The sequence below is a fragment of the Candidatus Amarobacter glycogenicus genome (assembly GCF_016704105.1).
Taxonomy (GTDB): Bacteria; Chloroflexota; Dehalococcoidia; order Tepidiformales; family Tepidiformaceae; genus Amarobacter; species Amarobacter glycogenicus.
Genome location: NZ_JADJAT010000001.1, coordinates 339,873 through 395,044, shown reverse-complemented (window position 1 = coordinate 395,044; position 55,172 = coordinate 339,873). Strand labels below are relative to the sequence as shown.

General features: G+C 65.1%; 57 protein-coding genes, 4 tRNA genes and 3 pseudogenes (2 of these 64 cut by a window edge). 39 read left to right on the top strand and 25 right to left on the bottom strand.

Annotated elements, in window-relative coordinates; all coding sequences use genetic code 11:
- Window positions 1-213: the 3' end of a sulfite oxidase-like oxidoreductase gene (locus IPG14_RS02070; protein WP_343384859.1), read on the top strand. 381 nt of this gene lie to the left of the window's left edge; only the last 213 of its 594 coding nucleotides appear in the window; its start codon lies beyond the left edge, outside the window; its stop codon occupies window positions 211-213.
- A gap of 38 nt (window positions 214-251) precedes the next feature.
- On the opposite strand, the gene IPG14_RS02065 is transcribed toward IPG14_RS02070, so the two are convergent.
- The 3 genes from IPG14_RS02065 to IPG14_RS02055 form a co-directional block, all read right to left on the bottom strand.
- Window positions 252-1,127 carry an SDR family oxidoreductase gene (locus IPG14_RS02065; RefSeq protein WP_343384858.1) on the bottom strand — a complete coding sequence of 292 codons (876 nt, stop codon included), beginning with the start codon at window positions 1,125-1,127 and terminating at the stop codon, window positions 252-254.
- Between the two features lie 83 nt (window positions 1,128-1,210).
- The gene (locus IPG14_RS02060) at window positions 1,211-1,609 is read right to left on the bottom strand and encodes a cupredoxin domain-containing protein (protein WP_343384857.1); all 399 of its coding nucleotides are present in this window, start codon (window positions 1,607-1,609) and stop codon (window positions 1,211-1,213) included.
- A 39-nt stretch (window positions 1,610-1,648) separates the two neighbouring features.
- Entirely contained in the window at window positions 1,649-3,286 is a 1,638-nt protein-coding gene (locus IPG14_RS02055) for a DAK2 domain-containing protein (protein ID WP_343390741.1), read from the bottom strand.
- An 89-nt stretch (window positions 3,287-3,375) separates the two neighbouring features.
- Here IPG14_RS02055 and IPG14_RS02050 point away from each other — a divergent pair, with 89 nt between their 5' ends.
- The 24 genes and pseudogenes from IPG14_RS02050 to flgL all read left to right on the top strand — a co-directional run bounded on the left by IPG14_RS02050 (window position 3,376) and on the right by flgL (window position 21,979).
- Window positions 3,376-3,585 carry a bL28 family ribosomal protein gene (locus tag IPG14_RS02050; protein WP_343384855.1) on the top strand — a complete coding sequence of 70 codons (210 nt, stop codon included), beginning with the start codon at window positions 3,376-3,378 and terminating at the stop codon, window positions 3,583-3,585.
- A gap of 171 nt (window positions 3,586-3,756) precedes the next feature.
- The gene (locus IPG14_RS02045) at window positions 3,757-3,993 is read left to right on the top strand and encodes a flagellar FlbD family protein (protein ID WP_343384854.1); all 237 of its coding nucleotides are present in this window, start codon (window positions 3,757-3,759) and stop codon (window positions 3,991-3,993) included.
- Entirely contained in the window at window positions 3,993-4,781 is a 789-nt protein-coding gene (locus tag IPG14_RS02040; RefSeq protein WP_343384853.1) for a flagellar motor protein, read from the top strand. The genes IPG14_RS02045 and IPG14_RS02040 overlap by 1 nt, the downstream gene beginning before the upstream one ends.
- Window positions 4,778-5,536: a flagellar motor protein MotB gene (locus IPG14_RS02035; RefSeq protein ID WP_343390740.1), complete on the top strand. Its 759-nt coding sequence runs from the start codon at window positions 4,778-4,780 to the stop codon at window positions 5,534-5,536. Before IPG14_RS02040 ends, IPG14_RS02035 begins: the two co-directional genes overlap by 4 nt.
- Window positions 5,537-5,538: 2 nt before the next feature.
- Complete coding sequence (locus tag IPG14_RS02030) at window positions 5,539-6,069, top strand: flagellar basal body-associated FliL family protein (protein ID WP_343384851.1); 531 nt, start codon at window positions 5,539-5,541, stop codon at window positions 6,067-6,069.
- A gap of 9 nt (window positions 6,070-6,078) precedes the next feature.
- Entirely contained in the window at window positions 6,079-7,188 is a 1,110-nt protein-coding gene (gene fliN / locus IPG14_RS02025) for a flagellar motor switch protein FliN (protein ID WP_343390739.1), read from the top strand.
- Window positions 7,185-7,808 carry a flagellar biosynthetic protein FliO gene (locus IPG14_RS02020; RefSeq protein WP_343384849.1) on the top strand — a complete coding sequence of 208 codons (624 nt, stop codon included), beginning with the start codon at window positions 7,185-7,187 and terminating at the stop codon, window positions 7,806-7,808. The genes fliN and IPG14_RS02020 overlap by 4 nt, the downstream gene beginning before the upstream one ends.
- Window positions 7,809-7,982: 174 nt before the next feature.
- Window positions 7,983-8,763 (top strand): annotated as a pseudogene (gene fliP, locus IPG14_RS02015) (flagellar type III secretion system pore protein FliP).
- Window positions 8,764-8,773: 10 nt separating this feature from the next.
- Entirely contained in the window at window positions 8,774-9,043 is a 270-nt protein-coding gene (fliQ, locus tag IPG14_RS02010) for a flagellar biosynthesis protein FliQ (protein ID WP_343384847.1), read from the top strand.
- Window positions 9,044-9,047: 4 nt separating this feature from the next.
- Window positions 9,048-9,830, top strand: a complete 783-nt coding sequence (locus IPG14_RS02005) for a flagellar biosynthetic protein FliR (protein WP_343384846.1) — start codon at window positions 9,048-9,050, stop codon at window positions 9,828-9,830.
- Window positions 9,830-10,921, top strand: a complete 1,092-nt coding sequence (gene flhB / locus IPG14_RS02000; protein WP_343390738.1) for a flagellar biosynthesis protein FlhB — start codon at window positions 9,830-9,832, stop codon at window positions 10,919-10,921. Before IPG14_RS02005 ends, flhB begins: the two co-directional genes overlap by 1 nt.
- Window positions 10,918-13,035 carry a flagellar biosynthesis protein FlhA gene (flhA, locus tag IPG14_RS01995; RefSeq protein WP_343390737.1) on the top strand — a complete coding sequence of 706 codons (2,118 nt, stop codon included), beginning with the start codon at window positions 10,918-10,920 and terminating at the stop codon, window positions 13,033-13,035. The genes flhB and flhA overlap by 4 nt, the downstream gene beginning before the upstream one ends.
- Window positions 13,010-14,377 (top strand): hypothetical protein, encoded by a 1,368-nt coding sequence (locus IPG14_RS01990; RefSeq protein ID WP_343390736.1) that lies wholly within the window; start codon window positions 13,010-13,012, stop codon window positions 14,375-14,377. The genes flhA and IPG14_RS01990 overlap by 26 nt, the downstream gene beginning before the upstream one ends.
- Window positions 14,378-14,387: 10 nt before the next feature.
- The gene (locus IPG14_RS01985) at window positions 14,388-15,038 is read left to right on the top strand and encodes a PilZ domain-containing protein (RefSeq protein WP_343384842.1); all 651 of its coding nucleotides are present in this window, start codon (window positions 14,388-14,390) and stop codon (window positions 15,036-15,038) included.
- Entirely contained in the window at window positions 15,035-15,292 is a 258-nt protein-coding gene (locus IPG14_RS01980; RefSeq protein ID WP_343384841.1) for a hypothetical protein, read from the top strand. The genes IPG14_RS01985 and IPG14_RS01980 overlap by 4 nt, the downstream gene beginning before the upstream one ends.
- Before the next feature lie 20 nt (window positions 15,293-15,312).
- Window positions 15,313-16,059: a FliA/WhiG family RNA polymerase sigma factor gene (locus IPG14_RS01975; protein WP_343384840.1), complete on the top strand. Its 747-nt coding sequence runs from the start codon at window positions 15,313-15,315 to the stop codon at window positions 16,057-16,059.
- Between the two features lie 10 nt (window positions 16,060-16,069).
- The gene (locus IPG14_RS01970) at window positions 16,070-16,435 is read left to right on the top strand and encodes a hypothetical protein (RefSeq protein ID WP_343384839.1); all 366 of its coding nucleotides are present in this window, start codon (window positions 16,070-16,072) and stop codon (window positions 16,433-16,435) included.
- Window positions 16,435-17,070, top strand: a complete 636-nt coding sequence (locus IPG14_RS01965) for a hypothetical protein (protein WP_343390735.1) — start codon at window positions 16,435-16,437, stop codon at window positions 17,068-17,070. The genes IPG14_RS01970 and IPG14_RS01965 overlap by 1 nt, the downstream gene beginning before the upstream one ends.
- Window positions 17,051-17,812 carry a flagellar hook-basal body protein gene (locus IPG14_RS01960; RefSeq protein WP_343387897.1) on the top strand — a complete coding sequence of 254 codons (762 nt, stop codon included), beginning with the start codon at window positions 17,051-17,053 and terminating at the stop codon, window positions 17,810-17,812. The genes IPG14_RS01965 and IPG14_RS01960 overlap by 20 nt, the downstream gene beginning before the upstream one ends.
- A 2-nt stretch (window positions 17,813-17,814) precedes the next feature.
- Complete coding sequence (locus tag IPG14_RS01955) at window positions 17,815-18,558, top strand: flagellar hook basal-body protein (protein ID WP_343390734.1); 744 nt, start codon at window positions 17,815-17,817, stop codon at window positions 18,556-18,558.
- A gap of 11 nt (window positions 18,559-18,569) precedes the next feature.
- Window positions 18,570-18,875 (top strand): flagellar biosynthesis anti-sigma factor FlgM, encoded by a 306-nt coding sequence (gene flgM / locus IPG14_RS01950; protein WP_343384835.1) that lies wholly within the window; start codon window positions 18,570-18,572, stop codon window positions 18,873-18,875.
- A gap of 2 nt (window positions 18,876-18,877) precedes the next feature.
- Window positions 18,878-19,360: a flagellar export chaperone FlgN gene (flgN, locus tag IPG14_RS01945; protein ID WP_343390733.1), complete on the top strand. Its 483-nt coding sequence runs from the start codon at window positions 18,878-18,880 to the stop codon at window positions 19,358-19,360.
- 15 nt (window positions 19,361-19,375) lie between these two features.
- Window positions 19,376-21,091: a flagellar hook-associated protein FlgK gene (gene flgK / locus IPG14_RS01940; protein WP_343390732.1), complete on the top strand. Its 1,716-nt coding sequence runs from the start codon at window positions 19,376-19,378 to the stop codon at window positions 21,089-21,091.
- Window positions 21,092-21,094: 3 nt separating this feature from the next.
- Complete coding sequence (gene flgL, locus IPG14_RS01935) at window positions 21,095-21,979, top strand: flagellar hook-associated protein FlgL (protein WP_343384832.1); 885 nt, start codon at window positions 21,095-21,097, stop codon at window positions 21,977-21,979.
- Between the two features lie 3 nt (window positions 21,980-21,982).
- Here flgL and IPG14_RS01930 read toward each other — a convergent pair whose 3' ends face one another.
- The 3 genes from IPG14_RS01930 to IPG14_RS01920 form a co-directional block, all read right to left on the bottom strand.
- Window positions 21,983-22,633 carry an alpha/beta hydrolase gene (locus IPG14_RS01930; protein ID WP_343384831.1) on the bottom strand — a complete coding sequence of 217 codons (651 nt, stop codon included), beginning with the start codon at window positions 22,631-22,633 and terminating at the stop codon, window positions 21,983-21,985.
- Window positions 22,630-23,556 (bottom strand): alpha/beta hydrolase, encoded by a 927-nt coding sequence (locus IPG14_RS01925; RefSeq protein ID WP_343387894.1) that lies wholly within the window; start codon window positions 23,554-23,556, stop codon window positions 22,630-22,632. Before IPG14_RS01925 ends, IPG14_RS01930 begins: the two co-directional genes overlap by 4 nt.
- 40 nt (window positions 23,557-23,596) lie before the next feature.
- A tRNA-Gly gene (locus tag IPG14_RS01920) sits at window positions 23,597-23,670 on the bottom strand.
- Window positions 23,671-23,762: 92 nt separating this feature from the next.
- Between IPG14_RS01920 and IPG14_RS01915 the strand changes: the two genes are divergently transcribed.
- From IPG14_RS01915 to IPG14_RS01905, 3 genes are read left to right on the top strand one after another with little or no spacing between them, the layout of a single operon-like run.
- Complete coding sequence (locus IPG14_RS01915) at window positions 23,763-24,503, top strand: glycosyltransferase (protein WP_343390731.1); 741 nt, start codon at window positions 23,763-23,765, stop codon at window positions 24,501-24,503.
- A 23-nt stretch (window positions 24,504-24,526) separates the two neighbouring features.
- Complete coding sequence (locus IPG14_RS01910) at window positions 24,527-24,889, top strand: glycosyltransferase (protein ID WP_343390730.1); 363 nt, start codon at window positions 24,527-24,529, stop codon at window positions 24,887-24,889.
- A gap of 16 nt (window positions 24,890-24,905) precedes the next feature.
- Window positions 24,906-26,249: a polysaccharide biosynthesis C-terminal domain-containing protein gene (locus IPG14_RS01905; RefSeq protein WP_343387892.1), complete on the top strand. Its 1,344-nt coding sequence runs from the start codon at window positions 24,906-24,908 to the stop codon at window positions 26,247-26,249.
- A 23-nt stretch (window positions 26,250-26,272) separates the two neighbouring features.
- On the opposite strand, the gene IPG14_RS01900 is transcribed toward IPG14_RS01905, so the two are convergent.
- From IPG14_RS01900 to IPG14_RS01885, 4 genes are all read right to left on the bottom strand, one after another.
- Window positions 26,273-27,778 (bottom strand): hypothetical protein, encoded by a 1,506-nt coding sequence (locus IPG14_RS01900; RefSeq protein ID WP_343390729.1) that lies wholly within the window; start codon window positions 27,776-27,778, stop codon window positions 26,273-26,275.
- Entirely contained in the window at window positions 27,768-28,988 is a 1,221-nt protein-coding gene (locus tag IPG14_RS01895; protein WP_343390728.1) for a glycosyltransferase, read from the bottom strand. The genes IPG14_RS01900 and IPG14_RS01895 overlap by 11 nt, the downstream gene beginning before the upstream one ends.
- Window positions 28,989-29,092: 104 nt before the next feature.
- Complete coding sequence (locus IPG14_RS01890; protein ID WP_343384824.1) at window positions 29,093-30,256, bottom strand: acyl-CoA dehydrogenase family protein; 1,164 nt, start codon at window positions 30,254-30,256, stop codon at window positions 29,093-29,095.
- Window positions 30,257-30,587: 331 nt separating this feature from the next.
- Entirely contained in the window at window positions 30,588-31,199 is a 612-nt protein-coding gene (locus IPG14_RS01885) for a DinB family protein (protein WP_343390727.1), read from the bottom strand.
- A gap of 269 nt (window positions 31,200-31,468) precedes the next feature.
- Here IPG14_RS01885 and IPG14_RS01880 point away from each other — a divergent pair, with 269 nt between their 5' ends.
- A complete protein-coding gene (locus tag IPG14_RS01880) occupies window positions 31,469-32,284 on the top strand; it encodes an MBL fold metallo-hydrolase (RefSeq protein WP_343390726.1) in 816 nt (271 codons plus the stop codon).
- Window positions 32,281-34,734, top strand: a complete 2,454-nt coding sequence (locus IPG14_RS01875) for an AMP-binding protein (protein WP_343390725.1) — start codon at window positions 32,281-32,283, stop codon at window positions 34,732-34,734. The genes IPG14_RS01880 and IPG14_RS01875 overlap by 4 nt, the downstream gene beginning before the upstream one ends.
- Before the next feature lie 106 nt (window positions 34,735-34,840).
- Here the strand turns inward: IPG14_RS01875 and rplA are convergent, their stop codons facing one another.
- Both rplA and rplK read right to left on the bottom strand, forming a co-directional pair.
- Window positions 34,841-35,554, bottom strand: coding sequence for a 50S ribosomal protein L1 (gene rplA, locus IPG14_RS01870; protein ID WP_343384820.1), 714 nt, complete (start codon window positions 35,552-35,554; stop codon window positions 34,841-34,843).
- A 2-nt stretch (window positions 35,555-35,556) separates the two neighbouring features.
- Window positions 35,557-35,979: a 50S ribosomal protein L11 gene (gene rplK / locus IPG14_RS01865; RefSeq protein ID WP_343384819.1), complete on the bottom strand. Its 423-nt coding sequence runs from the start codon at window positions 35,977-35,979 to the stop codon at window positions 35,557-35,559.
- 252 nt (window positions 35,980-36,231) lie between these two features.
- On the opposite strand from rplK, the gene IPG14_RS01860 reads away from it, so the two are divergent.
- The 3 genes from IPG14_RS01860 (at window position 36,232) to IPG14_RS01850 (ending at window position 40,191) form a co-directional block, all read left to right on the top strand.
- Window positions 36,232-38,058: an ABC transporter substrate-binding protein gene (locus tag IPG14_RS01860; RefSeq protein ID WP_343390724.1), complete on the top strand. Its 1,827-nt coding sequence runs from the start codon at window positions 36,232-36,234 to the stop codon at window positions 38,056-38,058.
- 81 nt (window positions 38,059-38,139) lie between these two features.
- Window positions 38,140-39,135 (top strand): ABC transporter permease, encoded by a 996-nt coding sequence (locus tag IPG14_RS01855; RefSeq protein WP_343384817.1) that lies wholly within the window; start codon window positions 38,140-38,142, stop codon window positions 39,133-39,135.
- A 15-nt stretch (window positions 39,136-39,150) separates the two neighbouring features.
- Entirely contained in the window at window positions 39,151-40,191 is a 1,041-nt protein-coding gene (locus tag IPG14_RS01850; RefSeq protein ID WP_343384816.1) for an ABC transporter permease, read from the top strand.
- Between the two features lie 215 nt (window positions 40,192-40,406).
- Here the strand turns inward: IPG14_RS01850 and nusG are convergent, their stop codons facing one another.
- The 7 genes and pseudogenes from nusG to IPG14_RS01815 all read right to left on the bottom strand — a co-directional run bounded on the left by nusG (window position 40,407) and on the right by IPG14_RS01815 (window position 43,249).
- Entirely contained in the window at window positions 40,407-40,961 is a 555-nt protein-coding gene (gene nusG / locus IPG14_RS01845; protein ID WP_343385237.1) for a transcription termination/antitermination protein NusG, read from the bottom strand.
- Between the two features lie 122 nt (window positions 40,962-41,083).
- The gene (gene secE / locus IPG14_RS01840; RefSeq protein WP_343390723.1) at window positions 41,084-41,443 is read right to left on the bottom strand and encodes a preprotein translocase subunit SecE; all 360 of its coding nucleotides are present in this window, start codon (window positions 41,441-41,443) and stop codon (window positions 41,084-41,086) included.
- Window positions 41,444-41,448: 5 nt separating this feature from the next.
- Window positions 41,449-41,616 (bottom strand): 50S ribosomal protein L33, encoded by a 168-nt coding sequence (gene rpmG, locus IPG14_RS01835; protein ID WP_343384814.1) that lies wholly within the window; start codon window positions 41,614-41,616, stop codon window positions 41,449-41,451.
- Between the two features lie 23 nt (window positions 41,617-41,639).
- Window positions 41,640-42,840 (bottom strand): annotated as a pseudogene (tuf, locus tag IPG14_RS01830) (elongation factor Tu).
- Window positions 42,841-42,904: 64 nt separating this feature from the next.
- Window positions 42,905-42,980: transfer RNA gene (locus tag IPG14_RS01825), tRNA-Thr, on the bottom strand.
- Window positions 42,981-43,048: 68 nt separating this feature from the next.
- Window positions 43,049-43,135, bottom strand: a tRNA-Tyr gene (locus IPG14_RS01820).
- A gap of 38 nt (window positions 43,136-43,173) precedes the next feature.
- Window positions 43,174-43,249 (bottom strand) — tRNA-Thr (locus IPG14_RS01815).
- Between the two features lie 205 nt (window positions 43,250-43,454).
- Here IPG14_RS01815 and IPG14_RS01810 point away from each other — a divergent pair.
- Window positions 43,455-44,603 (top strand): hypothetical protein, encoded by a 1,149-nt coding sequence (locus tag IPG14_RS01810; protein ID WP_343390722.1) that lies wholly within the window; start codon window positions 43,455-43,457, stop codon window positions 44,601-44,603.
- Between the two features lie 19 nt (window positions 44,604-44,622).
- Here the strand turns inward: IPG14_RS01810 and IPG14_RS01805 are convergent, their stop codons facing one another.
- Window positions 44,623-45,942 carry an aminotransferase class III-fold pyridoxal phosphate-dependent enzyme gene (locus IPG14_RS01805; RefSeq protein ID WP_343390721.1) on the bottom strand — a complete coding sequence of 440 codons (1,320 nt, stop codon included), beginning with the start codon at window positions 45,940-45,942 and terminating at the stop codon, window positions 44,623-44,625.
- Between the two features lie 167 nt (window positions 45,943-46,109).
- Here IPG14_RS01805 and IPG14_RS01800 point away from each other — a divergent pair, with 167 nt between their 5' ends.
- Window positions 46,110-47,027, top strand: a complete 918-nt coding sequence (locus IPG14_RS01800) for an SMP-30/gluconolactonase/LRE family protein (protein WP_343390720.1) — start codon at window positions 46,110-46,112, stop codon at window positions 47,025-47,027.
- Window positions 47,028-47,033: 6 nt separating this feature from the next.
- Here the strand turns inward: IPG14_RS01800 and IPG14_RS01795 are convergent.
- The 4 genes and pseudogenes from IPG14_RS01795 to IPG14_RS01780 form a co-directional block, all read right to left on the bottom strand.
- Window positions 47,034-47,153, bottom strand: a pseudogene (locus tag IPG14_RS01795) (SDR family oxidoreductase); the annotation flags it as partial.
- A 60-nt stretch (window positions 47,154-47,213) separates the two neighbouring features.
- Window positions 47,214-49,649, bottom strand: coding sequence for a CoA transferase (locus tag IPG14_RS01790; RefSeq protein ID WP_343390719.1), 2,436 nt, complete (start codon window positions 49,647-49,649; stop codon window positions 47,214-47,216).
- Window positions 49,650-49,805: 156 nt separating this feature from the next.
- On the bottom strand, window positions 49,806-50,693 hold the full coding sequence (sucD, locus tag IPG14_RS01785) for a succinate--CoA ligase subunit alpha (RefSeq protein WP_343384809.1): 888 nt from the start codon (window positions 50,691-50,693) through the stop codon (window positions 49,806-49,808).
- A gap of 112 nt (window positions 50,694-50,805) precedes the next feature.
- On the bottom strand, window positions 50,806-51,381 hold the full coding sequence (locus IPG14_RS01780) for a CHAD domain-containing protein (RefSeq protein ID WP_343390718.1): 576 nt from the start codon (window positions 51,379-51,381) through the stop codon (window positions 50,806-50,808).
- A 106-nt stretch (window positions 51,382-51,487) separates the two neighbouring features.
- On the opposite strand from IPG14_RS01780, the gene IPG14_RS01775 reads away from it, so the two are divergent.
- The gene (locus IPG14_RS01775) at window positions 51,488-52,012 is read left to right on the top strand and encodes a hypothetical protein (RefSeq protein WP_343390717.1); all 525 of its coding nucleotides are present in this window, start codon (window positions 51,488-51,490) and stop codon (window positions 52,010-52,012) included.
- A 468-nt stretch (window positions 52,013-52,480) separates the two neighbouring features.
- On the opposite strand, the gene IPG14_RS01770 is transcribed toward IPG14_RS01775, so the two are convergent.
- Window positions 52,481-52,840, bottom strand: a complete 360-nt coding sequence (locus tag IPG14_RS01770) for an MmcQ/YjbR family DNA-binding protein (protein WP_343390716.1) — start codon at window positions 52,838-52,840, stop codon at window positions 52,481-52,483.
- Window positions 52,841-52,910: 70 nt separating this feature from the next.
- Here IPG14_RS01770 and IPG14_RS01765 point away from each other — a divergent pair, with 70 nt between their 5' ends.
- The 3 genes in view from IPG14_RS01765 to IPG14_RS01755 are tightly spaced (at most 3 nt apart) and all read left to right on the top strand, a layout consistent with a single transcriptional unit that may run on beyond the window.
- A complete protein-coding gene (locus IPG14_RS01765; RefSeq protein WP_343390715.1) occupies window positions 52,911-54,089 on the top strand; it encodes a hypothetical protein in 1,179 nt (392 codons plus the stop codon).
- Window positions 54,086-54,637, top strand: coding sequence for a hypothetical protein (locus tag IPG14_RS01760; protein WP_343387876.1), 552 nt, complete (start codon window positions 54,086-54,088; stop codon window positions 54,635-54,637). The genes IPG14_RS01765 and IPG14_RS01760 overlap by 4 nt, the downstream gene beginning before the upstream one ends.
- A 3-nt stretch (window positions 54,638-54,640) precedes the next feature.
- Window positions 54,641-55,172, top strand: the 5' portion of a protein-coding gene (locus IPG14_RS01755) for a hypothetical protein (RefSeq protein ID WP_343390714.1). The gene runs 131 nt beyond the window's last position; only the first 532 of its 663 coding nucleotides appear in the window; the start codon lies at window positions 54,641-54,643; the stop codon falls past the right edge of the window.

The following is a 55,172-nucleotide window of genomic DNA, read 5'->3' as shown; positions in this document are numbered from 1 at the left end:
GAGCAGGTGATGTTCGCCACCAGGCACGACGGCGAGGAACTCAGCAAGGAACACGGCTGGCCGCTTCGCATGGTCATCCCGCACCTCTACTTCTGGAAGAGCGCGAAATGGATCGGCGGGATCCAATTCCTGGACCGTGATAAGCCCGGATTCTGGGAGACTTACGGCTACCACATCTATGGAGACCCCTGGCGCGAAGAGCGGTACAGCTAGCCGCAGGCGCGCGGCCTGGTCGCTGTCCGCCCTCGCGGTCAGGCTTCGACGGGCATCGGGAACATCTCCATGAACCTCGTCCACCACTGTTCGTCGCTCTGTTCCTCTCCGAGCACGAGGTATTCCTCGTCGGTGATGCGCTGCCGGCCGCCGACGAACGACTCCGCATCCGCACCGACGAGGTAGCGCAGCCGGGGCTCGGTCGTCGTCACTGCGTTCTCGATGGCCCTGGCAACGACTGACGGATGGCCGCCCCCCACCGTTGCCTGGGCGTACAGATCCCGCATCCGGCGCTCGAGGTCCGCGTAGGGCGCATTCTCGTTGTCTCCCCATGCCTCGGCCGCTTTGTCCAGGATCGGTGTAACGAAGAAGCCGGGTTCGACGATCGCAACCCGCACTCCGAACTGCCTGAGTTCGAGGGCAAGCGTCTCGCTCGCGCACTCCAGGGCCCACTTGGAGCAGTGGTACTGGGATGCCAACCCGGCGACAAGCCTCCCGGCGACCGAGGTCACGTTCACGATCGTGCCGGACCTGCGCTCCCGCATCGCTGGGACGATGCCGCGAATCACGCGCAGCGGGCCAAAGAAGTTCGTCTCCATGACCGCGTGGAGTTCCGAGTCGGTCGTCTCCTCGATTGAGCCCATGCCGGTGACCCCGGCGTTGTTCACCAGGACGTCGACCTGGCCCGCTTCCGCGAGGATGGCCGCGATCGCGGCGTCGATGGACACTCGCGAGTCGACATCGAGTTGGTGGATGCGGACGTCGAGGTTCTCGTGGCGAGCGGCGTCACGGAGCGGTCCAGCTTTGTCCAGGTTCCGCATCGTCGCGTAGACCTGGTTGCCGGAGCGCCCGAACTGGAGCGCCGTTTCAAATCCGATCCCGGTACTGCATCCGGTAATAAGTACAATGGCCATCCGTGTCCCCCTTTGGCTGCGGGAGGCTACAGATCGCGAGGAGGAATGACAATCCCCTGATGCGGGCATGGCGGCCCGCCGGGTCATTGGACGGTGATCGTGCCGTTCATGGCGTCGCCGTGGACGCCGCAGTGGTACTCAAAGACGCCAGAACTGGCGAAGTTGAAGAGGAATACGCCAGTCCCCGTGAGTTTCGGCGACGACACTTCCTGGCCGTTGAATGAGCCGACAACCTGGTGCGGGTTCGAGCCGGTCCAATTCCAGGTGACGTTGGCGCCTGCGGGGATCTGGAGGTTGAGCGGCGCGAATTTGTTGTCGCTGACCGTGACCGTGGTCAGCTTCGCCGGGATCCCGCCGGCGTTGGCCTGTGTGGCGGTCGGCAAGGCGGGTTCGCCATCGCCGCCACACGCGGCGACGACCACCATGATCGCGCTGCTGGCGGCGATGGCCAGCTTTCTGGAGAGCATCCGGCTGCGAGGCATTCTTCGGCCCCTCCCCTTGGTGGACTTCCCGCCTCGACGTTACTCGACCGAGGCAATGTATGGGTAGAGGGGTTGTCCGCCGGGGAGCGACTCGACCTCCACGCCGGCGTGGTGCTGACGCACCCGGTCGGCGATAGAAAGACGCTCATGTTCTGGGGCGCCCTCACCGGCGAAGATCGTGACCAGGTTCCCGCGCCGCAGTCCTGCCTGGCGCAGCCCTTCGAGGAGAGCTTCTCCGGGAGTTGTTCCTGTGCCGGCCAGTTTCCCGTTGACCAGTACGATCGCTTCCCCCTTCTTCACCGAGACGCCGTCGGAAGTGCGCGTGGCGCCCGCGATCGTCACCTCAATCGTCATTACCGCATCGGCGGCTGCAGCCATTGCCTCAATGTTCGCAGTGGGAGAATCCTCCGAGTCGAACGCCATCGCCGCAGCGATACCCTGTGGGAGCGATGTTGTCGGGACGACGTGAATGGTGCACCGGGCGAGAGCCTTCGCCTGTTCGGCGGCGAGCAGGACGTTCTTGTGGTTGGCGAGCACCACAACATCGGCAACGCGGAGCGAGTCCGCGGTATCGGCGATCTGACCGGCAGGTGGCTTTTCGATGACACCGAGATCGCTCACGGTTGCCCCAAGGCTCTCGAAGATCTCGTCGAAGCCGCCGCCGCGGCTCATCGCGAGCAAGGCCACCTTCACGCCCGCCCCCGAGCCGCCTTCGCGGAATCGGGCGTTCTGGGCCGACATGTCCTCCACCTTGACACGTGCCAGCCGGCCGACCACCTCAGCGGCGTCAAGAAGTGCCTGGGGCGCCAGGCTGTGCACGTGGACGCGGACCAGGTCCGGGTCGCCGACGACGACTACCGAGCGGTTGCCACCGGCCTCCGCGAGTCCTCGAATACTCTCGAGGTCGAGCGCCCTGCCGTCGGCTTCGACGAGGAATTCCGTGCAGAAGCCAAAGCCGTCTCCTCCGTGGCCTGCGGAGTGCACGATCGGCCGATCCGCAGGTTTGAGGTGACCCGCGACCGGCGCCCCGGTGATAGCAGCGAGGAGGCCTCGAAGGATGACGCAAACGCCCTCGCCACCCGCGTCGGTGACACCGGCTTCGCGCAAAGCCGGCAGTTGCTCGATGGTTGCCGCTTCGGCGCGTTCCGCCGCGACGACGGCCGAACCGAGCACCCGCGCGCATCCGGTGCCTCGGCCGCCTTCCGGCAGTGCCTCGGCCGCCTGGCGGGCGCCTTCGCCAGCTGCGCGAAGGACCGTGAGCATGGTCCCCTCCTGGGGGTCGCTCACGGCGCGGTATGCCCGGGCCGCGGCGTCCACGAGACCGTCGGCGAGCGCGTGGCCGTCGAGTCGATCCCGTTCGCCCACCCCCGCCGCGAACCCTCGAAGCGCCTGCGAGAGGATGACACCGGAGTTCCCGCGTGCACCGTAAAGAGCACCGCGCGCGATCGTGGTGAGCACCACGGCGACGGCCGGCGGGCCGTCGAGCGCGAGAGCTCGTTCGATCGCCTCGCGAAGGGTTGCAGACATGTTTGAGCCGGTGTCGCCATCAGGGACTGGATAGACGTTGATCGCATCGACGTCCTTCGCGCACGCTCTCAGATGAGCGGAGGCGGCGGCGAAGACCTGGCGGAGGGCCGATCCGTCGAGCGCATCTTCAGTGGCAATAGGGGCCGTCACTGGCCAGTCTCGGGGGTGTCCGTTTGGCCGTTACCCGCGGGTGGTGTTAGCATGAGCGTTCGATTCTCGCACGTAAGGCTGGATGACGCATGGCTAGTGGCGCCTGCGATGTTTGCGCAAAGACAACGATGTTTGGACGGCATATCCGTCACACTCACGGCGGGCGATGGGAACGCAAAGCGACGAAAAAGTCGCGGACGTTCAAGCCCAATGTGAGCAAACAGCGGATCTATATTGGCGGTGACTCTATCCGCCTGAACATCTGCACACGTTGTCTCCGCACACTCGTTAAGAGTTAGAAACCGGGCGGTTCAAGAAGCATTGGCCCCCTCGATTCGAGGGGGTTTTTGTTTGTCAAAGGCTCGTGCAGCGCGTGGAGCACGGCGCGGGTTTTCCCCATCGCCGCTAGGGGCTTCGTTCCCGGCCCACGGGGCCTTCCCCGATAACTCCCGTGGAGCGCCCTCCCCAGAATGGGTGACAACTCACCCTGGGACGAGGTCGCCCGGATGATTCAGCTCACCCGCATCGATGGGACCGTGTTCTACCTCAACCCGGACCTCATCGAACTTCTCGAAGCGACACACGATACCCACGTGACGTTGACGAACGGGCACCGCTACGTCTGCGCGGAAGGCCCCGACCTCATCATCGAGCGGATCGCCGAGTTCCGGAGGATGGCCGTCGGGGCCGTTCGGAGGAGCGCCTGATGGACCTCGCAACCGTTATCGGCCTCGCTCTCGCATTCATCGGGATCATCGGCGGCAACGTCCTCGAAGGCGGCAACCCGGGCGCCCTGTTCAACATCCCGGGCCTCATGATCGTCTTCATCGGCTCGTTCGGCGCGATGATGATCTCCCAGCCCATGTCGGTGATGGTTGGCCTCCCGAAGTTCCTCATGAAAGCGTTCTTCGGCGGGGCCGGGCACAACTCGGCCGAGACCGTTGACCTCTTCGTCACCATGGCCGACAAGGCGCGGCGCGAGGGCCTTCTCGCCCTGGAAGCCGACGTCGACAAGATCCACGACCCGTTCACCCGCAAGGGCGTCCAACTCATGATCGACGGCACGGATCCCGAACTCCTCCGCGAGATCATGGAAATCGAAGCCGATGCCATGAAGCACCGCCACGAGGGAAACTTCGCCGCCCTCGAATTCCTCGGAGGCATCGCCCCGACGATTGGCGTTCTCGGCGCCGTTATGGGCCTCATGGGCGTCATGGCCCACCTGGATGAACCGGAGCACATCGGTCCTGGTATCGCCACCGCCTTCGTCGCCACGTTCTACGGCGTGTTTACCGCGAACGTCCTCTATCTCCCGCTCGCCAGCAAGCTGAAGAGCAACTCCAAGCACGAACTGCACGCCCTCAACGTCGTCATCGAAGGCCTCATGTCCATCCAGTCTGGCGATAACCCGCGCATCGTGCGCGAGAAGCTGGAAGGCTTCCTCCAGCCGAACCAGCGTCAGAAGAAGGATGACTCGATGCGAGAGGCGGCATGAGCAAGAAGAAGGTCCCGGAGGCGGCACACGCCGAGAACCACGAACGATGGATCGTGTCATATGCGGACATGCTGACGCTCCTGTTCGCGCTCTTCGTCGTCCTCTATGCCACCAGCGATGCGAACCCTCAGAAGCTGCAGTCGGTCCACAACTCCATCGAGCAGGCGTTCAGCATCGGTGTCCTCCAGGGCTCGAACGGTTCTTCGGCTGTCCTCAACAACGGCGGCGGCATCACGCCAAGCATCAACGAGATCAAGTCCAACAACCTGGTCGCCCTGGAGGCGAGCCTGGGCGGTTTCGCAGAGGCGAACAACCTTGAAGGCAAGATCCAGATCAGGAGCGATGCAGACAGCATCACCATCAGCCTTGCCGATAACCTCCTGTTCGATTCCGGTAGCGCCGACCTGCGAGCGGGCAGCCAGGATGTCCTCATGCAGGTCGCCGGGGCGCTGAAGGGCCTCCCGAACGAAATGCGGATCGAAGGCCACACCGATAACGTCCCGGTGAACAGCGCCGATTTCGCGACGAACTGGGAACTCTCTGCCGCGCGTGCTTCGCGCGTTCTGCGGTTCATGCGCGAGCAGGGCGGCCTAACAGCCAACAGCCTCTTCCTGGCGGGATATGCCGATACCCGCCCCTTCGCCGATAACAGCACCCCCGAAGGCCGGGCCCTCAACCGCCGTGCCGACATCGTGATCCTCTACCCGACGCTCGAAGACCTCAGCAAATCGCTACAAGGCGTGAAGGGGAATTAGCCGTGTTCAAAGACAAGAAGGTCCTCGCCGGCGGAGCGGTCCTGATCGCTGCCGCTTTCTGGTTCTACATCAAGCCGAACTACATGGATGCCAAACCTGCGCCCGTCATCACGCAGGAACAGATCGATGAGTCGCCGCACCCCACCGTCATTCTCGGGCGAGAGGTCACCCTCGAGCATAAGGCGGGCAACGCCCCCGAAGGCCTGGTCCTGAACCTGAAGGCGCCCGCGTCCGCTCCGAACTACGTGAAGGCCATCATCGCGCTTGAGTTCGAAAGGCCGGAGGATCCCTGGCTTGGCGTTGAAGGTGATGCCCTGACCGCCAAGAACATCGAGTTCACGCATCATCTCCAGCACGAAATGCCGAAGATCCTGGATGCGGTGGCAATGGTTTTCGGCTCCCACACTGCGGATGAGGTTTCTTCCGTGGAAGGCAAGGAGAAGCTCAAGGAAGAGCTCATCGAGGCAATCAACGAACACCTTCCGCACGAGAAGGTGGAGACCATCTACTTCGAAGTCTTCATCACGCAGTGAGGCCCGGCCATGAGTGAACCCCAAGAAGTCCTGAGTCAACTGCTCTCGCCGCCGCAGGCCGCCACGCTCGATGCCACGGGGCGCGAGTCATGGGACTCGGCGTCCGCGGCCCTGAAGGCAGCTTTGGGGTCGGCCCCGCTGTTCTCCGAGGTCGCCGCCAGCCTCGTCATGCCAGATGAAATCACCGCCAGGTTCGGCGATCCCCACATCACGGTGCCGCTCGAACTTTCGACCGACCAGGACCAGACGGCCACCGCCTACCTGGTCCTCCCGACGACGATCGCGGCGATGTATCTCGACTCCCAGGCCGACAATCCGGAGGACGAAGAACAGCAGACGATCGTCATCTCTTCGACGGTCCTCGGGCAGGTCATCCAGGCCATGAACACGCAGGTGTTCGGGAGGTCGGCTTCGGGCCTCGTCGTCGCCATCGACGACATCTCGGCGAACACGATGCCCGAGACCCTGAAAGGCATGGACGATCCGTGCATGCTCCTCACCGGGACGCTCGCCGGCGCGAAGATCCTTCCCGTCTCCCTTGTCTTACCAGGAACCTTCCTCGATATCATGGCGACCGCCATGGATGGCGCGGTTGGTGCTGCGGCACCGGCCGCTCCGGATTCGGCGGCGCCCGTCGAGGAATCCCCCGCCTTCAGCTTCGAACTGACGCAGGAGGACCTCGAGGCCGCAGAACTCCTGGAAGTCGAACCAGAGCCGGTGCTGGCGACCATCGGCGGCGGCCGCTCCAGCAGTGCGCCGCTGCCTCCTCCTCCGCCTCCCCGTGGCCCAACGCCGATTGGCCCGGCGGCGAGCCGGGCGCGCTTCGCCCCGCTGCCCGAACAAGAACCTTCCGGTGTACGGTCCGGGATCGACCTCCTCGCCGGGCTCCAGATGAACGTCTCCGTCGAACTCGGCCGCACCGAATTGACGGTCTCCGAAGTCCTCGGGCTCGGGCCGGGTTCAGTCATCGAACTCGATCGCCTCGCCGGGGAGCCGGTCGACATCCTCGTCAACGACCGGCTCATCGCTCGTGGCGAAGTTGTTGTGGTCGATGAGAACTTCGGCGTCCGCGTGGTCGAAGTCATCCGCCGCGGCCAGGATGAAGAGCGCACGGGATGAACGACCCGAAGACCCGCAAGAAGTTGCTCTGGGCCGCCGCTCTGGGTGGCGCCATGCTCTGCTCGCTCGTCTTCATTTCGACGCTCGCCCCGCAGGCCGACCCGGTAACGAACAGCCCGGTCATCCGCACGAACGACGCCGGGCAGTTCTTGCTCACGGATGCGCCCGCGGCAGAAACCCAACCTGAGGCGGGTGGTTCGTCTGGCTTCAGCCTGGGCGGTGGCGAACTCGTCTCGCTCGCTTGGCGGCTGGCACTGGTCATCGTCATCATCGCAGTCTCTATCGCTGCGTTGCGCTGGTGGGGCAAGAAGACCGCAGGCCCGAAGAGCGCCACCGGCTTCCTCCGCGTCATCGACACCCTCGCCATCAGCAACGGCCGCACCATCCACCTTGTCGCCCTGGGCGACCGGGTCATCGCGATCGGCGCGACAGCCCAGCAACTCACGCTCCTGAACGAACTCAGCGAAGACGAAGCCTCCCGCGTGTTCGCCGATGCTGCCCGCCCGGATGAGGCGCCGCTCGGGCAGTTTGCAGCCCAGTTGTTCGATCAGATGAAACGGACGGCGCATCGCCAGGAACGACGCGATTCAGAAGCAGTGACCGCTCGCGACAGGGCGTAGTTTCGGTGAATGCTCGCCGCTTGGCCCGGGCGGTGTGGACGAGGAATCAGGCCTCCCCGATTGCTCCCTCAGGGTTTCGCCCGCGTCGCCAAGAGGCATCCCCCAATACTGGCCGCAGAGCCCTCTTCCTACGCTGAGTCGACAACGAAGGGGGTGCCCGTGGCGATTCGCCGAATGCCCGGTCGCGCATACCGCAGGCGCTTCTTCTTCGTGCTCATGCTTCTCTGCGTGGCACTTCTCTCGCTCACGAGTTGCGCCGCCCAGACGACCCAGGGACAGGCAGCGCCTCAGACGGCGGGCGGCATCGACACCCAGGACCCACAGAACGTCTCGACCGCGATCCAGCTGCTGTTGCTTATCACAGTTCTCTCGTTGGCCCCGGCCGTCCTGGTGATGGTCACCTCGTTCACGCGCATCATCGTGGTGCTTTCGCTCGTTCGAAACGCCATTGGTATCCCCCAGCTGCCGCCGAACCAGGTGATGATCGGCCTCGCCCTGTTCCTGACTGCCTTCGTGATGGCGCCCGCCATCAAGCAGATCAACAACGAGGCGGTCCAACCGTATCTGAACGGGACCATCACCCAGCAGGAGGCCTACGACCGCGGCGAAGGCCCCGTTGCGCGCCTTCATGCTCAAGCAGACCCGCCAGCAGGACCTGGGCCTTTTCCTGAAGCTCAGCAACAGCGAGAAGCCGGAGACGATCGACGATGTCCCGACCTACGTCCTTGTGCCCGCCTTCACCATCTCCGAGCTGAAAACAGCGTTTCAGATGGGATTCGTGATGTTTGTGCCCTTTCTCATCATCGACCTCATCGTCTCTTCGGCCCTCCTGAGCATGGGCATGATGATGCTCCCTCCCGTCATCGTTTCGCTCCCTTTCAAGATCCTCCTCTTCGTCCTTGTCGATGGTTGGTACCTGATCATCGGCTCACTCGTTGGCAGCTTCGCCACCTAGGAATGCCGAGATGAATGAAGCCGTCGTAATCGGGTTGATGAGAGAGGCACTCACCGTGTCGTTGCTGGTCGGCGCGCCCATCCTCGCGACCACGCTGGTGATTGGTGTCGTCGTGAGTCTCATCCAGGCCGTTACCCAGGTGAATGAAGCGACACTCACGTTCGTCCCAAAACTCATCGGCGTTTTCGCAGCGATGCTCATCTTCGGTCCGTGGATGATGGAGACGCTCCTCGACTTCTCAGCCGGCATCTTCGCGAATGCCGCGAGCTACGGACGCTGACGCCATGGACGGATTCATGGTGACGCCGGAATACACCTACGCCTTCTTCCTCATCCTGCTCAGGACGAGTTCGATGCTGGTTTCAGCGCCGCTCCTCAGCCACAAAGGCATCCCCGCCTACTCGAAGGTCGGCTTCGCCGTCTTCTTCTCCCTCGTACTCGTCCCACTCCAGGGCGAGAACCCGCCCGTGCCTCCGCAGAACTTCGGCTTCGTCATCGAAGACACCGTGCGCGAGGTGCTCTTCGGGCTCGCGCTGGGCGTCGTCATGAACGTCGTCTTCATCGGTGTCCAGATGGCATCTCGCATCATCGGCCTCCAGATGGGCTTCGGTCTCGGCGCCGTCTTCGATCCCATCACCGGCGCCGAGTTCGGGACGTTCGACCAGTTCTACAGCCTGCTCGTCACATTGGTGTTCTTCACCATCAACGGTCACCACCTCGTGGTCCAAACGCTCGCCGAGACTACTCGCGCAGTGCCACTTGGGACCTTCGACCCGTTCATCGTGACGCCCGACGGGATCACCGCATTGATGGCTGGACTGACGGTAACGGCCGTTCGCCTGGCGATGCCCGTCATGGCTGCGCTCATCCTCACGGATCTCGGCATGGGTCTGGCCAGCCGGACGGTGCCGCAGATGCAGGTGCTGATCGTTGGCGCGCCGATCAAGATTCTCGTCGGCGTCATCGTGCTTGGCGCCGCCCTGCCCGCGACGGTGAGCCTCCTTCACGGTGTGCTCGGCACGTCACTCGCTGGCTCGAGCAGCGTCCTCCTCGGGAGTGCGAGCTAATGGCCGGCGAACGCACCGAGGCCCCCACCCCAAAGCGGTTGAAGGATGCCCGGCAGAAGGGCAACGTCGCCAAGAGCGAAGAAGTCGTGACCATCGGTGTGCTCTTCCTTGCTATCACTGCCATGAAGATGCTCGGCCCTGAACTCTGGTGGGACATGCGCGACCTGCTCCACGAAGGCCTGGGCAATCCAACCTCGCAGGAACTGACTCGCGAAAGCGCTTTCCAGATCGGAAAGGAGTCCTTCGCCCGGGCGCTGATGGCGCTGCTCCCGCTGCTTGGGCTGCTCGCTGCCGGGGCGGTGGCCCTCAACCTGGCACAGACTGGCCTGCTCCTGAGCGGCGAACCCCTCAAGCCGAAGATGAACCGTGTGAACCCGGGCGCCGGGCTCAAGCGCCTTGTCTCGCTCGATGGACTGATGCGCCTCGGCAAGTCGCTCTTCAAGTTCATCACCGTCAGCCTGGTCGTCTATTTCACCCTAAAGGGCCAGATGGAGGAGGTCTCCGCGCTCTCCCAGTACTCGATCGGCGAAGGCGGGCGCCGTCTTGTCTCCCTGGGCTTCGATATCGCTTTCAAGACTGTTGGTGTCCTCTTCCTGATGGCCATCGCCGATTACGCGTGGCAGCGCCGCCGCTTCATCAAGCAGCTGATGATGACGCGCGAAGAGTTGAAACAGGAGATGAAGGAGAACGACGGGGATCCGCAGATCAAGGCCGCGATCCGCCGCAGGCGGCAGCAGTTGATGAACCGGATGATCGCCGCCGTGAAGACCGCGGACGTTGTGGTCACAAACCCCACCCACTTCGCCGTCGCGCTCAAGTACGACCCGCTGACGATGCAGGCGCCGATCGTTGTGGCCAAAGGCCAGGACTTCCTCGCGAAGCGCATCCGCGAGGTGGCGATGAAGAACGGAGTGCCGGTCCTCGAAGAACCTCCCCTTGCCCGTGCGCTCCACGCCGCCGTTGCCATCGGGAATCCGGTCCCTGCCAACCTCTTCCACGCAGTCGCCGAAGTCCTCGCATGGGTCTACGCGCTGCGAAGGAAGCAACCGCTCGCACGGAGCCGCTTCGCGGGCGCCGGAGGTAACCCATGACCGTCCAGGCCCAGGCACAACCCCAGGCTTCCACCGGGTTCGGCCGCCTCCTCGGTCAGACCGACATCCTCCTCGCCGCGGGCATCATCACCATCGTCGGGATGATGATCATCCCCCTGCCGCCGTTCCTCCTGGACATGCTCCTGACGGTGAACATCGCGGCATCGGTCACCATCCTCCTGGTGGCGGTGTACACGCAGGAGCCGCTGAAGTTCTCCGTATTCCCCTCGCTACTCCTTGTGACGACCCTGTTTCGGTTGGCGCTCAACGTCTCCACCTCCCGCCTCATCCTCCTCCACGGCGATGCCGGCGAAGTCGTGCACTCGTTTGGCAGCTTCGTCGTCGGCGGAAACCTGGTCGTCGGGCTCGTGGTCTTCCTCATCCTCGTCGTCATCCAGTTCGTCGTGATCACCAACGGCGCCGGCCGGGTCGCCGAGGTTGCTGCTCGCTTCACCCTCGATGCGATGCCCGGCAAGCAAATGGCCATCGACGCCGACCTGAATGCTGGCACGATTGACGAAGTCCAGGCTCGTGACCGCAGGAAGGCGATCGGGCAGGAAGCGGATTTCTACGGCGCCATGGACGGTGCTAGCAAGTTCGTGAAAGGCGATGCCGTGGCGGGCATCGTCATCATCCTCGTGAACATCATCGGCGGCCTCAGTATCGGCGTCCTCCAGCAGGGTGCTGGACCGGCCGAGGCACTCCACATCTATGCGAACCTCACGGTTGGCGATGGTCTCGTCTCCCAGCTCCCGGCCCTCCTGATCTCTACGGCCACCGGCATCATCGTCACGCGGGCAGCGAGCGACACGAACCTGGGGACCCAGATGTTCGCCCAGATCACGAGCCAGAGCCGCCCCCTGATCATCGCCGGCGTCATGCTCGCCCTGTTCGGTTTGATGCCCGGTCTCCCCAAGATGCCGTTCTTCTTGATCGGTGGAGTCTGCGCGGCCGCGGGCTTCTTCATCCAGCGCCAGCAGACGGCCGCAGCCGTCGCCGCGGCATCCTTCGTACCCATCGCCGAACCAGAACCGGAAACCCTCGGGCCCCAGCAGGTCATCCAGATGATGAACATCGATCCACTTGAAGTAGAGGTCGGTTACGGCCTGATCCCGATCGTCGACGAACAGGCCGGAGGTGGCCTCCTTCGCCGGATCACGATGATTCGCCGTCAGCTCGCGCTCGAACTTGGGATCGTCTTGCCGACAGTGCGCGTGCGGGACAACTTGCAGCACGCGCCGAACGCCTACGTGGTCAAACTGCGCGGCGTGGAGATTGCACGCGGCTCGCTCCAGCCGGCTCAGTTCCTGGCGATGGATCCCGGCACGGCCGAGGGCGACATCCCGGGGATCGAGACCCAGGAGCCCGCCTTCGGGTTGCCCGCGAGATGGATCACGCCCGCATACAAGGAGCGGGCCGAGCTGCTCGGTTACACCGTCGTCGACGCGGAGAGCGTCCTCGCCACCCACCTGACCGAGTTGGTGAAACGCTTCGCCCCGGACCTGCTCAGCCGCCAGGACACCCAGAACCTGCTCGAAAACCTGCGCAACGAATACCCGGCGCTGGTGGAAGACCTCGTGCCGGCGACGCTCACCGTCGGAGAAGTGCAGGAAGTGCTCCAAAACCTGCTCACCGAGCGCGTCTCCATCCGGGACCTCGTCACCATCTCCGAAACGCTCGCGACGCAAGGGCGAGTCTCGCGGGACGTCGACCTGCTCACCGAGTACTCACGGGCTGCCCTGGCCAGGCAGATCAGCCGCCAATACGCGGATGACTCCGGCACGCTGCACGTGATCACGGTCGGCGCCCGCACCGAGGACGAGATCGCCCAGTCGATCCAGCAGGGCGAACGCGGCAACCAGGTGGCCATGGCGCCATGGGCAATGCAACGCCTTCTCGGCGTCGTTGCCACCGAGGTCGAACGGGTGGCCGGAGCCGGGCGCGACCCGGTCATCCTCTGCTCCTCGCGCATCCGGCTCGCCCTCCGGCGAATGCTCGAACGCCGCCTGCCGAACGTCGTCGTCCTCTCATTTGCTGAAGTCACGTCTCAGACCGCGGTCGATGCCGTGGGGAATATCGAGGTGAACGTTGGAAACGAAGCGCTACATCGGTAACGACATGGCCCGCATCTTCGTGCGCGTGCGCCGCGAACTCGGGCCAGACGCCGTGATTGTCCAGACCCGGTCGCTGCTGCGCGACGGCGCCGACCCGCTCATCGAGGTGTTGGCGTCCCCTTCCGCCGGCGGCGATGACGCACTCACCCTCGCCCTCCAGCGCGTCCTCGTCCAGGGTTCGCTTGAGCATGCCCAGTCGCCCGCAGCCTCGCGCGGGCTCACCGTAGGCGACCTCGAAGACATCGCCTCACGTGAACGCCTGGACCAGGAAACGCTCCGGGCTTTCGATCTTGCCTACGCGGAACAAGACCCCGCCCCCCCGCCCGAATGGTTCGAAGGCTTCGTCGCGACGGACAGCGCCGGTCTCCCTCCGCACCTCGCCGCGCTCTTGCACGAAGACGCCGTCGAAGAGTACCGGCCGGTTGTGGCCATTCAGCCGTTCCAGGCGCCAGACGTGCCTCCTCCTCCGCCGATCGAGTGGTCGTCGCGGCCGTACATCGTCACCGGCAAGCAGCCGGTGGAGCCGGGACAACCGCCGTCGCGCGAACGGCAATCGCCGCCCGCAGCCGCGCTGCCCCGGCGGTTCCAGCCGGTCGAACCAGGCGTCGCGGGCTCGCTCATAGCCGCAGGATTCACTCCCGCTGCGGCGAGCACCATCGTCGCCGCAGCGCCGGGCCTTCAGGACCCTCAGGATGCACTCGGGACGGCCCTCTCGGCCGCCCGGATCGACTACCCCGTCGAGAACCGGACGGCGATCATCTCGATCCAGGGCGCTCCTGGTTCTGGTCGCACCACGGCACTGATGCGGATGGCCCTCGACTGCGCGGATTCGGGACGCGAGACGGTCCTCGTCGCTGGAGACAGTTCTCACGCGGGTGGCCGGGCGCAGGTTCACGCTTATGGAGAAGCCCTTGGGCTGACGGTCTTCGATGCATTCGGCTCCAAGGATCTTGTTGCGGCGGTTACGCGCGCCCCAAAAGGTGCATGCATCTTCGTCGATGTCCCTGCCGGGCGGTGGCTTCCCCCTCCTATCCCCGGCGTTTCCCACTTCGTCTACATCGCCGTGCCAGCCCACTGGCAGGCCTCTGTGCTGAGTGCCGAGTTGGCCACGTTCGAACCGGCACATTGCGCGGGTGCGATCCTCACCGGGACCGATTTGGCGGTTTCCCTCACACCAGCTCTCTCGCTCCTGGTCGAATCGGAGCTGGGAGTGGCCTTCCTCTCATCGGGGCGAGATGTCGCCACCGGGATCGCCGTCGCCGATCCGTTCACGCTGGCATCAGGGGTCTTCACTACGAGTACACGGGAGACAACCAATGGGCGCCTCGCCGTCACCGCGTAAGAATCCCTTCATGGCCCAGGGACTCCTTCCAGGCACCACGCTTCGCCTCGACGTCTCTTCCGGAGGCGAAGGCGAGACCCATGTCACCCGGGTCGACGATGTCGACGGGAGGATAGCCATCCTTGTCCCGATGCGGGGCCTCCGCCCACGGCCCTTCTCCGCCGGCACGCTCGTCCATGCGCACTACATGCACCAGCGGAAACGCTGGATGTTCGTCACCGAGGTCGAGGGTCACAGCGATGACGGGCTGTTCGAATACCTGCGGCTCCCCGGCGCGATCGAAAGCACCGAGCGCAGGCGCAACTTTCGCCTGCCCGCTGCCATCCGGCCGGAGTCGCTTTACCGCCTCGTCGTCGATTCAGAGACGGACGAACCTGATCTGCTGGAAGGCACCGTCGTGGACCTTAGCGAGGGCGGGTGCTGCATCAGCACACGCAGCTTCGCCGCCCCGGGCGAGCGGCTGGGACTGCAGGCCATCCTCCCGGAAGCCGGGGAGATCCAGGCGCGCATGCGCGTCACCTTCGTGCGCGACCCTCAGCCCGGTAACCGCAATCGCCGCCTGCACTGTGAATTCACCGACATCTCGCGCGCCCATCGCGACGTCATCGCCCGCTACATGATGCGGCGGCAGCTGGAGATGCGGCGAAGGGGGCAGCTATGACCGCCCTCCGGCCGTACACCGTCGCGCGCTACGGCATCTATGCCGCCGCCGGTGTCGCACTCATCAGCGTCTGGCTGGGCGTTCGGGCGGGCACGGCGTTTGATTTCGCCCTCCTGCGCTCAGTCTTCTACTTCGTCATCGTCGCCGCCCTCGGTTTCGGCGCCGAAGCGGTGTTGTTGTTCACTCCACTGCCCGTGCCGCCGCCGCCTGCGCCCGAAGAAACCGAACCCAGCGAATCCCTCGAATTCGAGTAGCACCATGAAGGAGCGCCACTATGGCCGTCGCCAGTGAACTACGCGCGAACGTCCCCTTTTCCGACCGCGAAGCGGCCATCCGGCAGTACGCGCCCCTGGTGAAGTACGTTGTCGGCCGGCTCGCGATCGGCCTTCCCGCGATCCTCGATTACGAGGACATCCTCAGCTACGGCACCATCGGGCTCATCGAAGCCCTTGACCGCTACGACGACAGCAAAGGCGTGAAGTTCGAAACCTACGCCATCAGCCGCATCCGGGGGTCGATCATCGATGCACTTCGAGCGCTGGACCGGCTCCCGCGCTCAGTCCGCCAGAAGGCGAAGAAGCTGGAACAGATCCACGTCGCATATGCGCTCGAACATGGCCGTGAGCCGACGGATGAAGAAGTAGCCCTCGCCATGGGCCTCACCCGGGAGCAGTTCAACCAGACACTCGTGGATTGCTCCTGGGTCACTGTCTCCCTCGACGGGCTGCTAGACCGGGACAGCTCGGACGACGGCTCCGCGCCGACGGAATTGCCGGCGGATCCGAACGAAGAAGACTTCACGCAACGGCTCGAGAAGCGCCAGATGATCGATGCGCTCACCGGCGCGGTGAAGCAACTCCCGGAACGAGAGTGGCTCATCGTGAGCCTCTACTACCGGGACGAGATGACGATGAAGGAGATCGCCCAGATCCTCGAAATCTCGGAATCCCGCGTTTGCCAGCTCCACGGTCGCGCCCTCAGCCGCCTCCGTGCCCGGCTTGCGCGCGAACGGACCGCATGAGGAGGCATCGATGAACGACGCAATCGCCTTACTCGCTATCTCCCAGCTTGTCTGCCTGGGAGCGCTCTTCTATCTGTACATGCAGCTCCAGGAGGTAAGACGGCGCGGGCCGGCCCGCCGCCAGCCTTCCGCGCGAGTCCATCGCATGCCCGGCCCCGAAACGGTTTCGCCGCCGTTGGCTGGCCGGGCGGCACGTGCCGCATATGCCGCCCCCGCCGGAGGCGGCTCCCATGTGGGGAACCCGGCCCGCAGTGAGTTGGCCGCGCTCGTGGCGCGCTCAAACGGCGCCATCGACATCCCGGCGCTCGCCCGCAGGATGCGAAAGAGCGAAGAAGAGGTCCGCCTGCTTCTTCGCCGCCAGGGGATCGCGGGCTGATGCGGCGCACCATCACGGCCGGCCTGGCGGCACTCGCCCTGCTCACCGCCGTCCTGTCCGGGGGTGGCGCCGCGCACGCGAACGGCGTCCCCCAGCTCGTCAAGCTCACCTACCTTGAAGGTGTCTCGAACTTCGGCCCGAAGGATGCCGAGGGCGTCCTCGAATTCAGCTTCGCCGAGGCCTACGCCCGCGTCGATGTGAAGAACCTGAAGCCGGCCGAGGGGTACACCTACGAGGGCTGGCTTATGGGGAGCGCCAAACCCCTCCGCGTCGGCGTCATCCCGGTAAATGCCTCAGGGATTGGCGCACTCGACACGAAACTTGAGGGCCTGGCCACCTACGACTACAACCTCTTCGTCGTCGCTGCCCGCAAGTCCGGGACCGACCAGGCCGCCCAGCCGTCCGACATCTCGATCGCCGGGCGCTTCACGGTCATCGGAGACGACGCTTCAGGTGGTGCGGCGGGAGACATCCGTCCGGGTCAGCTCCCCGAAACCGGCGAAGCGTCGCCGCCCTCGCTGCGCGAACGAATAGGCCGCACGATCACCATCGCCGCCGCCGCTGGCGGCCTCGCTTTCGCGTTCCTGCACATCATGCAACGGAGGAAGGTCAGCCATGATCAAAGGTCTCTATAGCGCCTTCACAGCGATGGAGGCTGCCTGGCGCTACCAGGACGTCCTCGCGAACAACATCGCCAACGCCGATACCGCCGGGTTCAAACGCGAGTTCGCGGTCCAGCAGCCATTCGAGGACGTGCTGCTTTCGCAGCAGGCGCCCGTTCCCGCGCCAATCACATCACGCATTCAACAGGTTGTCGGACAGATCGGCACCGGCACGTTCATCGCCGAGTTCGCGACTGACTTCGGACAGGGGATGTTGCGCACCACAGGCAACGAGCTCGACTTCGCCATCCAGGAAGGCTTCTTCCAGGTCGAAACGCCCGATGGGACGGTCTACTCGACACGGGACGGCCGCTTTGGCCGCGACGCGAACGGGGACCTGGTGACCAGCCAGGGCTACTTCGTGCTCGATGAAAGCGGCCAGCACATCAACCTCCCCTCGAACATGGTCTCCGTCTCGGTCGATGGGGGCATCCTCGACCAGGGCGTCGAGATCGCCCGCCTCGGCATCCTCGATTTCACGCCGAACCAGCTCGTAAGAGCGGGCGAGGCTCACTTCCAGACGACCGGCCAGGGCCAGCCGCCCATCGGTGGGCCTGGACTCCGCCAGGGTCTACTGGAGGGTTCGAACTCGATCCTCGTCGAAGAAATGACCTCGCTGCTCGCGGTCCAGAGGACGTACCAGGCGAACCAGCGAGTCCTCTCCGTGCTTGATGGGACGCTCGACCAGGCCGCGGGCCAACTGGGGGCGTTGTAGCCATGCCATCTATCCTCGGGGCCGCTGCCAGCGGCATGACCCACAACCAGAACAAGCTCGACGTCATCAGTCACAACGTCGCGAATGCCAACGCTTTCTCATTCAAGAAGCTGAGGCCGTTGCATGAAGGCGTCCCTTCGCCGGAAATCGACCCCGACGCCGGACGCCTCGGCGTCGCCGAAACGACAAGTGACCTGATCTTCTCCCAGGCGATGACCCAGGTCACGGACAACCCGCTGAACTTCGCGATCGAAGGAGACGCGTTCCTGCGTGTCCGGGACTTCGATGGCGCAATCGTCTACACCCGCTTCGGGGCTCTCGAGCCCGACGTCGATGGCAACATCCTGGCCGCCAACGGCCGCTTCCTCGAGCCAGCGATCCAGATGCCCCCGCTCTGGACCCAGCCCCAGGTCGACGCTGCGGGGATCATCTCCGCGTTGGACCTGGACGGCGTTCGCCAGGAACTCGGGCAGCTCTCTTTCGCGAGGTTCCGGAACCCGCAGGGCCTCCAGATCCTGGGTGAGGGCCTCTACCTCGATTCCGCCAACACTGGCGAGATCACGGTCGGCGCCGCGGCAACTGAGGGTTTCGCCGCATTGCGGACCGGTGCGCTCGAAGGCTCCAATGTCGATATGGCGGAAGAGTTCACGAACATGATCGTCGCACAGCGGGCCTATTCCGCCTGTGCGAAAACCTTCGCGGTCGGCGACGCAATGCTGGCCATCGCGACCAACATCACGCAGTAGGAGGCGGCACCGTGGCACGAATTGACGGCCTGAACCTTTCCGGCGCCAGCCTGAACCCGGCAGGAGCAGCCGGGGCGGGCTCAACGCATGACTCCGCCGCATCCGCGGCCGCCATCAAGGCCCGCGGCCGCCAGGATGCCATCAGCCTCTCCAACCGCGGGCGTCTCGTCGCCGAGGCGGCCCAGGCCGTAGGCGAGTCGCGAGATGTTCGTGCCGAGAAGGTAGCCGCCCTCAAAGCGGCCATCGCCAGCGGTAGCTACCGCTCCAATGCCCGCGAGATCGCCGAGCGGCTCATCGCGAATGGGCTCGGGAGCTGAAGGTGCCCACGCCGGCGGAGGTCCTCCAACAGGTCCTCTCCCTCTTCTGGGAGGAAGAGCAGGCGCTCGCGGCACTCATGCGCCTCGCGTTGGATGAACAGCAGGCCCTGGTCGAGTCCGACTTCGACGCCGTCGCGGGGATCAGCAACCGGATGATCGATGCTGCGAATAGCATCGAGGCGCTCGAGGCGAACCGTTTGAATCTCCTTAGATCCGTCGGCGCCGAGGCGCTCACGCTCGAAGATCTCCTCCCACTTGCCGATGATCTCGGAGTTGATGGCTTCGCCGAGGCCCGGCTCCAGCTTGGGGCACGGGCGCGTGAACTCCGGGACGCGCAGGAGCAGAATGCGCGCCTCCTCCTGAACGCGATGAAGCTGCGCGACCGCTGGGCCAACATGCTTGGCGGTTACCTCGCCCCCGGATACGGCAGCAACGGACGCCGGGGAGTCAGCAACTCGCGCGGGACGGTCTCGCGGAGCGCCTAGGAGGGCCGGTTGGGCTTGTCTATCGGTCTCGATACCGCCGTCAAGGCGCTCCGGGCTCACCAGCTCGCGGTTGATGTTGCTTCGCACAACATCGCCAACGCGCAGACGCCGGGCTTTAGCCGGCAGCGTGTGCTCCTTCGCCCCATCGGGATCGACGGTAGTGACCACTTCACCCGCGACAATCTCCTCGGACGCGCGGGCATGGGCGTCGATGCGAAAGACGTGAACCGCATCCGCGACACCTTTCTCGACTTCCAGGCCCGCCAGAGCATCTCCAGCCAGGGCCAGTTCGCCTCGCTTGCCACGCCGCTCGGCAATGCCGAAGTCGTGTTCAACGACCCGTCCGACGACGGCATCTCGGCGCTCCTCGGGAAGTTCTGGGCAGCCTGGCACGATGTTGTGAACGAACCGGAGTCCTCTCCCGCGCGGACAGCGCTCATCCACGCGACGACCACCTTCACCCTCCGGCTCCAGACCGCGCACGCGCAGCTGACACAGCAGCGTCAGGATCTGAACCAGAAAGTGACCGGCATCGGCGAAGAGATCAACGCCAAAGCCACCGAGATAGCTGGACTGAACCTGCAGATCAAGCAGGTGGAACTCAATGGCGACATGGCCAACGACCTCCGCGATCGCCGCGACGTCCTCCTGGACGAACTGTCCAGCCTTGGAAGCATCAACTATTCAGAAGACGAAACCGGTTCAATGAGCGTTTACCTGGGCACCCACGAACTGGTCTTCGGCACCTCCGTCCGGACGATCAACGCTGTGGACGACCCGCTTGACCCCGGGATGGTGAAACTCCAGTTCGCCATTGATAACGACGACGTGAGTGTCGCCAGCGGACAGCTCCGAGGCGTGTTGGATGCTCGCGATGTTGCCCTTCCGGAACTCATCAACAAGCTGAACAACTTCGCCACCGGCCTGATGAACTCCGTGAACTCGATCCACCAGGCCGGGTACGGCCTGAACAACGCGACGGGCCTCGCCTTCTTCACCGGCAACGACGCGTCCGATATCGCCGTGAACTCGGTGCTGGCCGGGAGCCCGCAATCCATTGCGACCGCGACCGGAGCCGGCCAGCCGGGAAACCCGGCGAACGCGCTCGCCATCGCCAATCTGGAACAGTCTCCGAACATGCTCGCCGGGCTGGCGGCGGCAAACCTGGTCGTGAACGAGGCTCTTTCGGCCGGCAACATCGCCACCGGCGTTTCTCTCGCTGGCACCCTCCAGGCCGGGACGTACCACCTGGTGGCCTCTGGACCGAACGTTGAATTGCGGTATGGCTCGGCCACCGGCCCCGTAATCGGCACGGCGACGCTCGCAGCCATCAACCCGCCCGGCGGGACGATCACCTTCACCAGTGGGCCAGACACTGTGGCGACAATCTCGATGACCGTCGGGGCGGCCTACACCGCTGCCGCACAGCTCGCCGACCTCACCGCGGTGGGGAACAACACGCTCCAGGTGGAGGCATCGGCTTCGACTTTCTACGGCAACATCGTCTCTGTCCTCGGCGCGGACGTGAACCGCGCCAAGGGACTGGACGACTCGGCCAACCTGCTCGTCGATCACCTCGATACGCTCCGGCAGTCGGTCTCCGGGGTGAACATCGATGAAGAGGTCACGAACCTCAACTCGGCCCAGCACGCCTACAACGCCGCGGCGAAGGTCATCTCGGTAATCGACGAGATGCTTGACACCCTTATCAACCGGACGGGGATCGGATAAGTCATGCGCCTCAGCGACCAGTCCCGCACGCACAACCAGGTGCGCTACCTCGCCGATGCGACGGAGCGGGCCGACCGCGTCCAGCGCCAGCTTTCGACGAACCGGAGGATCGACCGCGCCAGCGACGACCCGACAGGCGCCGCCCTCGCGATGCAGCACCGAAAGAACATCTCGTTCGAAGCACAGATGCGCCGCAATCTCGAAAACGGCACCGCGTTTCTGAACGTCACCGAATCGGCGCTCAACAGCACGACGGAGCTCCTCCAGCGGGCGCGCGAACTGACCGTGCAAGGCGCGACCGGGACGCTCGGACCGAGCGAGAAGGTCAGTATCGCGACCGAGGTGAACCAGATCATCCAGCAGCTTGCCCAGGTGGCGAACACCAACTTTGGCGGCGCGTACATCTTCAGCGGCCACCAGACGCAGACGGCGGCGTACCAGGTCTCAGGGAACCCTCCGGTCGCAGTCACCTGGCAGGGCGACGCCGGCCAGCGCATCCGCCAGGTCTCGGCCCAGGATGCCGTCGCCGTGAACGTCATCGGCGACCAGGTGTTCGGTGACATGTTCACCGACCTCATCGCGCTGCGTGACAACCTGAACAGCAACGCCGCCACAACCACGATCAATGGCTCTATCGCTGACATCGACCAGGCCCTGAACAGCGTCCTGAACTCCCGTGCCGATGTCGGCGCACGCCTCAACCGCTTTGAGTCGACCACCAACCGCTCGCTCGATACGGATACGAACCTTCAGGAGCTGCGCGCTTCGATCGAAGACATCGACATCAGCGAGACGATCATCCAGTTCACCGCCGCCCAGAATGCGCTGGAAGCGGCCCTCGGGGCGATCGGCAAGACAGCGAACATGACCCTGCTCAACTACCTGTAGCGGCTAGAGCCGGGCTCCTGCAAAGGCCCTCAGCGCCTCCGCCAGCTCCATTTCCCGGACGCCTTCGGTTGCCGCGACTGCCTTCAGCCAGTCTGGCCGGGACTTCCCGCAGACCGCGATGGCCGGGTCAAGTCCCGAGTTGAGCGCCGCCAGTTCAGCAAAACGAGTGACATAATCCGGCGGACGGAGGTCCGACGACAGTTCGACCAGAGCGAACGGGTCGGGCGTCGTCGAACGGCCAGGGACGCCCCGGATGTTGAGTGGTCCCGGTCGATCGCCGCCACCCGCGAGCCCCGGTCCGTCGAGCAAGATGGCGCCTCGCACAAGCTCCGGCCGGCCCCCGGCGATGAGCAAAGCGATGTAGGCACCGAGTCCGCGTCCGGCGACGGTCGCAGGGCCGGTCATCCAGAGGGCCGAGTCAGCGTCGCCCATCAGTACTTCGGCTGTGTAGCCACCTCCGCCGGGGACGGTCGACGCGCCGTGGCCGGTAAAGTCGAGGGCGAAGATACGTCCCGGCCATGCTTCGAACTCCGCGGGCACGGCGCCGGGCGAATGTTCGCCGAGCGCATGGAGGAGGAGGAGGGACGGGCCGTCCCCCTCGCGCAGGGTGTGAAGGGCAAGCTTCACCTGGTTGTGGGCGACAAATACGGTCATGCGAGGAAGTCCAGCACCATGTCGGCGACTCGCCGCGGATGTTCGATGTGGATGAAGTGGCCCGTGTTCTCGAACGAGACGAGCCGGCCGCCCGGCGGGAGGTACGGCTCGAGCGCTTTGTGGTTCGTCCCCCAGCCCATCTCTTCTTCGACGGTCGCGGTGAGCCCGAGTAGCGGGACAGTCATCGTCTTCAGCCGTTCCAGCGACCAATCCGGCCGCCACGGACCGAAGCCGCCGAAGCGGATCGCCGGGTCCAGCTTCCAGCGCCAGCCGTCCGCATCCTTCCGCGCGCCGATGCTCGCGAGGTAGAGCAGCCACTCATCCGAGAGACGCGGGTTCATCCGCTTGCGGCGTTTTGCGAGTTCCTCCAGGGTGCCCGGTTTGCGGAAGTTCGCGGCAGCGTTGCGGCGGTGGTCCAACCATGCCGCCAGGTTCTTGCTGCTGAAGCGCCGCTGCTCGTGGTCCGAAACGTCGGGGTGGGGGTCGGGTGATGGAAGACCGTCGATGACGACGAGCTTCGACATCCGGAGAGGAAGGGTTTCGGCGAGTTGAAGCATCATGCCGCCACCCTTCGAGTGTGCGATCACGGGGACAGGGTCGGGCGTTATCGCGTCGAGCACCGAGAGCGCATCCCGGACGTCGGCGTCCCAGCTGTAGAGGGCCGCGTGGTCCGAATCACCGTGGCCGCGGTGGTCCCAGGCGATCACTCGCCAGCCCGCGGCCGCGAGCAAGGGGGCGAAGACGTCGAACGTCCCGGCGAAGTCGCTTCCGCCGTGGACGAGGAAGAGCGGCGGGTTCTCGCTGGCGCCCCATTCGCACACGGCGATGTGGACGCCATAAGAGTCGACCCAGTGGTGCCGCGCGGGGCGCACGGCACCAGGGAACGTCACGAAGTCCGCCGGTCCGGCAACCGGACTGGTCATCGAAAACCTCCAACCACTGGCAGGTAAGTGGAACTGAAGCTGGAGCGGGCGGCGGGAATCGAACCCGCGCCTCAACCTTGGAAGGGTCGCGCGCTACCATTACGCCACGCCCGCGCTCCCGGGAAAGGGCCGGAGAAGGCCCACCGGACGATCCTAGCAAATCCCCCCGCTTCGTTCTTCCCGGCGCAAGGCCGTACCATCGGGCGATGGCGGAGATTCAGCGAGTCTTGCTGGTGCGCCCGCTCGCAGGCGAGCGTTGGCGTTCCATCAGTTCCTATGCAGCCTCGCTGGAGGACATGCTTCGCGAGGCGGGAATTGCCGTCGATACTGTCGCCGCTCCATGGTTCAACCCTGCTTCGATGGTTGAAGCCGCGCGAGCCGGTTGGGCCCGCCAGCCGCAGCTCCGGCTGGCGCGCGAAGGCGTCTACGACGTCGTCCACCTGACGGATCAGGCGCTTGCCCACCACGCGCCGCGCTTCTCCGTGCGGACGCCGGTACTCGTGACCTGCCACGACCTGATGCCGTTCACCACCCCGGGCTACTATGAAGGGCGAATCGAGCGCCTCGTAAAGTGCGCATTCCTCCGCCGATCGAGAGCTGCGCTCAAGAGCGCGGATACCGTCGCGGCCGTCTCTGAGTTCACGCGCGGCGAACTCGTGCGCGAACTGGGCTTCACATGCCAGTCAATTCCTCTCGTTCCCAACGTGATACGCCCGGCCTTCCGGCCCACCCCAAGGTCTCACGCCGAAGCCGCGCTTTCGGCGGCCGGCATCGCGCTGCCATCCGCTCCGCGCATCCTCAGCGTTGGCAACGACCGGGCCTACAAGAATCTGCCGGCCCTCTTCGACGCCGTCGCGAGGCCCGGGCTCTCCCACGCCAGCGTCGTGCGCGTCGGCCCCCAGCTCTCCGGAACGGCGCTGCGCCGGGCGGTCCAGGGCGGGTACTGAGGCGCACCATCCAACTCCGGTCGTTGAGCGACGAGCAACTGGCGCTGGTGTACGCCGCTTGCGACGTACTGGTTCAGCCCAGCCTCGCCGAAGGCTTTGGGATTCCGGTCATCGAGGCGATGGCCTGCGGTCTCCCGGTCGTCTCTTCCGATGGTGGGGCGCTGCCGGAAATCGTCGACGGAGCTGGGCTCATCGTGCCCCTTGGCGGTCATGACTTTGCAGGGCGGATGGCTGCTGCCATCCAACGGGCGATCGCCGGGCGGGAACCGCTCGGCGAAGCAGGGATCGCCCGGGCCTACACATTCCGGCCGGCTGTCGTCGAAGAAGCCCTGCTGGCTGCATACTCGCTCGCGGTTGCCGCCCACCGGTCGCCCGGAGCCGGATAGTCCCTACTATTCCGACGTGGGGATCGCCACCGGCAGCCTCGTCTCGCTCATCTTCCGGATGAACGACATCCTCATGTGGGGCCTCATTGGGATCCTCACCGCGCGCACGCTCTCGGTTGAAGATCGTGGCGTCTATGCGACGGCGATCGTGCTCACTTCTGCGATCGGCGGCATCTCCAGCCTCTCAAGCGCGACGGGATACTTCGTCTCCAACCAGAAGCGTGATGCCGAAGAGGTAGGCGCAAATGCGCTGGCGATGGTCCTGCCGCTCTCCCTGGCGATACTGGTCGTCGCGCTCGGGACGCGCCTGTTTGTATCCGGTGAGGACGGTCAGGTCGTCGTCCTCGCCGTCGCGTCCATGGCGCCCGCGATTATCCGGAACACCTCTCTCGGCGTCATTCTCGGACAGAACTCCGTGGTGAAGTACAACCTCGCCGGCGACGTCGCAGTCAGCCTTGCGCTGCTCTTCCTCGCGGTCTGGGTGGGCGTCCTGGGGCATCGCACCGCGGAGGGTGCGCTCCAGGCCTGGACGCTTGCCCAGTACGTCTCCCTCCTGCCGATCGTCTACTGGGGCCGCGCCTGGTGGCGCTGGATGCTTACCCATCGTCCGAACACTGCGTTGATGCGACGGATGCTGCGCTTCTCGGCGGTCACCGGCTTCGGCAGTGTCATCGGGCTGCTCAACTACCGGGTCGACCAACTCCTGGTGATCCGGCTCGACGGCCGGGAGGGCGCCGGCATTTACTCCTCCGCCATCGCCGTGGCCGAAGGGCTCTGGCTGTTCTCGTCGGCGATCACACTGGCGTCATTCGCCAGGGTGGGACGAGGGGAACCGTCCGAGGCGGCGCGGCTGACCGCCACCGGCATCCGGCATACGGTCATGGTTGTCATCGGCGGCGGACTCACCGCCGCCATCGTTGGGCCGTACCTGATCGAGATCCTCTTCGGCCGCGCTTACGAAGGCGCGGGCGCGCCGTTGCGGGTGCTCTGCCTGGGGACGGCGCTGTTCGCGCCCCAGGGGCTCATCAACCTGTACTTCGTGAACCACCGTGGCGTTCCATCGTTTCCTGTATTCATCGGATTGCTCTCGGTCGCGGTCTCAGTTGCCGCTGGCCTCCTCCTCATCCCGCTCTACGGCACGACCGGCGCAGCCTGGGCGACTACGCTCAGCTACGGCGTCGCGACTGTCGTTTCGGTGACCTTGTTCGTTCGCCGCAGCCGGCTCCCGTTCGTCGAGGTCTGGTGCATCCGCCGGGATGATGTGGCCGCGTACTTCCGGCTAGCCCGCCAGCTGGCCGAGACGGCTGGTGCTCTGGCGAAGCGGACCAAGGACGGCACTGGTGGTGCAGACTCGCCCTGAGGCGGCGTGGCGATGAAACCCGCTCAGGCTCCCGCGCGCTTGCGTTGGCGTGCCGCGAACTTCGGCCCGGCAGCCTTTGTGCTCGCTGAACGGCCGAGGTGAGTCCAGTCTCGCCCGCGCCAGCCCACATACGCCGCTGCTGCCGTGGCCAGCCACATGAGCGCCGTCGACCACTCGACCGGGTTGCCGATGTGCCAGGCGTCGCCGAGCGTGATCTGCCAGTTCAGCGCGAGGATCGGCAGGAAGGCGGTGAGCGTGAACGCCACCGCTCCCACCATCAGCCATCGGCTGTTCGAGAGGGCGGCGAACGGCAGGCACCAGACGATGTACCACGGGTGGTAGCCAGGCGAGCAGAAGTAAAGGAAGAACGTCATCGCGACGCCCACCGCCGCGACCAGGTCCGTCTTTGTCTCCAGCCGGTGGTAGATCATGATGAAGCCGAGAATGAACAGGTAGAGCATGTAGCTGGCGACAACGAGCCGGTCATTCCCCTGGGAGCCGGTGTCGAACCAGAGCTGCAGCCACCGCCATGGCGAGGTCTGGATGATAGCCCCCGCAGGTCCAAGTGCCCCGTTTTGCACCGGGCCGATGCCCAGCACGTAGAGCATCAGGACGAGCCCACCGCCGGCCGCGGCCAGAAAGGCGAGCGGGTAACGGTACCGGGGCCACCAGTAGGCTGCGACGACGGGTGAGGCGAGTACCAGGGCGTACTTGCAGGCCGCAGAGGCCAACCCTGCCACCACGCCGGCCCCGCGCAGCCGCCAGCCTGGCTCGATCACCAGGCCGAGGGCTACGACGCCAAAGAAAGCCATCATCGCGTCGTTGTGGCCATCCCCCGGGAATTGCCACGTCATCATCGGGTTGAGGCCCACGATTCCCGCCACCAGTGCCGCGTTCTGACCGAGCCGCCTGGCGAGCAGCCCCGCGGCCAGCGCGGTGAGCGTCAGGAAGATCCCGCCCATCACCTTCTGGCCCAGCAGGTTCGCTCTGAAAGAGTCGCCGGCGAAGGGGATGGGGGCGCCGCCAATCGCATAGGCCAATGGGCCATAGCCGCTCGGCTGGTTTCGGAAGACCCGTACCTCGTTCGCGACCGGGTCATCGAACTTCGCGGGGACGCCATCGAAGTTGGTCGGGTCCTTATGTTGGAGCCAGAAAGTGCGGACATCGGCGGCGAGGTGTACGGCGTCGGGCGACGTAAGCGGCATGGCCGGCAGCATGGAGCAGCCCGCCAGGACGGTCCCGCCGATAGCAGCGGCGAAGTCGTGGCGGAACCGCTTTCTCAGGGCGAGGAGGCACGAGACATAACAGGACACGGCAACCAGGATCAGGAACGTCGTCGCCCGGAAGTCGGAGAACCCGCCGTTGAGCACTCGGGAGATCCCCGCGCGGGCGACGATATCCGTGTCCTGGTTCAGCGAGATCCTCACTGCGAAGCCCAGGAACCAGATCACGCACATCAGCACCAGTGCAGCCGCGAAGACGATCGGCGCCCGGTTCGGCCTGGATGGTGCAGCTTTGCTAACGGACATTATTCGTTTCCCGTTCGAGGATTCGCGGCATGGCGTGCCAGGCTCGCAGGCGCGCTGTCCCCATCGCCCATGCTCCGATCGGGAACCAGAGCAGGCTGAGGATGCTGTGGCGAAGTCCCAGCATCAGACTGCCGCTTGAAAGGTGCACGAGCCGTTCCTTCCAGCCAATGTAGGCCGGCGCCAGCCACTCACCCGCCATCGCCGCCCAAACGATCACCCCCGGCAGTGCGAAGGCCGGTGTAATCAGCCCGGCCACCGCCGTCACCGTCACTCCCATGCGCGTGAGCAATCGCGTGGGTACGACGAGGTAAACCGCCAGGTCCAGTGCGCGCAGGTCACCGGTCGCCGCCCGCCGCACCAGCGGGAGCCAGCGGCCCATCACCACATGGATGTGGCCCCGCACCCAGCGCGACCGCTGCTGCATCGATGACTTGAGCTCCCGGGGCTCGCCGCAGGCGATCTGTGCGCGGGACACATACGTCACTGCATGGCCGTCCGTCACGAGCCGCACACTCAGTTCCAGGTCCTCGGTCATCGTCCATGAGCCCGTGGCGTATTGGGCCAGGATGCCGGGACGGATAAACCAGCCACTCCCGGTGATAGTGGTGCTGAGCCCCAGCGCCTCTCGCGGACGCCACCAGAACAGATTCCGGGCCTTCCTCCCGAAGCCGTAACCTTCGGCCAGCCAGTCGGGGTCGGCGATGGGCACAACTTCGGCCTGGAGGCACTCCCGGTCCTTCGAATGGGCCGCGATTTCGGTGAGCATTCCCGGAGCGACTCGGGCGTCGGCATCGAATACGCCGATGAAGTCGTATCCAGGCCCGAAGGCAAGCCGTCCCGCTTCGATCGCCTGGGCCTTCCCGGCTGCTGCCGTGTAAAGCTCGATGACCCGGGCGCCGGCGCGCGCTGCGGCGCTCGCCGTGTTGTCGGAGCAGTTGTGGGCAACGACCACGACGTCGCGCAGTTCGGCCGGGTAGTCCTGGGCGAGCAGATCCGCAACGATCCGGGCGATCACGTCTTCTTCGTTCCGGGCACAGACGACGAGGCCGAAGCGGGGCAGCCCCTCGGGCGGTTCCGGGCGCACGTCCCGGTATCGCCGGTACTTCCTGTAGCCGGCGATGGTGATCGCCGACTGATACAGAGACACGGCCACGATCGCGAGCTGCCCGGCTCGAATCGTCAAGCGCAGGGTTCGGAGGACTTGCCGCATCGTGCCCATTATCTTCACCGCGCCGGTTGGCGCGACTCAGAGTGCCAAAGGGCCCTTCGCCGGCTGGCGAAGGGCCCCTCCATGTCGTGCGAAGAGCTCGGGACTTAACCGCGAGGGAGGCCGAGGCCCCGAGTCGCGATAATCCCCTTCTGGACCTCGGTGGTGCCGCCGGCGATCGTCGAGCTGACGGCCTGCATATACCCGTTCGAGGCGCGGTTGCGGACGTTGCCGTGCATGCCGAACAGGTGCATCGAAAGGTTCGCGATGCGCTGCGACATCTCGCTGCTGAAGAGCTTGCACATGCTGGCCTCATGATTCGGAATCTGGCCCCGGACCTGCATGCTGACGACGCGGTAGCTGAGCATCTTGGCGACTTCAGCTTCGATCCAGCGATCAGCGAACTCGCGCTTCACGTTGGGGTTGCGGTCGAAGGAGGCTTCGCCGCCGGTCTTCGCCTGCCGGATGATCGCCTCGAGCTGCTTGCGCACGCCGATGGCGGAACCGATCGAGCTGCGTTCGAAGTCCAGGGTCGTGGTGCCGACATACCAGCCCCGGTTCTCCTCACCGATGCGGTTCTTAACCGGGACGCGGACGTCCTCGAAGAAGACTTCGTTGAAGCCCTGCGCGCCAGAAAGCATGGTGAGCGGCCGCACGGTGACTCCCGGCGCCTTCATGTTCACGAGCAGGTAGGTGATGCCGCGGTGCTTCGGCGCATCCGGGTCGGTCCGGACGAGCATGTACATCATGTCGGCGAACTGCGCGCCAGTCGTCCAGATTTTCTGGCCGTTGATCACGTAGTCGTCGCCGTCGCGGACGGCGCGGGTCTGGAGGCTCGCGAGGTCTGAGCCTGCGCCCGGTTCGCTATACCCCTGGCACCAGATCACCTCGCCCTTAAGGATCTTGGTGAGGTGCTCCTCTTTCTGCTCTTCCGTGCCGTGCTCGATGATCGTCGGCCCGATCATCATGACGCCGAAGCCGCCGAGGTTGCCCGGCACGCCAGATTCGGCGAACTCTTCGTTCATGATGAACTGTTCGGCGACTGTCATATCCGCGCCACCGAAGCGCTTCGGCCAGGAGGGCGCGATCCAGCCCTTCGCGGCGACTTTCTCGCGCCATTCTTTAATGGCGCCGAGTCGCCCGAAGAGCGAGTTCTCGCCGCCCTCGTCCCCTGCCGCCTTGAGCGCGGCCGGAGCTTCGCTGTCGATGAAACTCCGGACTTCCTTGCGCCAGGTCGCTTCGCGTTCGTTATCGGAGAGGGTGATAACCATGTGGCTTTCCTGCTTTCATTTGGGCGCGCCGGTCTGCGGCGCAACGAAGTTATGCGGAAACGATTGTGGGCTAGCGGTGAACCGCCTGCAAGCGAACCAAATTCGGGTTTCCCTCGAACTGCGCCATAGGCTACTTCGATGGCGCTTCGCCCACCGGCGCCTGTCTGTGTGATAAAATTCACATGTCCCACCGGAGCACGCGAGCGCCCGGTCCGTCCTTCTCCTACTGCTCTGCTTCCAATCCCCCTTGGGCGCTCGCTGCTCCACCCCAGGAATCACCCGGCATCTCTCCCGGCACGCCGAGTCCGAGCTGCGCAGAGCCTGGGATGCGTTATCGATCTGACGTCGTTGGGCCGCCCTGCATGTCGGGTGCCATTCCCGCAGCCGTGATGAATTGCCGGATCTGTGCCGCGTGCTCCGTCGTGTGCCCCACGAGGCCCGTCAGGATCCATGCGTACGGCTGCCCGCGGTAACGATGGGCGCGCGGCAGCGGTGTCGCGGCCAGCTCGTCGGTCATACCCGCGAGTGTTCGGTCTGCCTGCAGGCGGCAGTACTCGATGTAAACGAGCACCTCGGAGCGCGACCATGCCACAGGCAAGCTGGGGAGATCTCGCCAATGAGGGTGCCCGCTGAACGGAGGTGGCGGGGCCCACGGGCCGAACTCGCCGGTCAGCTCGTAGTCGAAAGTCTCCAGCGCGTGCCAGGCCACGCTCCACGGAGTTGAGCGTCGTCGCACCCATTGACTTGCCAGGGAGTCCCGCAACGCGGCGTCGATGACCGGAATCCAGTCCGCTCCAAGAAACGGGTGTTCGGGCCCGGGGACCGGAACCCGCCACATCGGCACTTCCCACAGTTCGTCGGGGCAACCCTGCACCGCTGTAGCCAGCAGGCCCAACGCCTGCTCGAAGCTGCGACCGAGGCTCTCCACCCAAATTGATGCCATGTGCTCGGACGCTACGCGCTGCGCAGGTAGATGCTCAAGGCCGTGGTGCTCAAACGTGTAGACGGCTGAGCGGCGGCGCGCAGGTCGCGGTGACAGACAGGCGCCGGGCGGGGCGGCGTCGCGCCACGCTATTCACATCTGTTGCCCCTGATTCGAACGCCGACACAAACACCAGGCTCTCGGGAACTCCCTCGATCTCGGGTGATTTTCGTGTCTCCGTCATCGGATCGAGTCCGTGTCTCCGCGGTTTTCCTGTTAGCATTTGACCAATGACTGAGCCCTCCCGAGTTCCGCGCCCAACTCTCCAGGAACGTTGGACAGAGGCACAGTCCCGCTGGGTCGAGGCCCAGGCACGCTGGGACGAGCGCAAGCCCGCCCAGTTCCGTTCTGCGGTTGAAGTGCTCCCCGGAGTCTTCCAGGTGCGCACGCGTGGTTCAAAGGCTTACCTGCTGGTCGAAGACGACATTACCCTGATCGATGCGGGCTCCGTGGGCTCCGGGACCCGCGTGCTCAAGGCGCTCCAGGAAATCGGCCGCTCGCCCGCGGACATCAAGCACATCGTTATCACCCACTACCACCTCGATCATGTCGGTGGACTGCCGGAGATCCAAACCCACGTCCCGGCGAAGACGGCAGTCCACCTCGCGGAGGCGCCGCATGTGGAGAGCGGTCAGCAACTCCCGAACCCGTTCACGCACCCGCTCCTCGCGAAGATCTGTGAACCGTATTTGCGCCGAAATGACCCCGGGGCGGCGCGCGTCGATGTCATTCTCGATGACCGCGACGAACTCCCGGCGCTTGGCGGAATGCGGATCGTCCATGCTCCCGGCCACACGGCTGGCAGCATTTCGCTCTACTTCCCCAACCGCGGGATGCTGCTGGTGGGCGACGCGATGCAGTACAAGTTCGGCAGGCTCATGCTGCCGAGCCGGCTCTTCACCCAGGACATGGACGAGGCGACGGCGTCCATCCAGAAACTCGCTGCGCTCGATTTCGAGACCCTCTGTTTCAGCCACTACCGGCCGATCCTGGAAGGAGCCGACCAGCGTGTGCGTGAGTTCGCACGATCGCTCCAGGACAAATGAACACCCTCGTCGATCTGCTCGAACAATCCGCCCGGGACTTTCCCCAGCGCACGGCCGTCACCATGCGCGTAGGCGTCCGTACCGTGAAATACAACTTCACGAAGCTCGAAGAACGGGCCCACGCCTACGCACGCTTCATGGGCGAGCAGAACGTCAAGAAGGGTGACCGGGTGGTCATCTGGGCACCCAATCAGCCCGATTGGGTCGCGGCCATGTTCGGTTCCTTCCTCGCCGGCGCCGTGGTTGTCCCCCTCGACGTCCGCTCGACCCGCGACTTTGTCGAACGGGTCATCCATCAGACGGAGCCGGTCATCGCCTTCGCGGGGAAAGCCCAGGCCGACACCCTCCGCGAGTTGGAGATCCCGTCGTTTGCCTTCGAGACCATGAACCTGCCGGTGAACGGGCGCGTCGCCCAGGCCCCCCTCGCCCCGAGCGACCTGGCGGAAATCATCTTCACCTCAGGCACGACCGGAGACCCCAAGGGCGTGATGCTGTCTCACGCGAATATCGTCGCGAATGTCCGGGCAGGCACTGCCGTCATCCCTATCGGCCGCGACACGCGCATGCTTTCCCTGCTGCCGCTGAGCCACATGTTCGAACAAATCGGCGGCTGCTTCGCCTCGATGCATGTCGGCGCCGCGGTCTGCTACCCCGCGAGCCGCCAGCCGGCAGCCCTCTCCCGGACCATGCAGGAGTGGAAGCCCACGTTCATCATGGGCGTTCCCCAGGTCCTCACCCTGCTCATGAACGGCATCGAGCGGGAAGCGGCCGCGCAGGGCAAACTCAAGCTCCTGAACCGCCTCCGCAAATTCGCGACGCCATTGCCCGAGAACGTTCGCCGCAAGCTCTTTCGCAGCGTGCTCGGCCGGTTTGGCGGCAAGCTCGAGATGATCGCGAGTGGCGGCGCCGCAATCGACCCGGAGATCCAGCTCAAGTGGGAGCAGATGGGGGTCGCCGTCGTCGAAGGCTACGGCACCACCGAATGCTCGCCAGTCGTGACCATCAACCCCCGCGATGACCGGCGCATCCGCAGCGTGGGCAAGCCTCTGCCCGGCCAGCAGGTTCGTATTGCAGAAGATGGCGAGGTCCTCACGCGGGGTCCGAACGTCTTCAGCGGCTATTGGAAGAACGAGGCCGCCTCAGCCGCCGTCTTCGAGGGCGATTGGTACCGGACGGGCGACCTCGGGTACATCGAGGATGGCTACCTCTACCTCAAGGGGCGAAAGAAAGACCTCATCGTCCTTTCCGATGGTCAGAATGTGTACCCGGACGATATCGAGGAGGTGCTCCGGCATCAGCCCGGCATCGCCGACGCGGTTGTCCTCGGGCTCCCCGATGGTCCTGACATCCGCCTCCACGCCGTCCTTGTCGAGTCCGAAGCTGGCGCCGGTCCGGCCGCCGTGAAAGGCGCGAACGCCAAGCTCAGCGACCGCCAACAACTCTTCGCCTGGACTATCTGGCCGGACGAAGACTTCCCTCGCACCCACACCCTGAAAGTGCGGCGCCCGCTCGTGCAGCAATTCGTCACGGACCAGGCGCCGGTGAGCGCGGTCGCGGCGCACTTCGTTTCAGATGACGCGCTCCTCAAACTTGTCGCCTCAGTCCGCAAAGGCGAAGCACCGATCATCGAGACGGCGACTCTTGGCCTCGACCTCCAGCTCGACTCTCTTGGCCGCGTCGAACTCCTCTCGGCGATCGAGGACGATATGGGCGTCTACGTGGATGATACCGAGGTTGGACCACAAACGACTGTGGCCCAACTGCGCGCCATGGTTGAAAAGGGAGAACGAAAAGCAAAGGTCCGGAAGTTCCCCACCTGGCCCCGGCGGTTGCCGGCCCGGCTGGCTCGCCGCGCCCTGATGACGGGCCTGGTCTTCCCAATGCTGCGCCTCGGGTACAGCGTCGAGATCCGCGGCCGCCATCACTTCAAGAGCCTCCAGGAACCCGTCCTGATCATCAGCAACCACAACATGCATCTCGATGGCTCGATGCTGCTTCGGAGCATGCCGCACGGATTCCGCCAGCGCGTTGCCATCGCCGCCGCCGCTTCGGACATTTTTGGTAACCGCTTCCGTGGCTTCGGCGCCAGTCTCCTCGGCAACGCCTTCCCCTTCGCCAAAGAGGGATCTGGCGTCCGTGACAGCCTCGAGGCGGTCGCAAAGATGCTGGACGGCGGCTGGAACGTGCTCATTTTCCCGGAAGGCAAGCTCACCGTTGGCGGGCCGATGCAGGCATTCAAGAGCGGCACCGGCCTGCTCGCTATCGAGACGGGCGTGCCGGTCCTCCCGATGCGGATCGACATCCTGCGCCCGGGGTTCTACGAAGGAAAGTGGCTTCCGCATCCCCATGGCCGTGTCCGCGTCAACATCGGTCCGCCCATCACCTTCGCGCCCGGGACCGCCTACGCCGAAGCGACGGCGAAACTCGAAGAGGCCGTGCGGACGGCCTGAGCGTCCCGCCAGCCGCCCATGCCTGTTCCCGCGTTACGCACAACGAAAGAAAAGAGGCTCCCCATCGGGGAGCCTCTCTCATCATGTGCCGATGACCGGAGTGCTGCTACGTGGTGCGCATCGCCAGCGTCTGGGCCAGGTCCAGGTGGATGCCGGGTCCCATCGTCGTCGTCAGCGTGGCGCTGCGAATGTACTGGCCCTTGGCTTCCTTCGGACGGGCGGCGTTCACCGCTTCGATGAAGGTCGCCATGTTCTCCCGAAGCTTCGCGTCATCGAAGCTCACCTTGCCGAGTGGGACGTGGATGTTGGCGAGACGGTCGAGGCGGAACTCGACACGGCCTTGCTTGGCATCGTTCACCGTCTTGGCAATGTCTTCCGCGCCCACGACGGTCCCTGAGCGTGGGTTCGGCATCAGGCCTCGCGGCCCGAGCACGCGGCCGAGGCGGCCCACCTTGCCCATCATTTCGCGCGTCGCGATGGCGACATCGAAGTCCGTCCAACCGCCTTCGATCTGCTTGATGAGGTCGTCGCTCCCGACGAAGTCGGCGCCGGCTTCGCGGGCGGCGGAAACCGCCTCGCCTTCGGTGAAGACGAGGACGCGCATCACTTTGCCCAGGCCGTGAGGCAGGACGGTGCTGCCGCGGATTTGCTGTTCGGCATGGCGCGGGTCCAGCCCGGTTTTGATGTGGAGTTCAACGGTCTCGTCGAACTTCGCCGGGTGGATCTCCTTCGCCAACGCGATGGCCTCTTCCACGGGATAGAACTTCGTCACCTCGACCTTGGAGGCCGCTTCGATGTATCGCTTGCCCTTCTTCGCCATGGCTATACGACCTCGATGCCCATGCTGCGCGCCGTGCCTTCGATGATCCTCATCGCCTCGTCGAGGCTGTTGGCATTGAGGTCCGGCATCTTCGTCTCGGCGATCTTCCGGATGTCATCGGAACTGACCTTGCCGACCTTGGTCAGCCGGGGGTTGCCGCTTCCACTCGCGATGCCGGCGGCCTTGCGCAGCATGTCGGCCGCTGGGGGCGTCTTCAGGATGAACGTGAACGAGCGATCTTCAAAGATGGTGAGCTGGGCGGGGATGATCTGCCCAACCTTGTCCTGCGTGCGGGCGTTGTAGTCCTTGCAGAACTCCATGATGTTCACGCCGTGCTGGCCCAGCGCTGGGCCGACGGGCGGGGCGGGGTTCGCTTTGCCCGCCGGAAGTTGCAGTGTCACCACTGCACGGACTTTCTTTGCCAATTTGGCTCTCCTTGTGTACGAGCGGCGCGCTCGGTGGCGCGCCTCCACGAATGCGGCTTCAGGGCCGAACCCACATTGTCGCCGGAAACGGGCCTATCGGGCAATGCCAGGCGTGGCCCGCAGCACTTGAACGTCCGGCCAGAAGTTTCCCAAACACTGACTTCCATCAAGCAACGGCGTGCGTATACTCCGCGGAATCACCGTGGGGTCTATGGCTGCAATCATATCGGTGAATCCAAGGGGGAAAGTCACATGTCGGAGATCGACAATTACTGGAAACGAAAAGCCGCCGGCCGCGCTCTGACGCGCCGCAGCGTGCTCGGGGGCGCTGCCGCGGCAGGCATCGGCCTCGGCGCACTCGGCCTCGTTGGCTGCGGCGACGATGACGACGACGACGACGCGGAGCCCACTTCGCCGCCGAGCGGCGGCACCACAGCCGCCTCGCCCAGCGCGGGCGCCTCGCCGACGACTGCAGCGAAGCAAAAGGGCGGCACCGCCCACTTCGTCAGCTCGAACAACACCTACGACACCTTCGATGTGGACCGGACCCGCTTCAGCCCGGTCGCGACGCTGTTCGGCTTCACCAACCTCGGCGTCATGCAGTGGGACAGCTACGGCGCCGGCAAGATCGGCGGCGGGCTCGCCGAGAAAGCGGAACAACCCGACAAGCAGACCTTCGTCTTCACCGTCCGGCCGAACGTCTTCTGGCATAACAAGCCGCCGGTAAACGGCCGAGCGGCCGTCGCCGATGACATCACCCAGTTCATCCTCCGCAACAAGGCGGGGAAGACGCTCGACGGGACCGACGACCCGAACTTCTACCGGAAGTCGTCGTTCCAGTCGGTCGACAAGGTCGAGACGATCGATACGAAGACGGTCAAGGTAACCACTTCGAAGCCCGACCCGTTCTTCCTGAACGTGCTGGCCGGCGCCTACGCCAAGGTCCAGGCGCCCGAGGCGGTCAGGGCGTTCGAGAAGGACTATGCGAACATCTCGGCCGACAAGATCATCGGCACTGGCGCTTTCGTCCTCACGGAGTTCGCGGCGGAAGGCAAGCTCACGCTCACCCGGAACGAGAAGTTCCACACCCAGGTGAACTGGGACGCGATCAAGTACGTCCCGCTGTTCACCGACCAGGCGGCCCAGCAGGCGGCGTTCGAACAGAAGCAGGTCGATGCCTTCGCACCGGCCCAGAACGCGGTGCTCGAGAGCCTGAAGAAGCAGTACGAAGGCAAGATCTTCGAGGTCAAGCAGTTCGCGGCGAACCCGCAGGCGGGCACCTACTATGGCGGCGCCGCCCCGTGGAACAACCCGAACCTCATCGGCGCGATCTTCCGGGCCTTCGACCGCCGAGCGATCATCAACTCGCTGCTCCAGGGTAAGGCCGCATTGGCCGGGAACATTCCCGCGACACAGGCAGCTTTCGGCATCAACGAGAAGGAACTCATCACCTTCCCTGGCTACCTTGAGGACCGGGCGAAGGATGAGGCGGAAGCCAAGAAGATGTGGGACGCAAACGGCGGCCCCGGTCTCGGCGAGATCGTGATCGACATCCCGGACATCTGGGAGGGCCTCTACTCCGGCGGTTCAGCGCTGATCATGAACCAGCTGAAGAAGGTCCTCGGCAATACCTTCACGGCGAAGATCGAGCCCTACTCCACCATCACCGGCAAGATCGTGAAGCAGCAATACGGCAACGGGAAGAACGCCCTCTGGTATGGCTGGATCACCGACATCACCGACCCGGAACCGACCATCCTGAACTATGTCCAGTACAACTCGTCTCAGCCACAGTTCCCGCAGTTCGGCGTGAAGATCGACAAGGTCGACACGCTCACCGCCCAGCTGATGACGGAGTTCGACATCGCCAAGCGCCAGGAAGGCAACAAGGAAGTCAACCGGGAGCTGCTGAAGGCCTACGGCGCCGGCATCCCCTACAACGTCATTGGCGTGGGCTCCACGCTCTATCACAACTACTACCACCCGTCCGAGTCGGCACCGTTCGTCACCTCGCACCAGACCGGCACGCAGGCCTGGTTCGACCAGAAGGACCCGACCTGGTCGGGAAGGCCCGCCTAGGCCCGCCAACGCCGAAAGACGGGCCGGCAGCCACCACACTGGCTGCTGGCCCGTACTCGTCCATCGTGTGAGGGGGGAATCGTGAGGAACTACATTCTGCGCCGGGTGGTCGTGAACATCCCGGTGATCTGGCTCGTCGCTACGCTGGTCTTCCTGGCCACGAGCGTGTTGCCTGGCGATTTCGTTGCCCAGCGCATCGCCGCCCAGGACCCGACATCGACCGACCCGGCGCTTCGGGCGGCACAAATCGATGCGGTGAGGAAGGACCTCGGCCTCGACAAGCCGGTCGTCGAGCGCTACGTCCGCTACCTCGGGCACCTCGTCGTGGGTGACTTCGGTGTTTCCTACCAGACGCGTGAGCCTGCCCTGAAGGGGATGAGGGACGGGCTCCCCTACTCCCTGCAGCTCGCCTTCATGTCTCTCTTCGTCGGGCTTTCCACGGCCCTTCCGATCGGCATCATCAGTGCCATCCGCCAGGACTCCATGATCGACTACGTCTTACGGATCTTTGCGATCCTGGTCCTGGCGATGCCCAGCTTCTGGGTCGGCACGATGTTGTTGCTCTACACCGTCAAAGGCGTCAGCTTCTTCGGCCTCTTCGAAATTGGGTGGACCGTGCCCTTAACCGACCCGAAGCTCCTCTGGGAAGACCCAGGCTCCAGCATTCGGCTCTTCGTCATTCCCGCGGTGGCCGGTGGTCTCGCTTCGGCTGCTGGCGTCATGCGGCTCCTCCGCTCGCAGATGCTTGAGGTCCTGCGCCAGGACTACATCCGTACTGCCTGGGCGAAGGGCATGCGTGAACGCGTCGTCATCCTGCGCCACGCGATGAAGAACGCCATGGTGCCGGTGGTGACGGTCCTCGGACTCACCCTGGCGGGCCTCCTCAGCGGGAACGTGGTATTCGAAAACCTCTTCGGCATCCCTGGCGTGGGCCGCCGCATCCTCGTGGCCATCCAGGCGCGGGACGTCCCGGTTGTCCAGGCCTTCGTGCTTGTGATCGCCACCTTCATCGTCTTCGTTAACCTCGGAATCGACCTCCTCTATGGTGTGCTCGATCCCCGCATCCGTTACTCGTAAGGGGCCGCTGGACTAATGACACAAGAACAAGCAGTCCTCGAACGAACCCCCGATGCAGCAGTGCGCCGGAGCCTCAGCGACAGGCCCGTGCTCATGCGCTACCTCGTCCACGCGGGCCGGTTCTTCCGCACCAAGCCCCTCGGCGGTGCGGGGGTGGTGATCATCATTGCCTGCGTCATCGCAGGCGTCTTCGGCAACCAGCTGGAACGCTACGACCCCGAAACCATCTTTAAGACGACGAATCCGGAGTTCGACGAGGCGCTTTACGAGAAAAGCCTCACGGATCCGCTCGTCCGGCTCACGGCGCGCCCCGAACAGCTCCAGAAGGGCGAAACTCCCATCCTCTTCTCCGGACCGACGGGCGAACACTGGCTGGGGACAGACGGGCTCGGTCGCGACCTGTATTCGCGCGTCATCCATGGTGCATACACCGCGCTGTACGTCGGCCTCGGCGCGGCCCTCATGGCGACCATTTCCGGCATCGTCATCGGGTTGGCCAGCGCATACTTCGCCGGTGCCACGGACTTCATCCTCCAACGGATCATGGACACGCTGCAGGCGTTCCCACCGCTGGTCCTCCTCCTCCTCTTCGGCCAGGTCGTGTCCAGCCCAACGATGACGGTGAACACCATCTCGCTGGGAATCCTCGGCGTGGCGAGTTCTACGCGCATCGTCCGAAGCGCGGTGCTCGCCACTCGGGAGGAGGTCTACGTCCTTGCAGCGCGCACCGTTGGCGGCAGTGACTTGCGGATCATGTTCCGCCACATCTTCCCGAACATCACCGCCCCGATCATCGTCACGTTTACGAGTTCGATCGGTGTCTACATCCTCGTCGAGGCGACATTGGCGTTCCTCGGTCTTGGCGACCCAACGCAGGTGTCCTGGGGCAAGATGATCGAGGAAGGCCGCCGCAACGGCGTCGCCGACCCGTGGATGGCACTCGCGGTCGGCGGTGCGCTCACCGTTACCGTGCTGGGCTTCAACCTCGCCGGCGATGCACTCCGCGACGTCCTGGACCCGCGCCTCAGGGGCCGCGGTGGCCGGGCGGGTTTCTAAGCTGCGCGGCGCCGGGGCTCACCCGGCGGTTCACTTGCTGCCCTCGCCCGACCCTTGGCGGCGGGCAGACCCCTTGGAGCAGGACCGGCTTGCCGGTCCTGCACCTTGTAGCGAATACGATTCCCGAGTGGCATTCGGATTTCTCAGGCGCCCACAAGCAAATCGCCCGCCGGTATTCCGGCGGGCGATTTGGCGTTCTGCCGAGAGAGCGAAGACTAGAGTTTTTCCACCTGGAGGAAGTCCAGTTCGACCGGTGTTTCCCGGCCGAACATGTTGACCACCACTTTGACGCGGCCCTTCTCCGTATTGATTTCGTCGACCGTCCCGACGAAGTCTTCGAACGGACCATCCACGATCCGGACGCTTTGGCCAGGGATGAAGGCAACCCGCATCCGCGGCTGTTCCATCCGCATCGCCCGCAGGATGTGGCTCACTTCATCGTGGGAAAGAGGGACCGGCCGGGTGCCCGAACTGACGAACCCGGTCACGCCGGTGGTGTTCCGGATCATGTGCCAGGCTTCGTCGGAATCAGGGTCGCCTTCCTTGAGTTCGATCGTCTGGACCAGCACGTAACCCGGGTAGAGCTTGCGCTTCACCGTCCGGCGCTGGCCTTCCTTGATTTCGATCTCATCTTCGGTCGGGACAACGACGTGGTGCACCTTGTCCTTGGCGTCCATCTGTTCGACGGTCGCCTTGATGGCGCTCCGGACTTTGTTCTCGTGTCCGCTGTACGTGTGGACGAAGTACCACTTGCGCCCGGGCGCGTTGATCTCGTCGTCGGTCAGCTGCTCTTGCTCAAGGGCGTCGTCGTCTTTTCGGCGCCGTGGCGCGCGCTTCGGCTTTTCAGTCGGGCGCACATGGGAAAGAGCGGTCACCGGTGCTGGTTCGTCACTCACGAAAAGAAGACCTTTTCCACTATCCAGCCGAAGCCGAGGTCGAGCGCGCCAAGAAAGATCCCCATCGCCACGGCGACGATTGCGACGACAAAGGTGAGGTATCGCGTTTCGGCGAAGCTCGGCCAGGTCACTTTCCGCAATTCGGCGATGATGTCGGCGACAAAGCGCGGCTCGAACCGCTTCAGGAACCCGAAGGGATTCCGGCTCTTTCGCAGTTCCGGGCGGGCCATGCCCGATGCGACCGGGGCGGCTGCCGGCCGTGGCAAGTTCTCGCGAGCGCGCCTGGCGGAATCCTCCGCCTGACCGGCTGCGGCTGCGGGCGCCGTGGCCTCACGGCGCCGTTGTGTTCGTGCCATGTGGGTTACCGTGTCTCCCGGTGCGCGCGGTGCACCCGGCAGCGCGGGCAGAACTTGTTCAGCTCCATCCGGTCCGTGTCGTGCCGTCGGTTCTTCTGGGTTGTGTACGTCCGTTCCCGGCATTCCGTGCATGCCAGGTGGATGATGATCCGGTCGCCCTTTGCCTTGGCCATGGTCCTGTTCCTTCCGGAATCGCCTAAGCGAGAATCTTGGTGACGACGCCGGCGCCGACGGTGCGACCGCCTTCGCGGATAGCGAAGCGGAGGCCTTCTTCGATAGCCACCGGCTGAATCAGCTCGATGGTCATGGTGATGTTGTCGCCGGGCATCACCATCTCAACGCCTTCCGGCAGTCCGATGGCGCCCGTCACATCGGTGGTGCGCACGTAGAACTGCGGCCGGTAGCCGTTGAAGAACGGTGTGTGGCGTCCGCCCTCTTCTTTGGAGAGGACGTACACCTGTGCTTCGACCTTGGTGTGCGGCTTGATCGACCCCGGCTTCGCCAGGACCTGGCCGCGCTGCACGTCGTCGCGCTCGACGCCTCGCAGAAGGCAGCCGACGTTATCGCCCGCCTGGCCTTCATCGAGGAGCTTCTTGAACATCTCGACACCGGTCACCGTCGTCTTGCGCGTCTCGGTAATGCCGATGATCTCGATCTCTTCGCCCACCTTCACGATGCCGCGTTCGATCCGCCCGGTCACAACCGTGCCCCGGCCCTTGATCCCGAAGACATCTTCAACCGGCATCAGGAACGGCTTGTCCAGCGGCCGCTCCGGTGTCGGAATGTAGTCGTCCACCGCGTTCATCAGGTTCCAGATGCACGCGTATTCCGGGTGCGTTCGGGTCGGTCGATGCCGATTCCAGGGCCTTCAGCCCGGAACCGCGGATGATCGGGATGTCGTCCCCCGGGAACTCCTGGCTCGAGAGCAGTTCGCGCAGTTCGAGCTCCACCAGTTCGAGGAGTTCTTCGTCCTCCATCATGTCTACCTTGTTCAGGAAGACGACGAGGGCCGGCACTTCCACCTGGCGGGCGAGGAGGATGTGCTCGCGCGTCTGCGGCATCGGTCCATCCGGCGCCGCCACCACCAGGATGCCGCCGTCCATCTGGGCCGCTCCCGTGATCATGTTCTTGATGTAGTCCGCATGGCCCGGGCAGTCGACATGCGCGTAGTGGCGCTTGTCCGTCTCGTACTCCACGTGCGCAATGGCGATCGTGATGCCCCGGGCTCGCTCTTCCGGAGCGTTGTCGATCGAGTCGAACGCCCGGAACTCCGCTTCGCCCTTCAAGGCCAGCACCTTCGTGATCGCAGCCGTCAACGTCGTCTTCCCATGGTCTACGTGACCAATCGTCCCGACGTTTACGTGCGGCTTCGTCCTCTCAAATTTCGCCTTCGCCATTGATGCTGCCCTCCGGGCTGGGAATTGGTGTGTTTGTTCGGCGGCTGTCCGCCGGGAGTTGTCCTGGAGCCCTCATCCAGATTTGAACTGGAGACCTCGTTCTTACCAAGAACGCGCTCTGCCAACTGAGCTATGAGGGCGAGTTCGAGTGGCCTTCGCCAGCACTCCTCGCGAGCGAGTGATTCGAGGCTTGCGCCGGGAACCAGGATGGTGGAGAGAGGAGGATTCGAACCTCCGAAGCGCGAAGCGCGGCAGATTTACAGTCTGCTGCCATTAACCACTCGGCCACCTCTCCACGTGTGCCAGCCGCTCTCGCGGGAGGCGTCCTTGTGCTGGAGCCCGGGAGGGGACTCGAACCCCTAACCTACCGATTACAAATCGGTTGCGCTGCCAATTGCGCCACTCGGGCCAGGGTCCCGTGAATCCAAAAACGGATTCCAACACAAAAACGATCCGCCGCAGCGGATCAAGCCCTAAGTATGGAACCCATCTCCCCCAATGGCAAGGACGCCGGCCCTCTCCCGCCCCCACAGGGTGCGCTCCGGCGCCCTGAGCCTACCGTCTCTGAAGAATGGGAAGATGACTTCTCTTTAGCCTTCCGCTACAGTCTATCCGTGCGCCGGCTCTCTGTCTTCGCGGCACTCCTCGTCCTCCTGAGTCTCGTCGCTCTCCAGCGCCAGGCGGCCACTTCGGGCCTCGACAAGCCCGCCACACGGATCGTCGTGCCTTCCCTTGCGGCGGATGTCTCTGCCCAGGCCCAGACGCGCGGCTACCGCATGGGCTGGTTCCTGCAACCGCCCGAGCCGACCGTCGCATCCATCCTGAAGACGATGCCCGAGGCTGCGAAACACTCCGATGCGGTCCTTATTCAGCGTGAGGTGCCCTGGGCGCGAATTCTTGCGGGCACGCCCATGGAGACGATCCTCGTCGAGGATTACGACGGCCTCATGGCCTATTTGCGAGGCACAGGCTTCCACGTCTCCTTCCTTGTCGACCCCCTGGATGGCCTCGACCGTACGCGAGAGTCGAATGAAACCCGCGCCGCCGGCCGCACCCTCAACGACCCCGCCCTGCGCGCGCTCCACGAGCAGTGGGTGGAGTTGCTGGTTGCACGATATCAGCCGGACTTCTTCGGCTGCGCGTCGGAGATCAACTCCCTCGCCGCCAGAGGCGATCCCGTTCTGTTCGCGAATATCCGCGATATGTGCAACCGCCTGGCGCCACTTGTGCGCTCGCTCTCGCCGGCGACGAAGTTCTTCGTCTCCTTGCAGGTGGACGAAGCCTGGGGTCGAGTCACCATCCTGCCATCTGCGGTCGACCACTTCGCCCTTTCCCGCACCTTCGACATCGACGTCCTCGGACTTTCGAGCTACCCGTCATTCTTCTTCAACAACCCGTCGGAGATCCCGGCGGACTACTTCACGAAGCTGAAAGAAGCGAGCGGCAAGCCAGTCCTCATCGCCGAAGGCGGCTGGAGTTCGGCCCCACCCGGAAAGACCGAGTCGCCGGCGACGCTCGCCGTCCAGGCGGAGTTCTACGAGCGCTTCTTCTCGGTACTGGATGCGGCCGACCCGGTGCTGGTGATCATGCTCCTGTTCGCAGACCTGAACCTGAACGCGTGGCTCGCCGTCGCGCCGCCTGCTTCCGAGCCGGAACGCGCCCTCCCCTTCGCCCTCATGGGACTCGTGACATCGGACCTGAAGCCAAAGCCGGCGCTGGCCGTCTGGGATGCTCGCTTCAAGTTGCCGTTCGCCGGCCAATAGGCGTGCTGGCCATCGCCCGTCAGGCTGTTCCTGCGACCGTCTCTTCGAGCGCACTCGTGAGTGTTTCGACAATGAGGTCGATGTCTTCGCCGTTGATGGTGAAGGGTGGCCCGAACAGGGCCGCGTCGCGCACCGGCCCCGAACCGGCTGCGTAGAGAAAGACCCCATGGCGCAGGGCTGCCCCCTGCAGCCGGGCGGCGAACTTCGCTTCCGCCGGGAAGCGTTCCATCGTCCGGCGGTCCTTCACAAACTCGACGCCGAGCATGAGCCCGAGGCCGCGGATCTCGGCGACGTTCGGGTGGTCCGCCAGCGAGTCGAGCCGCTGCCGCAGGAGTGCGCCCATCCGCTCGGAGCGCGCTACTAGGTCCTCCCGCTCCATGATTTCGAGCACTTTGTCGGCCACCGCACACGAAGCCGGGTGCCCTGAGTAGGTGTAGAACATCAGGTCCTGGCGCTCCGCCGCGAGCGGTGCGACCACTGCCTCGCTCGCGTAGACGCCGCCGATCGGCGCGTAACCGCCGGAGAGTCCCTTGCCTCCCACCAGGATGTCCGGCTCAACCCCCCAGTGCTCGACTGCGAACTTCTTGCCGGTGCGGCCGAATCCCGACATGACCTCGTCGGCGATCAGCAACACGCCGTACCGCGAGCAGATCTCGCGAGCGCGCGGCCAGAAGTCATCGACCGGGACGAGCGCGCCCCCGGCAGCTCCGACCACCGGTTCGCAGATGAAGGCGGCGACCGTCTCGGGGTCCTCGGCGAGGATGACTCGCTCCAGCGCGTCGGCCGGGTGTTCGGCGCGCTCGAACCCGGGGATGGCGTATGGCGCGGGCGTCTTCGGGAAGGGGATCAGCATCGGCTCGAACGGCGCCCGGCGCGCTGCGTGGTTCGCCACCGAGAGTGCGCCGAGGCTGACGCCGTGGTAGCTCAGGTCCGTCCCGATGACCTTCCACCGTTCGGGCCGCCCCGCGCAGACGTGGTGTTGTCGGGCCAGGCGAAGGGCTGCTTCGACCGACTCCGAGCCGCCGCTGGTGAACGTGATGCGGGTCAGCGAGGGCGGCAGCCACGACTTCTGGAGGCGCTCCACCAGGTTCAGGCGGTCTTCGGTCGCGAAGGGCGGTACCACATAAGTGCAGCGTTCCAAGGCGGCTGCGGCCACAGCCGCGACTTCTTTTCGGCCATGCCCGATGTTCGCCACGATCGCGCCGCCCGCCGCATCGAGGATTCGCTGACCGTCGGGTGTCACCAGGTATGCGCCTTCCGCTCGCGCAACCGCGAACGGGGCGCCCTGAGGGACGAAAGCGGCGTTGGTGGTCCGTGCTGGTGACGCGTCGAAACTCATGTGCGGAGTTTACGCCCCTTCCTTGTCCGGTCGGCGAGCCGGTTCCTCAGTGCGAGCCCATTCTCGAAGCGCCCGTCCCGCGATGGGGTCCGCGTGCGGCCGGCCAGCGCGATAAAGACGGCCGTTTCCCGTACCATCGCGCGCACTCCTGCTGAGGTGATTGTCTGATGGACTTCCGCATCGTTGCCACGGGACTCAAGTTTCCTGAAGGTCCGCTCGAACTGCCAAACGGCGACATCCTGGTCACGGAGATCGCCGCCGGCTGCCTCACCCGCATTGCTGCGGACGGTACGAAGTCGGTTTTCGCCACCACCGGCGGCGGGCCCAACGGCGCAGCCATCGGCCCGGATGGCGCGATCTACGTCGCGCAGAACGGCGGCTTCCACTGGACCGAGCGGCCGCTCCCGGACGGGACGGTTGGGCTCTTCCCGGGGGAGCAGCCAGCCGACTACATCGGCGGCCAGATCCAGCGGGTGAGTGCCGACGGCTCTGATGTGGCGACGCTCTACCGCGAGTGCGACGGCGAACGGCTGAAAGGCCCAAACGACCTCGTCTTCGATGCCGAGGGCAACTTCTACTTCACCGATCACGGCAAGACGCGCCCTCGCGACCGTGACCGCACCGGCGTCTTCTACGCCTCTCCCGATGGCAAGATGATCAGGGAGATCATCTTCCCCATGGAGTCCCCGAACGGCATCGGTCTCAGCCCCGATGGCAAAGTCCTCTACATTGCGGAGACGCCGACAGGCCGCCTCTATGCGTATGACCTCGTCGGCCCGGGACAGGTAGGAATGCGCCGCGTCGTCGGGACGGTCCCCGGCGCCCCGCCCTTCAATTTCGCTATGTGCGACTCGCTGGTTGTCGATGCCGAGGGGAACGTGATCGTGGCGACGCTGGTGAACGGTGGGCTCACCTCCTTCACCCCCGCTGGTCAGGCAACCCACTACGCGTGTCCCGACATCCTGACCACGAACGCCTGCTTCGGTGGACCGGGGTTGCGGACGCTGTACGCGACACTGAGCACCACCGGCAAACTCATCGCGTTCGAGAACTGGCCGACAGCGGGACTGAAGCTCAACTGCTGACGCGGATCAGCTCACCAAGACGCCGCCATCCACGTTCAGCGTGATGCCGGTGATGTAGCGTGCTTCATCCGAACAGAGGAACAGCGCCGCATAGCCGATGTCCCAGCCAGTGCCCTCGATCCCGAGAGCCGTCCCGGGGGACTTTCGCGCCTTTGGACTACCTCACACGTTCGCCCTGAACGGTGTCTACTCCAGCGCCCCGGCGACGGCGAGCTCCGTTATCGCCTCGTCGCTCATCCCGAGGAGCTCCCGGAGCACGACGTCATTGTGCTGCCCGAGGGTGGGCGCCGGGTGTGGCGGCACAAAGGCGCTTCGCGAGAGGCGGAACCGGGGAGCCTCGACCGTGACCGTGCCTGCTTCTCCCTGCTCGATCTGTGCCCAATGGCCGCGGGCTTGCAGCTGGGGGTCAGTGAGCACGTCTGTCGCCATCGAAACCCTGTGAGCGGGCACCCCGGCCGCCTGCAGGACGGTTTCGAGTTCGGCTACATCTCGACCAGACGTCCATTCGCCGATCATTGCTTCGAGCAATGCACGGTTCGCGTAGCGGCGCGGGAACAGGGCGAAACGCTCGTCGTTCACCCATTCAGGATGCCCGGCCGCGCTACAGAACGCTGCGAACTCCGCCTGGGTCGTAACCGCGATCGCGATCCAGCGATCGTCGCCTGCGCACCGGAAGACACCGTGCGGCGCGCACTCCTCGGAATTGTTGCCATCACGGGAACGCTGGCGCTGGTTCACCGTGTAATCGAGGATCGCGGGGGAGAGGAAGTGCAGCGAGGCCTCGGCCTGCGACAGGTCGATGTGTTGGCCCTGCCCGGTCCGGCTGCGGTGGTCGAGGGCAGCGAGGATGCTCGCGGTGACGTGTTTCGGCGAGACGTAGTCCGTGTAGGCGGCGAACGGCCCGGCTGGCGGTCGGTTCGGCCAACCGGTGAGTTCATGGAACCCGGTCAGCGCGGCGCCCATGGTCCCGTAGCCGGCCAACGAAGCGTGCGGCCCGGTGCTCCCGCTCAGGCACGTGCTCAGCATGATCAGCCCGGGGTTGCGCGCCGAAAGTGTCGCGTAGTCGAGTCCCCAGGCCGCCATTGCACTCGGCGAGAAGTTTTCCACGACCACGTCCGCCCAGTCGGCCAACCGCAGTGCCACACTGCGGCCTTCCGGCTTCGAAAGGTCGAGTGCCAGCCCCAGTTTTCCCACGTTCACGTTGCAGAAGCCGCCAGACCGCTCCGGCCCGACGACCCCGTCCTTAAACGGCTGTCCCGTCCGAAGTGCGTCCAGGAAACGCGTGCTTTCGACCTTGACGACGGTGGCGCCCCAGTCGGCCAGGACCCTGGTGGCCGCAGGCGCGGCGTACACCCACGAGAAGTCACAGACTCGCAGGCCTTCCAGCGGCGGTCGACTGTCGGCCCGGCGAGGTTCGGTTGCTGCCCTGTGCCGCCTCTCCGCCTTGACCTCGGCCGCATGTTCGCCCAGCAGCGGTGGCCGCCGGCGGTACTCGATCGGCCGCGCCGAGAACCGGGCGAAAGGCCCCGGAAACGCCGCCAGCTCATTGGCTACAGGGTGTGCCAACTTCTGCCAGTAGCCCCGCGCAGCGAGCTGACTCGAATCGACGATATCGGCCGGTGTGCTGACCGGGGCGATGAGTACGTGGCGGTCGAATGTACCCTGGAACAGTTCCGCCTTCGTATGCGAGAGCGTGAATTGCTCGATCGCCGCCATCGCCCGCTCGAATTCCGGTATCGGTTCTTCACCGGTCAGCAGCAACTGCAAGTACGCGACCCAATCCTTGTCGCGAGTCGCTTCGTCGACGAACCCCTCTTCGTGCATCCACTCGAACAGGCGGCGCGTGAACAGTCCCAGCACATTCCCGAAGAGCAGGGTGATGTTGACGAACCCGTCCTTGCACGGATAGACGAAGCGCACGAACAGCGGCCCGAGCCTCAGGCCCCCGCCGATACGAGCGAGTGACAGATCATTCCAGGCGGGCGCGAGGATGAACGATTGGGTCGCCATCATGCTCGCGGTCTGGGCCGAGACATCGATGTGCTGTCCGCGCCCGTCGCGCTGGCGGGCAGCAAGTGCAACCAGCGCCGCCACCGCCGCTTCCGCGCCGGCATGCAGGTTCGCCTGGGGCACCGACACGCGCACCGGCGCCAGGTCATCGTCCCCGGTCAGGTTCAAGGCGCCGGAGGACGCCCAGATGGTCAGGTCAGATGCGGCCCATGCGGACTTCGGGCCTTCCTGCCCGAACGGGGTGATCGATACCATGATCAGGCCCGGTTGGCGTTCGGAGAGGGACGAGTACCCAAGTCCGAGTGAGTCCAGGTATCCGGGCGCGAACGACTCGATGAGGAAGTCGGCGTCGTCGACCAGGTTGAGCAATGCCGCCCGTCCCTCGGCGGACGTGATATCGAGCGAGACGCTGCGCTTGTTCCGCGAGTACGACCACCAGGTGAGTGAATGCTCCGCGTCCGGCTCGTCGTGGCGGAAAGGCCCCTCTTGCCGGAGGGGCGAACCAGACAGCGGCTCGACGGCGATCACGTCGGCCCCGAGGTCGGCGAGCATCGCTCCACAGACAGCCGAATGGTTCGTGCTGAGGTCCAGGACTCGGTAGGGCGAGAGCATCCGGATGGGCCTCGGTTTAGCTGGCGATGGGGAAGTTTACTGCCTCGCCAATAGTTCATGTCGAACGACGCTTTTCTGTCGCGATTTGCCCGCGCTCCAAAAAGGAAAGGGCAGCCCTTTGGGACTGCCCTGTTCGAGGTCAGTTGTTCGCCGGAACTACTTCAGCAGACCGCGTTCCTGCAGTGCCTTCTTCATCGTGGTGCCGATGTCTGCCGGCGAATCCGAAACCCACGCCCCGGCGTCCGCCAGCGCGGCCTTCTTGTTCTCGGCCTTGCCGTCCTCACCTGAGATGATTGCGCCGGCATGGCCCATGCGACGCCCTGGAGGCGCCGTCGCCCCGGCGATGAATGCCACGACCGGCTTCCTCACGTTCGCCTTGATGTACGCCGCCGCTTCCTGCTCCGCGGAGCCGCCGATCTCGCCGACCATCACAATCGCGTCGGTGTCCGGGTCTTCGTTCAACATGCGGATGGCTTCCACCTGGCGCGTGCCGATGATCGGGTCGCCACCGACGCCGATGCAGGTGCTCTGGCCGATGCCTTCATTGGTCAACTGGGCGACTACTTCGTAGACGAGTGTCCCGGAGCGGCTGACGACGCCGACCCGGCCCGGAAGGAAGACATCGCCCGGCATGATGCCAACGCGCGTCTTCGTCGCGGGGGTGATGACTCCGGGGCAGTTGGGCCCGATGAGGATGCTCGATGAGCCCTGCAGGGCCGCTTTCACGCGCACCATGTCCAGCACCGGTATGCCCTCAGTGATGCACACAATCAGCGGGACTTTCGCGGCCGCGGCTTCGAGGATGGCATCCGCGGCGAAAGGCGCCGGGACGAAGATGATCGTCACATTCGCGCCCGTCTCGCGGACAGCCTGGTCGACGGTCGTGAAGATTGGCACGCCGTCCTGCTGTTCTCCACCACGCTTCGGGTGGATGGCGGCGACGACGTTGGTCCCGTAGGCGATAGAGCGGCGCATGTGGTTCGCGCCTTCGGTCCCGATGCCCTGGACCATGAGGCGGGTATTTCCATCGACAAGCACAGCCATTTGGCGAAATCCGAGGGAGCAATTTCCGGTTTCCGGTTCGGCGAGCGGCCGCGCGGCAGGGTTCGGATGCCCGGAGAGAGAGGATACAGGGGCAGGCGGTTAGTGTCTGGCGCTAGACCGCAGGACCGGGTCGTGCCGCTCGCACGCGACTCACCGGGGCCTGCGCCGGCGGCGCCGGTCGTTCTCGCTCCATCAACTTGAGGAGCCGCTTCCACTCGTCTCCCGCGATCGGCCGGTACACGCCTGGGAACTTCGCACGCAGGTCGATCGCATCGAGACGGTAGCGCTCGGTGATCGAACCCATCGCCATCAACGTGGCCGGGCCGAGCTTCCGGCCAGACGAATCGGCTATCTCCTGGAGCAGGTCCATCGCGACGTAGGCGTCCTGGTGCAGTCCGAGCACATCCTGCATCGCTGTGACGCGCGCGCTGAACTCGATGGCGGGCTTGCCGTAGATACCGTTGCCCACGAACTCCAGTGCGTACCGCAGCTTCTTCGCATCGATCCTGAGGGTGTGGTAAGCCTCCGGAGGCGAGTCTTTCCGGACCGCATCTCCGAGCTTGCGGACGCGCCGGTAGCGGCGTTCCACCATATCCGGTGCGACCGAGAGGATGGGGACGCGGCCCGGCGCGAACGACTTCGGTGGCCCCTCGCGAAGCGCGCGCGAAGCTCTCGCAGATCCGCTCATAGCGCCGCGAATCGAGCACCAACAGCATGCGTTTGCGCGCGACCTGCCGGCGTTGCCGGAGGACATCCTCCACGGCCCGCAAGGCCGCCGCCCGTTCAGGCGGAAAGTGCGAGCGCCATTCCTCCATGCGCTCCAGCTGGACGTCGAGGTCGCGGACTTCGCCCAGTGCCGCCGCCACCCAGCCAAGCTGGTCGCGGAAGCGCAACATGCGCAGGGAGAGGACCGGCCGGAACGCCGCCATCGCCGCCCGGATCCGCCGGATAGCGACGCGCATGTCGTGCAGAGCCTCGATATCTTCGCCAAGACGGGTGCCGGGCTCGTTCGCGCGAAACACCGCGAACTGCTTCCGCAACACCGCATAGGCCACCTCGCCCGCAGTGAGTTCGGGAGCGACGGCTGTCGGTCCCAGGTCGGCGGTCAGGGGCGGCACGGCCTGGCCCGTCGCGATCAGTGCCGATTCGAACTTCGATGGCCCGGCGGTCGTCAGCCGGTTGGCTTCCACCATCTCCGAGACGAAGGCACGTGCGCGCCCAACAGCCTGGTGTTCGACTTCGACCTCCACGCGGGAAAGGCGGATCGGGCGGTCCTCACCGACCGGGATCGACGTCTCGTCGACGGCAACCTCCGCTAGCAGTCCGTGACCGTCCGCGAGGTTGAAGACTTCTCGCTGGGTTTGTAGCCGGAAGAGCGGCAGCAACGGGTTTCGGCCGGCGACAGCACGGATGATGGCGCCGCACCCCCCCGGGGCGGCAGCGGGCGAGATATCCGCGCTGGTCAGGGGCTCGGTGATCTCCCGGCGAGAGCGGATGCCTTCGTCCGGTTCAGCCATCGACTTTAGCGTCAGCTCGGCCGAATCACCCCTGCGCCGAACCCGGCAGGTGTACCCCGCGCGGTGGAGGTGCCAGTTCGACGTATCGAAGTAGGTGTCGTCGAGTTCCTTCGTCCCCGCCCGTTCGAGCGTGAAACCCGCAGGCAACGATCCGGTGAGCCAGCGGACAACCGGCCGCGTGTCGAGCGCCGCGTACTGCCACTCAACTTCGATCAGGTCGCTTGTCACCGGCACATCATAGGACAACCGTGCACGCGAGAAACGCCGCTGCTACGCCAGTTCGGCGAGTTTCGCGGGCGCGACCACGCGAAAGGCCTCTCGGACGACTGCCTCCACCTCATCCCAGTCCACTTCCTCGAGGTCGAGACGGACCCCTACCCAGCCGCGGTGCCCGACGTAGGGCGGCCGGAAGTAGCGATCGGGATGGACGGTGATCATGGCGTCCTGGGCCCCGAGCGGTGCCGCACACCAGAAGCCGAACTCACCCCCATGATGCCGGTTCGAGAACCCGACGAATGCCTTTTTGTCCCGGACGAACCAGCAGGGTTCCCCGTGGCTCAGCCGTTCCGTGGTTTCCGGCAACGCCAGGCAGATGCTCCGGAGGCGTTCGAGCCGGGCAAGTTCGTCCATGCGGAGACTTTACGCCCATTGGTCGCCGCTCGGACTCCCGTTTCGGCGCTTCCCTGTATCGTTCGCCCGGATGAAGCGGGGCCTGCTCTTCACGCTTTCGGTGTGGCTGGTCGGCGCGACGATGATCCGCGCGACGCTGCTCATGCCTCACCAGTGCCCGGCGATCACGCCCGGGGCGGCCATCGTCGCCGCGCGGGAATCGGCGTCCTGGATAGAGCGTGCCCAGCTCGAAGACGGCCGCTACGTTTACGAGTACAACCGCGCCACCGATTCCGAGCCAGGCGGGTATAACGTCGTCCGTCACGCCGGCGTCACCATGTCGCTCTACCAGTTCGCTGCCGGTGGCGACCTTTCGGTGCTCCCTGCCGCAGACCTGGGCATGGACTACATGGTCGAGCACCTCTACCGCCATGACGGGTGGGCCGCCTTCCAGAACCCGGACGATAACGGCGTACAGCTCGGTGCGAGCGCACTCATGCTGGCCGGACTCATGCAGCGGCGTATCGCCACTGGCGACCCGAGCTTCGATACCCTCTCCCGCCAGCTCGCCCGCGGACTCGTCGCGCTCCAGCTCGAGGACGGCGCGTTTCTGAACCGCTGGGATGTTCGGACCGGCGCTCCCGTCCCGGGCGAACGTTCCAAGTACGCGACTGGCGAGGCCTTCTGGTCGCTCACCCTGATGCATCGTTTCTTCCCCGGGGAGGGCTGGGATGGCTACGCCCTCAAGACGGCCGACTATCTCGCGCTCAAACGTGACGATTACGAGGACCAGAAGTTCCCGCCATGGGCCGACCAGTGGGCAGCCTACGGTCTTGGCGAGATGGCGAACTGGCCGCTCGAAGACCATCACATCGTGTACGCACGCAGTCTCGCGGAGCGTTTCGGCTTCCTCATCCGCGTCGAGTCCCAGCGCCGCGATAACTGGTTCTCGAAAGCGCTCCACGGACGGCAGGCCCGCGCGGCCGGCATGGGCACGTGGGTCGAAGGACTGACTTCGCTCCATCACCTCGCCGCGACCGACCCCCGGATGGCCGACATGGAGAGAAAGCTCGCGGAGCGCGTCGATTGCGGCGCGGGAATGCTCGCAGACAGGCAGGTGTCACCCGAAGAATCCGCGCGTACTCCGAACCCGGACCGCACGCGCGGCGCCTGGTTCACCTACGACATAACGCGGATGGACGACCAGCAACATGCCCTCTCCGGATTGCTTCGTGCCGCCCCCATCATCGCCCACAGGGAGTCTCCGTGACTGCATTTCTCCAGCTCGTCGTCTTCATGTTCGCCGCCGTGAATCCTGTCGCGGCCGCCGCCGGCATAAGGCCCAGGGGTTCGGCCATTTCCCCAACCGCCGTTGCTGCTGGAGCGCTGGCTGCGCTGCTGTTCGCCGGAGGAGCGGCCTTGCTTTCCAATCCAATCCTCGATGGTCTTGGCGTCGAACCCGAGACCTTCCGCGTCGGAGCGGGCGTCGTGTTCCTCGTCGGTGGAGCATCGGAGGTGTGGCGCGGCGGGGCACCGCTGGCGGGCGCGCCGGGTAGTGAGCACCGCTCGGCCTTCTTGTTCGTCCTCCTCGCGTTGGTCACTCCTGCTGCCCTCGCCGGCGCGGTCACCTACGGGGCCGACCGGGGAGAGTTCGAAACGATCGCCGCCGCTGCCACCGTCTTCGCGATTGCCGCCGTGGCGATCGGCGCCCGGTTGGGACGGTTCGAAGCCGCCGCCGGCGCGGTCGCCCGGATCACCGGTGGCCTCCTCGTTGTAGTTGCAGCCGGACTGATCGTCAGCGGCGTACGGGCGATCTGACCCGTGGCGCGGGTGAACCCGGGACCGCTTCAGAACCGCGTCGACCCGTTCGGCGCCATCCATGCCGTCTCCGAGCGAGGGACGATGTTCGGGAATCGTGGCGGCTGCATGCACACGGAGTCGCAACAGCTCAGGGGACGGCCGTGGACGAACGAGCGCTGGATCTGTTGTGTCCTCGAATTCAAGGGGCGGCGCCGGGAGCTGATGCAGCCGGGACGTTATACCGAGCTCTTCTTCCTCGATGAGGCAACGGCTTTCGCTGCGGGCCACCGGCCGTGCATGGAGTGCCGCCGCCCCGATGCCCTGCGCTTCATCGAGGCGTGGTCCAGTGCCTATCTTCCCTCCGGCCAGTTCCTTCGGACGGTTTCTCACATCGACCAGATAGCCCACCGTGAACGAATCGACCGCCTGACGAAGACGCAGAAGACGGCCCGTGTCCGGCTCTCGACCCTTCCCGACGGTGTCTTCGTGGCACTTGATGCCGCCCGCGACGAGCCACGGTTGTTGTGGCGGGGCCGCCTCCACCGGTGGTCGT

Excerpts from the sequence above, each read along its gene's own strand:
- IPG14_RS02065 (WP_343384858.1), bottom strand. The coding sequence starts at position 1,127 with ATGGCCATTGTACTTATTACCGGATGCAGTACCGGGATCGGATTTGAA.
- IPG14_RS02060 (WP_343384857.1), bottom strand. The coding sequence starts at position 1,609 with ATGCCTCGCAGCCGGATGCTCTCCAGAAAGCTGGCCATCGCCGCCAGC.
- IPG14_RS02050 (WP_343384855.1), top strand. The coding sequence starts at position 3,376 with ATGGCTAGTGGCGCCTGCGATGTTTGCGCAAAGACAACGATGTTTGGA.
- IPG14_RS02045 (WP_343384854.1), top strand. The coding sequence starts at position 3,757 with ATGGGTGACAACTCACCCTGGGACGAGGTCGCCCGGATGATTCAGCTC.
- IPG14_RS02040 (WP_343384853.1), top strand. The coding sequence starts at position 3,993 with ATGGACCTCGCAACCGTTATCGGCCTCGCTCTCGCATTCATCGGGATC.
- IPG14_RS02035 (WP_343390740.1), top strand. The coding sequence starts at position 4,778 with ATGAGCAAGAAGAAGGTCCCGGAGGCGGCACACGCCGAGAACCACGAA.
- fliN (WP_343390739.1), top strand. The coding sequence starts at position 6,079 with ATGAGTGAACCCCAAGAAGTCCTGAGTCAACTGCTCTCGCCGCCGCAG.
- IPG14_RS02020 (WP_343384849.1), top strand. The coding sequence starts at position 7,185 with ATGAACGACCCGAAGACCCGCAAGAAGTTGCTCTGGGCCGCCGCTCTG.
- fliQ (WP_343384847.1), top strand. The coding sequence starts at position 8,774 with ATGAATGAAGCCGTCGTAATCGGGTTGATGAGAGAGGCACTCACCGTG.
- IPG14_RS02005 (WP_343384846.1), top strand. The coding sequence starts at position 9,048 with ATGGACGGATTCATGGTGACGCCGGAATACACCTACGCCTTCTTCCTC.
- flhB (WP_343390738.1), top strand. The coding sequence starts at position 9,830 with ATGGCCGGCGAACGCACCGAGGCCCCCACCCCAAAGCGGTTGAAGGAT.
- flhA (WP_343390737.1), top strand. The coding sequence starts at position 10,918 with ATGACCGTCCAGGCCCAGGCACAACCCCAGGCTTCCACCGGGTTCGGC.
- IPG14_RS01985 (WP_343384842.1), top strand. The coding sequence starts at position 14,388 with ATGGCCCAGGGACTCCTTCCAGGCACCACGCTTCGCCTCGACGTCTCT.
- IPG14_RS01980 (WP_343384841.1), top strand. The coding sequence starts at position 15,035 with ATGACCGCCCTCCGGCCGTACACCGTCGCGCGCTACGGCATCTATGCC.
- IPG14_RS01975 (WP_343384840.1), top strand. The coding sequence starts at position 15,313 with ATGGCCGTCGCCAGTGAACTACGCGCGAACGTCCCCTTTTCCGACCGC.
- IPG14_RS01970 (WP_343384839.1), top strand. The coding sequence starts at position 16,070 with ATGAACGACGCAATCGCCTTACTCGCTATCTCCCAGCTTGTCTGCCTG.
- IPG14_RS01965 (WP_343390735.1), top strand. The coding sequence starts at position 16,435 with ATGCGGCGCACCATCACGGCCGGCCTGGCGGCACTCGCCCTGCTCACC.
- IPG14_RS01960 (WP_343387897.1), top strand. The coding sequence starts at position 17,051 with ATGATCAAAGGTCTCTATAGCGCCTTCACAGCGATGGAGGCTGCCTGG.
- IPG14_RS01955 (WP_343390734.1), top strand. The coding sequence starts at position 17,815 with ATGCCATCTATCCTCGGGGCCGCTGCCAGCGGCATGACCCACAACCAG.
- flgL (WP_343384832.1), top strand. The coding sequence starts at position 21,095 with ATGCGCCTCAGCGACCAGTCCCGCACGCACAACCAGGTGCGCTACCTC.
- IPG14_RS01930 (WP_343384831.1), bottom strand. The coding sequence starts at position 22,633 with ATGACCGTATTTGTCGCCCACAACCAGGTGAAGCTTGCCCTTCACACC.
- IPG14_RS01925 (WP_343387894.1), bottom strand. The coding sequence starts at position 23,556 with ATGACCAGTCCGGTTGCCGGACCGGCGGACTTCGTGACGTTCCCTGGT.
- IPG14_RS01915 (WP_343390731.1), top strand. The coding sequence starts at position 23,763 with ATGGCGGAGATTCAGCGAGTCTTGCTGGTGCGCCCGCTCGCAGGCGAG.
- IPG14_RS01900 (WP_343390729.1), bottom strand. The coding sequence starts at position 27,778 with ATGTCCGTTAGCAAAGCTGCACCATCCAGGCCGAACCGGGCGCCGATC.
- IPG14_RS01895 (WP_343390728.1), bottom strand. The coding sequence starts at position 28,988 with ATGCGGCAAGTCCTCCGAACCCTGCGCTTGACGATTCGAGCCGGGCAG.
- IPG14_RS01890 (WP_343384824.1), bottom strand. The coding sequence starts at position 30,256 with ATGGTTATCACCCTCTCCGATAACGAACGCGAAGCGACCTGGCGCAAG.
- IPG14_RS01885 (WP_343390727.1), bottom strand. The coding sequence starts at position 31,199 with ATGGCATCAATTTGGGTGGAGAGCCTCGGTCGCAGCTTCGAGCAGGCG.
- IPG14_RS01880 (WP_343390726.1), top strand. The coding sequence starts at position 31,469 with ATGACTGAGCCCTCCCGAGTTCCGCGCCCAACTCTCCAGGAACGTTGG.
- IPG14_RS01875 (WP_343390725.1), top strand. The coding sequence starts at position 32,281 with ATGAACACCCTCGTCGATCTGCTCGAACAATCCGCCCGGGACTTTCCC.
- rplA (WP_343384820.1), bottom strand. The coding sequence starts at position 35,554 with ATGGCGAAGAAGGGCAAGCGATACATCGAAGCGGCCTCCAAGGTCGAG.
- IPG14_RS01860 (WP_343390724.1), top strand. The coding sequence starts at position 36,232 with ATGTCGGAGATCGACAATTACTGGAAACGAAAAGCCGCCGGCCGCGCT.
- IPG14_RS01850 (WP_343384816.1), top strand. The coding sequence starts at position 39,151 with ATGACACAAGAACAAGCAGTCCTCGAACGAACCCCCGATGCAGCAGTG.
- secE (WP_343390723.1), bottom strand. The coding sequence starts at position 41,443 with ATGGCACGAACACAACGGCGCCGTGAGGCCACGGCGCCCGCAGCCGCA.
- rpmG (WP_343384814.1), bottom strand. The coding sequence starts at position 41,616 with ATGGCCAAGGCAAAGGGCGACCGGATCATCATCCACCTGGCATGCACG.
- IPG14_RS01805 (WP_343390721.1), bottom strand. The coding sequence starts at position 45,942 with ATGAGTTTCGACGCGTCACCAGCACGGACCACCAACGCCGCTTTCGTC.
- IPG14_RS01800 (WP_343390720.1), top strand. The coding sequence starts at position 46,110 with ATGGACTTCCGCATCGTTGCCACGGGACTCAAGTTTCCTGAAGGTCCG.
- IPG14_RS01790 (WP_343390719.1), bottom strand. The coding sequence starts at position 49,649 with ATGCTCTCGCCCTACCGAGTCCTGGACCTCAGCACGAACCATTCGGCT.
- sucD (WP_343384809.1), bottom strand. The coding sequence starts at position 50,693 with ATGGCTGTGCTTGTCGATGGAAATACCCGCCTCATGGTCCAGGGCATC.
- IPG14_RS01780 (WP_343390718.1), bottom strand. The coding sequence starts at position 51,381 with ATGAGCGGATCTGCGAGAGCTTCGCGCGCGCTTCGCGAGGGGCCACCG.
- IPG14_RS01770 (WP_343390716.1), bottom strand. The coding sequence starts at position 52,840 with ATGGACGAACTTGCCCGGCTCGAACGCCTCCGGAGCATCTGCCTGGCG.
- IPG14_RS01765 (WP_343390715.1), top strand. The coding sequence starts at position 52,911 with ATGAAGCGGGGCCTGCTCTTCACGCTTTCGGTGTGGCTGGTCGGCGCG.